The sequence below is a fragment of the Sandaracinobacteroides saxicola genome (genome assembly GCF_014117445.1).
Lineage (GTDB): Bacteria > Pseudomonadota > Alphaproteobacteria > Sphingomonadales > Sphingomonadaceae > Sandaracinobacteroides_A > Sandaracinobacteroides_A saxicola.
Map to the genome: position 1 here is coordinate 1,949,392 of NZ_CP059851.1, position 53,916 is coordinate 2,003,307.

The window sequence follows — 53,916 nt, forward strand, 5'->3', positions numbered from 1 at the left end:
AGCCCTCCGCCTCACCGCCGCCGCCCCCCCGCGCAACCAGAATCTGGGGCCGGACTACGAATAACGGGCGTTATGCCGGGTCGGTCACGATCCGCAAACCTGAAAGCCAATCGTTCGTCCAAGCGCGGTCGCTGGCAGCAAGCCCATCCTCGGTGGGGATCTGCATCCGGACAAAGACAATGCCATGCGCCAGAGGAACGACATAGGTCTCCTGCAATACGGTCAGCGGCGGACTGTCCGGAATATTGAAGAGAAGGCGATAACTCAGGTAGAGAATGCCGGCGGAGCGCTGAACGGAATCGAAGCTGACGCTCAGATGCGGCGAAACCGACTGCATTTGCACCGCGCCCAGGATCATGTTGATCAATCCCGCCGTCGGTGGATCCCCGCCCAGTTTTTCCAGTAGCTTGATCTGATCCGGTCCCAGTTCGTGCGGCGTGCCGGCATCGTCCTTCTCCTGCGTGGCCAGCATGTTGCGCCGCTGGATGTCGCGGATCGTGTCTGTCCGCACATACTGCAGTATCACTTGCGGCCAGGAGTTCACCGTCATGTCCAGCTCATCCTCGCCGGCGGCGACGGCGAGGAGTCGCGTTCGCACTGCATCACGTCGCCAGACATGGACGGTCAACTGTTCCGCGGCTGCATCGATCGGCATCGTCACGCCCTCAACGAACCATCCCTCCCGCTGCAAATCGGCCTCGGACATCGCTTGATAAACAATCCCCGCCACCGCCGGGTCGCGGATATAGAAGCGCCCGCCTTCCAGCGACCGATAGCCATCGCCCAGTGCCAGTGCGCCGTTTGCCGCGATGAAGAACTTGCGCACATCGATCAACGCCTGCTCATCTCCGATGCGCCGCTCGATGCTGGCAAAGCGCCGGTCCCGCTCGGCAAGCTCTGCCTTCAACCCCGCTGATTCCTGCTTGGCAGCGGCAACCTCTCTCTGCAGCGCCGCCGCGGCGTCCGCCCCCGCCTGCCGTTCCATCGCAACTTTGCGGTCGCTGGCCTGATTGCCAAACCACGCCATTACCCCCGCCACCAATCCACCCGCGGCAACCGCCACGCCCGAAACGAGCACCAGCGGATCGGTTTCCAGAAATTCCTTCAGCGGCATTGAATCCCCGCTATCTCGCCTGCACGCCAGCAACTTATTGCATGCCCCCGGCGGCAGCACCATAAGGTTCCTGATGCTCAGGCAATATGAACTGGTCGAACGGGTCAAGGCCTATGACCCCGAGGCGGACGAGGACCTCCTCAACCGCGCCTATGTCTTCTCCATGAAAGCCCACGGCTCGCAGCTCCGCGCGTCGGGCGACCCTTATTTCAGCCACCCGATCGAAGTCGCCGGCATCCTAACCGACCTCCGGCTGGACGACGAAACCATCGCCACCGGCATCCTCCACGACACCATCGAGGATACCGTCGCCACCCCCGAAACCATCCTCAAACTCTTCGGCCCCAACGTCGCCCGCCTGGTCGATGGCGTCACCAAACTCAGCCGGATCGAGGCGCAATCCGAATCCGAACGTGCCGCCGAAAACCTCCGCCGCTTCCTCCTCGCCATGTCCGATGACATCCGCGTGCTGCTGGTAAAACTCGCCGACCGCCTGCACAATATGCGCACGCTGCATTTCATCGCCAAACCGGAAAAGCGCCGCCGCATCGCCCGCGAGACCATGGACATCTACGCGCCGCTCGCCGAGCGCATCGGCATGTACGGCTTCATGGACGAGCTGAAACAGCTCGCCTTCCGCGAACTCGAACCCGAAGGCCACGCCAGCGTCACCAAGCGCCTCGAATCGCTCCGCGCCGGCGGTGGCGACACCGTCCGCCGCATCGAAAGCGGCATCCGCATGACGCTGGAAACCGCCGGCCTACCCCCACTCGACGTCAAGGGCCGCGAAAAGAAACCCTGGTCGATCTGGCGCAAGATGCAGGACCGCCGCCTGCCCTTCGAACAGCTGTCGGACATCGTCGCCTTCCGCGTGATCGTGGACAATCCCGCCGATTGCTACCGCGCGCTGGGCATCCTGCACCAGCGCTGGCCTATGGTCCCCGGCCGCTTCAAGGATTTCATCTCCACCCCCAAACGCAACGGCTACCGCTCGCTCCACACCACGCTGATCGACCGCGACAAGATGCGGATCGAGGTGCAGATCCGCGACACCGCCATGCATGCCGAGGCGGAATTCGGCCTTGCCGCCCACTGGGCCTACAAGCAGAAGACCGACGGCACCGCCGCGCAATATCCCTGGCTCGACGACCTCATCGAAATCCTGGACACCGCCGGCAGCGCGGAGGAAGTGCTGGAACACACCCGCATGGCGATGTTCCAGGACCAGCTCTTCTGCTTCACGCCAAAGGGCGAGCTGATCCAGCTTCCCAAGGGCGCCACCCCCGTCGATTTCGCCTATGCCGTCCACACCACGCTCGGCAACACCTGCGTCGGCGCCAAGGTGCAGGGCCAGACCGTGCCGCTGCGCACCGCGCTGAAGAACGGCGACCAGGTCGAAATCCTCCGCTCCTCCGCGCAAACCCCCGACCCCGCCTGGGAAAATTTCGTCGTCACCGCCAAGGCCCGCGCCGCCGTCCGCCGCTTCGTCCGCGGCCGCGAACGCGACACCCTCATCCACATCGGCACGCAGCTTTTCGCCGACATCAGCAACCGCCTCGGCATCACCCTGTCGGACGAGGCCGTGCTCGCCGCGCTCGCCCGCCTGAAACTCGCCGACCGCAACGCGCTCTACATCGCGCTCGCCCGCCAGACGCTCGCCGACCATGCCGTCATGGACGCGCTCGTCCCCGGCAGCGGCGCGCCGGCGAAGAAACGCGGCAAACGCAGCCCCGTCCTGATCGAGGGCCGCGCCGCATCGGGCATCCGCCTGATGGACTGCTGCGCCCCCGTCCCCGGCGACCGCATCGTCGGCGTCCGCCAGGAAGGCGAGGGCATCGAGGTCCACCGCATCGACTGCCCCCGCCTGGCGGACGCGGAGGAGGCCGACTGGGTGGACCTGAAATGGCACGAGGACGCCGGCGCCGCGGCGGCCCGCATCCTGGTCATCGTCCGCAACGAACCCGGCAGCCTGGCGCAGGTCACCGCGGTGCTGGCGGCGCAACGCGCCAACATCGTCAACCTGCAACTGAAACACCGGGACCGCGCCTTCCACAATTTCCTGATGGATGTGGAGGTGGACGACATCGCCCACCTTACCAACATCATCACCGGCCTGAAAGCCCCCAAGGCCGTGGTCAGCGTGGAACGGGTCGCCGGCTGACATGGCCGCCGCTGTTCCCCCATGCCTTGCTCAGCAAGGACGAGAGCCTGTCCGGGAAATTGCTCAGGCCGTGGCGAGAACGCTGATTTGAGAGCACCGAAGCGCAGCGCACTTAAGGTGCGTGAGCATCGGAGCGCAGCAAATCGGCGTTCGCAGCCCGGCATGGGCGATTTGTCGGACAGGCCCTCACGTTGCGACTTCGATGCCCGCCTCCGTCACCCAGCCCTTGCTGCCCAGCTCGTCCTCAACCTCCCAGAACCCGTCCTGCTTCTTGCCGGTCGGATAGAGCATCGCCCCGGCATCCAGCGGCTTCAGCACCTTCGCCTTCAGCGAGGCGCTCGCATACAGCCGCCCGGACCGCTTCATGCGCACGGCTTTCTCCGCCGCCGGCTGGCCGACAGCCGCCTGCATCCCGCCCAGGTCGTTCACCAGCTTGCGATAGGCGTCCAGATAGGCGAGCGCGATCACCTGGCCGATTTCCGTATTGTCATAACCGCTCGCCCCGCCCGCCGCCAGGAAACCGCCGAACAGGCCCCCGCCCCCGCCCCAGCCCAGGTCGGTCTTCTTCGCCTGCCCCTCGCTGACGAACTCTTCCGACGTCTTGTTGTTGACCACGTTCAGCGTCACGTTCGCGGCGCGCTTCTTGATGTTGATGCCACCGATCAGCCCGCCGCCGATGCCGCCGATCAACCCGCCGATCAAACCGCCCACATTGGTGCCGCCGCGATCCGAATTGCCGGTCACGATGTCGGGGATCAGCGTATAGTCCGCCTCCACCATCTGCCCCTTGCCGACCACCCCGCCACGCCGCAGCTCGCCGCCCGACGCCAGCGCGCGTTCCTGCTGCATCGCCGCCATGCCACGGTTGCTGCGGTTCACCAGCCGGAAGCATTTGGACTGCTGGACATAGACGCGGATCAGCGCTTCGGGCGACCCCAGGCCCAGGTCGCCCCACCAGCGCGTTTCCGGTTCCCCCAGCGCGAGCGTGCCAATGGGCCGCGCGCAATTGGGCAGCGTCGCCTGTTCCTTGGCGCGCGTCGCCTCCGCCGATTCGCTGCGCTTCGAATTGATCTGCGCCAACCCCGGCACCGATGTCGCCACCAACGCCCCCGCAACCGCCGCACCCACGCTCGTCCGAACCCACGCCATAGCCATCATGCCCTCCTGTGCGCCGCATGCTATCCATGAAATCGGCCAAAGACTATTGTATATTCCCGACAGAATCATGCCGTCAGCCGGGCTTTCCTTGTCCATCATCGATGGCTACACCGCCACCATGGCCGACATACCCGACGTCCTTGCCGAATTCCGCGCCGCCGGCGCCCTCCTCGAAGGCCATTTCATCCTCTCCTCCGGCCTCAGAAGCCCGCGCTACCTGCAATGCGCCCGCGTCCTGATGGACCCGCGGCGCGCGGAGCGACTGGCCCACGCCCTCGCCGCGAAACTCCCCGCCGCCGCCCGCGCCGCCACCGCCGTCGTCGCCCCCGCCATGGGCGGCCTCATCTGCGGTTATGAGCTCGCCCGCGCGCTCGGCATCGATTCCATGTTCGTTGAACGCCCTACCGGCACTTTCGAACTGCGTCGCGGCTTTGCCCTCACGCCCGGCCAGCCGGTCATCCTGATGGAAGATGTCGTCACCACCGGCCTCTCCAGCCGCGAAGCCATCGCCGCCATCACTGCCGCCGGCGGCCACGTCATCCACGCCGCCTGCCTCGTCGACCGCAGCAACGGACAGGCCGACGTCGGCGTCCCCCTCACCCCGCTCCTCCGCCTCGACATCCCCAGCTACGCCCCCGACTCCCTCCCCCCCGACCTCGCCGCCCTCCCCCCGGTAAAGCCCGGCAGCCGCGCCGCCGGTTGAGAACCCCGTCCCGCCCTGCTATAGTATATTCAGGAGCTACGAGATGAGCGTCGAAGTCTATCAGGATGAAACCGGACGCTACCGCTGGCGCCTCCTCGATGCAGCTGGCCGCACGCGCCGCATACGCTTCGGCCACATTATCGGCGTTGAGCCCTACCCCGTTGGCAGTCCGGAAGATCGGGCGATGCAGGCCGCCTTTGCCGCCTATGCCGAGCGTCAGGACCGAACGGCCGCCTGATTGACCACCAAGCCCGCCAACCGGCGTATCCGGGTCTTCATCAATTGTCCGTTCGACGCGGAATTCGCGCCAATTCAGGACGCCATCAATTTTGCCGTCATTACCTGCGGCTTCAAGGTCAACAGCGCTGCCACCATCGAAGACAGTGGCCAGTTGCGCCTCGCCAAAATCATCGACCTGATCGCGGACAGCAGCCTCAGCATACACGACCTCTCGCGCGTCGAACTCGATCCCCGATCCAACCTCCCGCGCTTCAACATGCCGCTTGAACTGGGCATTGCGCTCGGCATGAAATATCTCGGACGCAGAAAACTCCGCGACCATCAGCTTCTGGTCCTCGACAGCAAACCATACCGTTATCAACAAAGCATGTCCGATATCGCGGGCGTCGACCCCAAATCGCACGGGAAAAACCCGGCTCAGGCTATTGTCGAGGTTCGCAACTTCCTTGCCGCGCATTCGGCTGAGCGCCTGCCCGGCCCGGATGCAATCAGCAGCCTCTACACCCTGTTCAATGCCGTGCTGCCCAGCGACCTCGCCCCACATCGACAGAAATCGCACGAGTTGACACCTGCCGAACGCCTGCGCCTGATGGAAAGCTTTGTTGCCGGAGCCGCCGCATGACCCACCCCCTCCGCCTCGGCGTCAACATCGATCATGTCGCCACCGTTCGCAACGCCCGCGGCGGCAGCCACCCCGATCCCGTGCGCGCCGCCCATATCGCCGCCGCTGCCGGCGCCGACGGCATCACCGCCCACCTGCGAGAGGACCGCCGCCATATCACCGACGCCGACATCGCCCGCCTGATGGCCGAGATCGACCTCCCCCTGAATCTCGAAATGGCCGCGACCGAGGAGATGCTCGCCATCGCGCTCGCCCACCGCCCGCACGCCGCCTGCATCGTGCCCGAACGCCGCGCCGAACGCACCACCGAAGGCGGCCTGGACGCCGCCGGCCAGCGTGAAGCACTCGCCCCCTTCGTCGACCGGCTGAAAGCCGCCGGCATCCGCGTCTCGCTCTTCATCGCGCCCGAACCGCGCCAGCTCGACGCCGCCGCCCGCCTCGGCGCCCCCGTCGTCGAACTGCACACCGGCCCCTACGCTCACGCAACCGCACCCGCCGCCGAACTCCGCCGCCTCGAAGACGCCGCCGCCCTCGGTTCCAAGATGGGCCTCGAAATCCACGCCGGCCACGGCCTCAGCTTCGCCAACGTCTCTGCAGTCGCCGCCCTGCCCCAGATCGCCGAACTCAACATCGGCCATTTCCTCATCGGCGAAGCCGTCTTCACCGGCCTGGACGCCGCCATCCGCACCATGCGCACCCACATGACCGCCGCCCGCTGATGCAATCGTGGCGTCGGAACCGCCCCAAAGCTCTCCCCCGGCACGGGGGAGCGACTCGCCGCAGGCGAGCGGAGGGGGCCAGCGCACGGAGAAACCCATGATCATCGGCCTCGGCAACGATCTCTGCAACATCACCCGCATAGAGGCCTCGCTGGACCGCTTCGGCGACCGGTTCATCGCCCGCATCTTCACCGAAACCGAACAGGCCAAGGCCGACCGCCGCCCCCTCACCCGCGCCGCCACCTTCGCCAAGCGCTTCGCCGCCAAGGAAGCCTGTGCCAAGGCGCTGGGCACCGGCATCCGCCGCGGCGTCTTCTTCCGCGACATGGGCGTGGTGAACCTCCCCTCCGGCCAGCCCACGCTCCACCTCACCGGCGGCGCCGCCGCGCGGCTTGCGCAAATCACGCCCGCGGGGCATGTCGCCACCATCCACCTGACGATAACCGACGACCACCCCTGGGCGCAGGCGATCGTGATCATCACCGCGAGGCCCGAATGACCGCAGCCGTCAAGAAACCCTTCAGCTGGAGCCACGAGGTCCGCCAATGGGCCTGGCTCATCCTGATCGTGCTCGGCATCCACAGCTTCATCGCCAAGCCCTTCTTCATCCCGTCCGAATCGATGGTCGATACCCTGCTCGTCGGCGACCGCCTCGTCGTCAGCAAATTCCCCTACGGCTTCAGCTACATGTCCCCCTCGATCCCGCTCGTGGTGCAACCCATCCTGCCCAAGATGCAGGGCCGCATCTTCGGCAGCCTGCCGCGCCGCGGCGACGTCGTCGTGATCAAGTCGCCCAGCGATGGCAACGACTGGATCAAGCGCGTCATCGGCCTCCCCGGCGACACGGTGGAGATGGTCAACGGCCGCCTCATCCTCAACGGCAAGCCCGTCCCCACCACCCGCGTCGCCGATTCCATCGTCGTCGCCAGCCCGAACAGCGACTGCGCGCTCAACGGCTTTCCACAATACCGCACCACCGCCGCGGACGGCACCGGCATCTGCAAATATCCCCGCTTCCAGGAAGTCTTTCCCGACGGTCGCCGCCACAACGTCATCGACCTGATGGACGGCCCCTATGACAACTGGGGGCCGGCGACCGTCCCCGAGGGCGCCGTCTTCCTGATGGGCGACAACCGCGACAATTCCAAGGACAGCCGCGTCCCCGTGGAGGAAGGCGGCCTCGGCATGGTCCCGATCGAGAATATCGTCGGCCGCGCCGAATTCACCACTTTCAGCCTCGACGGCAGCACCACCCTCAACCCCCTCACCTGGTGGACCAGCCTCCGCGGCGACCGCGCCTTCCGCAACCTGCAACCCGACTGACCCTTCCCTTATCGCAACACGATTCAAGCCATCCCTCAAGAAACGGAGGATTCGCCACCAGCGGGAGCATCACGGCCTCCCTCGAACCGCCTGCCGGTCGGCGAAGCCACCCGCACGCCGGCCAGGCCTGCGGCGGATCTGAAAATGGCCCCGCGCTGCCTTCAGCCGCCCACGGCCAGCCGGAACCGCGCCCCGCCCCCCGGCGCCCGCAACACTGCCAGGCCGCCGTCATGCGCCAGCGCGATCTGCCGCGCCAGGCTCAAGCCCACCCCGGTGCCGCCCGCCTTCGTCGTGAAGAAGGGCAGGAACACGTCCCCCGCCGCGTCGGCCGCCACCCCTGGCCCATTGTCGTCCACATCGATCCACACCCGCCCCGCCGCCGCTTCCGCGCGCAGCGCCACCGCCGGCACCGCCGCATGTCCCCGGGCCGCCTCCGCGGCATTCTTCAGCAGGTTGATCAGCGCCTGCATCAGCAAATCCGGATCCGCTTCCATCCGCAAGCCATTCGCCTCCACCGTCAACGCCACGCCTAACGCCGCCGGCTCCGCCGCGAACAGCCGCGCCAGCTCGGCGAACAGCGGCTCCAGCACCACCGGCTGCGCCACGACCTGCGGAAACCGCGTCAACTGCCGGTAACTGCGCACGAACCGCATCACGCCCTCGGCCCGCGCCGCCAGCGTCTCCACCGCCTCCCGCGCATCCCCCACGCGCGGGTCGTCCCCCTCCACCTCCGCCATCAACCCCGCCGCGCTCGCCGCCAGCGACGTCACCGGGGTCATGCTGTTCATGATTTCATGCGTCAGCACCCGCACCAGGTCCGCCTGCGCGCTCAACTCGGCGCGGTTCAACTCACGCTGGATCGATTCCACCGCCACCACCCGCACCGCGCCCCGCGTTCCCGACCGCACCACGGCCACCGACATCAGCATTGCCACTTGCACCCCGTCCACCAGCAGAGGCACCTCCCGCCGCGCCCCCGCCGGCGCTTCGCTCAGGAACGCGCGGAACGCGCCGCCATAGACGCCATAGTCCGCCAGCCGCGTCCCCATCCCCACCCCGAACCGCCGCCGCGCCGCCTTGTTCAGCAATGCCACCTCGCCCGCCTCGCTCACCGAGAGCAGCGCCACCGGCGCATCCTCCACCAGCGCCGCCAGGAACCGCGCCTCATCCTCCCCTTGCCGACGCTCCGCCCGCAACCGCGCCACCGCGGCATCCATGCTCGCCGCCAGCGCATCGAACCCGCTGTCCCCGGGTTGCGCAGCAAAATGTTGCGTCAGGTCGCCGTGCCGCAGCGCCTCGATGAAGCGTGCCAGTTGCGCGTTCGTCCGGCTGACATGGCGCCAGATCGATACCCCCACCGCCACCACCAGCAACGCCGCCACCAGCGTCGCCGCCCGCAGGTCGGCCCGCCCCCAGGCCGCGATCAACAACCCCATCGCCGGCAGCAGCAGCAACAGCCGCAGCAGCAGCTGCACGTCGAACCGCCGCCACCAGCCCCTCACAACCCGTGCTTTTCCATGCGGCGATACAGCGACGCCCGCGTCAGCCCCAACTCGCCCGCCGCCAGCGAGATGTTGTAGCCATGCTTCTTCAGCGCCGCCTCGATCATCCGCCGCTCCGCCCGGTCCAGGTTCAGATCCCCCTCGGCCACCGGCGCCACCGGCGCCCGCGCCACCGCCGCTGCCAGCGCAAAATCGGACAGCGCAAAGGCGTCCCCCGTCGCCAGGATCACCGCCCGCTCCGCCACATGCCGCAGTTCGCGCACATTGCCCGGCCAGTCATGCGCGCACAGCGCCGCCAGCACATCCGCCGGCAGCGGCCGCTCCGCCCGCCCATATTTGCGCGCGAACAGCGGCAGATAATGCGCCAGCAACCCCGGCACATCCTCGCGTCTTGCCCGCAAGGGCGGCACTTGAATCGTCACCGTGTTCAACCGGAACAGCAGGTCGGGGCGGAAACGGGCCTCGTCGTTCAGCGCCGCCTGTCCGGCATTGGTCGCCGCCACCACCCGCACATCGATCGCCACCGCCCGGTTGCTCCCCACCGGCGTTACCTGCCGCTGCTCCAGCGCGGTCAGCAGCTTGGGTTGCAGGTGCAGCGGCAGGTTGCCGATCTCGTCCAGGAACAGCGTGCCGCCATCCGCCGCCTGCAACCGGCCGATCCGGTCCGCCTTGGCATCGGTGAACGCCCCCTTCAGATGGCCGAACAGCTCGCTGTCGAACAGGCTCTCCGCCACCGCCCCCAGGTCGACCGACACCAGCGCCCGCGCCGCCCGCCCCGATCGCGCATGGATCTCCCGCGCCACCAGCTCCTTGCCCGTGCCATTCTCCCCCAGGATCAGCACATTGGCATCGGTCGGCGCCGCCCGCTCGATCAGGGAGAGCACTTCCCGCATCGCCGCCGAATGTCCCAGCAGCGGCGTTTCCCGCGCTGGCGCCGCCGCCACCGCGGTGCGCTGCCGCTCGGTCGCCGCCTCCCGCCGGCTCGCCCCCAGCGCCGCCGCGGTCTTCACGCTCGCCACCAGCCGCTCATTCACCCAGGGCTTGCTGACGAAATCCGTCGCCCCGCGCTTCATCGCCTCCACCGCGATGTTCACCCCGCCATGGGCGGTGATCACCAGCACCACCGCCTCGGGCGCCGCCGCCTTCAGCGCCTCCAGCGCGCGGAATCCCTCCTGCCCGCTGGTGCTGCCGCGCGAATAGTTCATGTCCAGCAGCACCACGTCCGGCCGATGCCGCGCGTAAAGCGCCGGCAGCCCGTCCGCGCTCTCCGCCGTCACGATCTCCGACGCATGCGCGCGCAGCGCCAGCCGCGCCGACAACAGCACATCCCGGTCGTCATCCACAATCAGCAGGCTCGGCCGCGTCTCCAACCACCCCTCCCACTGTCCGGAAACGGACATCACCACTGTTCGATAGCGGACACCGGTCGCTGCGTCCATCCACCACTGGATCCATTTTTACCAATGATATCAACGGTCATGCCACCTGGCACGCCCCCTGCATCACCATTGGCATCAGGGCACCTCCCCACCCTGACGATTGAAAGGAGCATCCCATGTCCACCCCCCTCCCCCGCACGCTCATCAGCGCCACGTTGGCGCTCGCCGCCACCGGCCTCACCCTGATCGCCACTGCCGGGCCGGTGAGTGCCGCCAGCATCGCCCCCAGCATCAATGTCCGCACCGGTGACCTCAACCTTGCCTCGCCCGCCGGTCAGGCCACCCTCCACAACCGGCTGCGCCAGGCCGCCCGCAGCCTGTGCGACGTCAACGGCCCCGCCCCGGTCGCACAGCGCCAGGCCGCCGCCCGCTGCGCGCGCGAAACCCTCGCCGGGCTCGCTCCCCAGGTTCAGGCGCGCATTGAGGCCGCCACAAAGACCCAGCTCGTGTCCGCCACATCCAGTCCGGCGGCATGAGCGCATTCCGGAAAAGTGTGACGCGGTTTTCCGATCAGAATGCGCGATCACAAAATCCAGGCGGTCATTATCTGTCCAGCCGAATGACGACCTGCTGACTGGCTGCGGCGTGCAACGAATCCCCCTCTCGCCCGCACGTCGCAGCCTCCTTTCTTCCCCAGGAACCCGCATGATGGCCGTCCTGAAGCTCGAACGTCCCGCCCCGCCGCCGCCCGGCATAGACCGCGTCATCACCCCCCGCCGCTTCTCCCGCCGCCTGCGCATCGCCGCTCTCGCCGCGGCCGCCCTCCTCGCCGTCGCCGCCGCCGCGCTCTTCATCAACCGCAGCAGCAACAGCATCACCCTCCCCCTCAGCCGGGTCAGCATCGCCCCCGTCACCGCCGGCACCTTCGACGACTATATCCCCCTGCGCGCCCGCGTGACTCCCTCACTCACCGTCTATCTCGACGCCGTCGAAGGCGGTCGCATCGACCGGCTGCTGGTGGAGGACGGCGCCACCGTGAAACGCGGCCAGCCGCTCGCCATCCTCTCCAACGCCACGCTGCAACTCGATGTCATCGCGCGGGAGGCCGACGTCAGCCAGCAGCTCAACAACCTGCGCACCCAGGAACTGGCGCTGGAACGCAGCCGCCTGGAAAACCGCCGCAACCTTTCCGAAGTGGACTGGCAGGCCCGCAAGCTCGCCCGCCAGCTCGAACGCGACCGGGCGCTGGCCGCGCAGGGCTGGGTGTCGAAAAAGGCACTCGCGGACAGCCAGGACGAATATGACTATTACACCCGCCGCCGCACCCTCACGCTGGAAAGCCTGGCCACCGAGGAACGGCTGCAGGGCAGCCAGCTCGCCCAGCTTCGCACCTCCGGCGCGCAGCTGCTCGCCAACCTCCGCCTTGCGCGCGCCAGCCTCGATGCGCTCACCATCCGCGCCCCTGTCGATGGCCTGCTCAGCGGCTTCTCCATCCAGGTCGGCCAGAGCCTCGACCGCGGCGAGCGCCTGGGCCAGGTGGACAGCGCCGGCCGCCACAAACTCGTCGCCGACATCGACGAATATTGGCTCGGCCGGGTCCAGGTCGGCCAGCCGGTGACGCTCGACGACGGCACCCGCCTCGCCGTCGCCAAACTCTACCCGCAGGTGAAGAACGGCAGCTTCACCGCCGACCTCCGCTTCACCGGCGCCGAACCCGCCCGCCTGCAACGCGGCCAGACGCTGCCCGCCCGCCTGACGCTGGGCGACCCCAGCCGCGCGCTGCTGCTCCCCGCCGGCGCCTTCCTCACCGACGGCAACGGCAGCTTCGCCTTCGTGCTGGACAGCGCCGACAGCGCCGTCCGCCGCCCCATCCGCCTCGGCCGCCGCAATGCCGATCAGGTGGAGGTGCTGGGCGGCCTCGCCCCCGGTGACCGCGTCATCGTCTCCGCCTACACCGGTTTCGCGGACAAGGACCGGATCTCGCTCGAAAAGGACCAATGATGCTGACGCTCGACCGCCTCACCAAAAGCTACCGCACCGACACCATCGAGACGACCGCGCTCAACGCCATCGACCTCCACATCGCAAAGGGCGAATTCGTCGCCATCATGGGGCCGTCCGGCTGCGGCAAGTCCACGCTCCTGAACATCATCGGCCTGCTCGATCGCGCCACCGCCGGCCACTACCGGTTCGAAGGCACCGAAACCACCGCGCTCTCCGAAGCGGCGCTCACCGACCTCAGGAAACGCCGCATCGGCTTCATCTTCCAGAGCTTCAACCTGATCGACGAGCTGACCGTGCGCGAGAATGTCGAACTCGCGCTGCTCTACCACGCCATTCCCTCGGCCGAGCGCCGCACCCGCGTCGATGCCGTGCTCGACCGTGTCGGCATCGCCCACCGCGCCCGCCACCGCCCCAGCCAGCTCTCCGGCGGCCAGCAGCAGCGCGTCGCCGTCGCCCGCGCGCTGGTCGCCAGCCCGCCGCTGATCCTCGCCGACGAACCCACCGGCAACCTCGACACCGCGCATGGCGAGGAAGTGATGCGCATGCTCCGCAGCCTCAACCAGGAAGGTTCCACCATCGTCATGGTCACCCACTCCCCCGCCCACGCCGATTACGCCGGCCGCGTCGTCAACATGCTCGACGGCCGCATCCTCACCGAACGCCAGCGCGCCGCTTAACCCCTCTCCCGCTTGTCCGGGGTCCCCATGAACTTGTTCATGGGGCGGCTCGGGAGAGGCGAGTCGCGCGCCAGCGCGCCGGGTGAGGGTGATCCCCAACCCAACGCCAGCAGACCAAAGCAAGGACCGACCAATGTTCCGCAACTACCTCACCGTCGGCATCCGGGCGCTGGCCGCCAACCCCACCTACGCCGCGCTCAACATCGTCGGCCTGGCGATCGGCATGGCGGCCTGCCTCATCCTCCTGCTCTTCGTCCGCTACGAGATCAGCTTCGACCGCTGGCTCCCCGGCCACGAAAACGCCTATCAGGTGCAGACCATCTCGCTGCCGCGCGATTCCAGCCCCGGCGAGGCGATGCAGATGTCCGCCTATGTCGTCGGCCACAGCCTCGCCAAGGATTTCCCGCAGATCGAGGCGGTGTCCTACGCCGGTCTCGCCAACCCCGTCATCCTGCAGGACGGGAAGGCCAGCACAACCGTCCTGCTCGAGGTCGAGGCCCCCTTCCTCTCCATCATCCGCCTGCCGCTGCTGCATGGCGATCCGCCCACCGCGCTCCGCAACCCCAACACCATGCTGCTCAGCGAAGCCGAGGCGATCAGGCGCTTCGGCCGCAGCGACATCCTCGGCAAGACCCTCACCCTCGTCCGCTCCGGCAGGGAACGCGATTATCGCATCACCGGCGTCTATCGCGACATCCCGAAAAACAGCCACATCAAGACCGAGATGATCGTCCGCTTCAACCCGGACGACGTCGCCAGCCAGCCCGACCAGCTCACTCGTTACGGCTGGAACAGCGGCTACAACTATCTACGCCTGCGGCCCGGCACCGACATCGCCGCCATTCACGCCGCCATGCCCGCCTGGGAAAAGCGCAACATCCCCGACGACAATTTCGGCACCGTCCGCACCAACGAGGGCGACCTGCAGGACTGGCGCCTCACCCCCATCGCCGACATCCACCTGGGGGAGGCACAGGCCGCCGCCATGACCCCCGGCAACGACCCGCGCACCATCGCCACCTTCGCCATCGTCGCGCTCCTCATCCTCGCCATGGCAGCGGTCAACTTCACCAACCTCGCCACCGCCCGCGCCGGGCAGCGCGCCCGCGAAGTCGCGCTCAGGAAGGTGCTCGGCGCCAGCCGCGGGCAGTTGATCGCGCAGTTCCTCGGCGAATCCATCCTCATCGCCACGCTGGCCATGCTGCTCGGCCTGGCGCTCGCCGAGCTGCTGCTGCCGCTGATCGCCGATTTCCTGAAGGCCGACCTGACCCTCAGCTATCTCGGCCCGGACGGCATCGCGCTCCCCATCCTCGTCCTCATCCTCCTCGTCGGCGTCGCCGGCGGCCTCTACCCCGCCCTCATCCTGTCCCGCTTCGCGCCCGCCGCCACGCTGAAGGCGAACCGCAGCGCCTCCGGTCCCGAAGGCTCGGGCCGCCTGCGCCAGGCGCTCGTCGTGGCGCAATTCGCCGTCGGCATCGGCCTTGTCATATGCACCGGCGTCATCGCCGCCCAGACCTGGCACGCCCGCAGCCTCGACCCCGGCTACAACCGCGGCGGGCTGCTCCAGGTCGATGGCATGGCACGCAAGCAGATCGAGCCCGTCGCCGAAACCCTGGTCAACGCCGTCGCCGCCATCCCCGGCGTGCAGGGTGTCGGCCGCACCATGATCGGCGTCGATACCGGCAGCAAGATCAACACGTCCGTGCAGGTCCCCGGTCGCGCCGAACCGATCATGATCGGCAGCTACGGCGTCGACACCGGCTTCTTCCGCACCATGGGCATCCGCCTCATCGCAGGCCGCGGCTTCGACCCGAACAACGCAAGGGACGATGTCCAGACCCCCACGCCCGAAGTGCCGGCCCTGGAGCAGGCGCTCGCCGCGCGCGGCGCCAATGTCGTCGTCAACGCGCTGGCGGCGCAGCGCCTCGGCTTCGCCACGCCGGCCGCCGCCATCGGCAAGACCGTGAAACTGGCGCTGGTCCGCGACATCTACGGCCCTGTCGCCGTCACCATCGTCGGCGTCGTGGATGACGTCCGCTACCGCTCGATCCGCGAGCCGCTGGAGCCGATCATCTTCACCTACAACCGCGGCTTCATCAGCACCATGGTGGTCCGCGTCGATGCCGCCCGCGCCGCCCAGGTCCGCGACCGTATCGAAAGGGTCTGGCGCCGCTACGCCCCCAATGTCCCGTTCGAGGCGAAATTCGCCGACGACATCGTCTTCGACCTGTACAAGGCCGAGCAGGCCCGCGCCACCATCTTCGCCGCCTTCGCCGGCCTCGCCATCATCGTCGCCTGCCTCGGCCTGTTCGGCCTCGCCGCCTTCACCGCCGAGCGCCGCACGAAGGAAATCGGCATCCGCAAGGTGCTCGGCGCCCGCGACCGCGACATCGTCCGCCTGCTGGTCTGGCAGTTCAGCCGGCCCGTCCTCCTCGCCAACCTCCTCGCCTGGCCCGTCGCCTGGTGGCTGATGCGCGGCTGGCTGGACAGCTTCAACGACCGCATCCCCCTGGGCCCGCACTGGTTCCTCGGCGCCGGGCTGCTCGCCGCCCTCATCGCCGCCGCCACCATCATCACCCACGCCCTGAAGGTCGCCCGCGCCAGCCCGATCAATGCCCTTCGGTACGAGTAAGGCTGGACAATCGGGGCGTCATGATATATTAGTGAATATCACTAGAAAGCTGCTCCATGGACATCGCCATCACCGCCACCGACGCCAACCAGCGCTTTTCCGAGGTGCTGCGCGACATTCAGGCCGGCGAGACCTTCATCGTCACCTCCCATGGTCGCCCGGTCGCCCGCCTCCTGCCCATCGACCATGGCCAGAACCAGACGGCCGCCATTGACCTGCTGCTCGATCACCTCAATACCCTGCCCCCTCGCACCCTTCCCGGCTGGCAGCGAGACGAGCTTTACACGTGATCCGTCTTGCCTTCGACACCAACATCCTTGCCTATCTGAGCGGCGTGAACCGCCATCCCGACGATCTCGACAAGATCGCTGAAAGCCGCCGCCTTCTCGCCGCCCTGCGTGGTCGCGCCACGCTCGTTGCACCCGCCCAGGCGCTTGCGGAGCTGTTCGTGGTTCTCACCCGCGCCGGCGCCTCCCGGGCCGAGACGCGTGAAACAATTCTCCACATCCGCTCTGGCTTTGCGCCCGCCGATACCACCAGCGCCACCCTCGATTCAGCGCTCGACTGCGCGGCCGCCCACAAGCTGCAACTGTGGGATGCGATCATCCTGACCGCCGCCGCCGAAAGCGGCGCCGTGCTGCTGCTGTCGGAGGACATGCAGTCCGGCTTCCAGTGGCGAGGAACCACCGTCGTCAATCCGCTGGCCGCCAGGCCCGACCGCCGTCTCGCCGCTCTCTTCGCCTGATGCTTCTGACACTTTGACTCGCGCCGCCGCCGCGCCCACATAGGCGCCATGGCCGCGCCCGCCTCCCGCCCGTTGATCGACGGCTTCGGCCGCCGCATCAGCTATGTCCGCCTCTCCGTCACCGACCGCTGCGACTTCCGCTGCACCTACTGCATGCCGTCGGACATGACCTTCCTGCCCAAGGCCGACATCCTGACGCTCGAGGAGCTGGCGCTCGTCGCCGAGGCCTTCATCGCCCGCGGCGTCACCCGCCTGCGCCTCACCGGCGGGGAGCCCCTCGTCCGCCGCGACATGCTCGACCTCGTCCAGCGCCTCGGCCGGCATGTGGGGAGCGGCCTCGACGAACTCACCCTCACCACCAACGGCAGCCAGCTCGCCCGCTTCGCCGAACCCCTGTTCCGGGCCGGCGTCCGCCGCGTCAACGTCAGCCTCGACACGCTCGACCCCGCCCGCTTCACCGCCATCACCCGCCGCGGGCAGCTCGCCCCCGTCCTCGACGGCATCGCCGCGGCGAAAGCCGCCGGCCTCGCCGTCAAGATCAACATGGTCGCCCTCAAAGGCCTGAACGAGGACGAGATCGAAGCCATGCTCGCCTGGTGCGCCCGCGAAGGCCACGCCCTCACCCTCATCGAAACCATGCCGCTCGGCCAAATCGAGGAAGACCGCACCGACCGCTACCTGCCGCTCTCCGAAATCCGCCGCCGCCTCGAAACCCGCTTCACCCTCACGCCGCTGACGCAGCGCACCGGCGGCCCCGCCCGCTACCTGCGCATCGAGGAGACCGGCCAGACGCTCGGCCTCATCACCCCCCTCACCCACAATTTCTGCGAAAGCTGCAACCGCGTCCGCGTCACCGCCACCGGCACGCTCTTCATGTGCCTGGGGCAGGAAGACCGCCTCGACCTGCGCGACCTGCTCCGCCAACACGGCCCCGCCGCGCTCGACGCCGCGCTCGACCGCGCCATGCAGCTGAAACCCAAAGGCCACGACTTCGTCATCGAACGCCGCGAAGCCGCCCCCGCCGTCGCCCGCCACATGAGCATGACCGGAGGCTGAGCGCTTGAAGATCGGCCTGATGGTCTCCCCCACCCCCGCCGCGCGCGAGGCCGAGGCCGAACTCCGCCCCCTCATCGACTTCGTCGATCCCGCGCACGCCGACATCCTCGTCGCGCTCGGCGGCGACGGCTTCATGCTCGACGTCCTGCACCGCATGCTCAACGCGCAGCGCTCGGTCCCCGTCTTCGGCATGAACCGCGGCACCGTCGGCTTCATGATGAACGCCTGGGCGCCCGACGGCCTCGCCGAACGCCTCGCCGCCGCCCGCGCCTTCACGCTCAACCCGCTGCTCATGACCGCGCACAGCATCGAGGGCGAAACCGTCACCAGCCCCGCCATCAACGAGGTCAGCCTGCTGCGCGAAACCCGCCAGGTCGCCAAGATCGAGATCGCCATCGATGGCCGCGTCCGCCTCTCCGAGCTCGCCTGCGACGGTGTCCTCGTCGCCACGCCGGCCGGCAGCACCGCCTACAACCTCAGCGCCCACGGTCCCATCCTGCCGCTCGGCAGCGACCTGCTCGCGCTCACCCCGATCAGCCCCTTCCGCCCCCGCCGCTGGCGCGGCGCCCTGATCCCGAACGACAGCAGCGTCACCTTCCGCGTGCTCGACCCCGAAAAGCGCCCCGTCAGCGCCGTCGCCGACCAGGTCGAGGTGCGCAATGTCGACAGCGTCACCGTGACCACCGACAAGAGCCGCACGCTGACCATGCTGTTCGATCCCGAATATGCGCTGGACGACCGCATCCTGATGGAACAATTTCTGAGCTAGAGCGCATCGCGGAAAAGTGGCACCCGGTTTTCCGCAACCGATGCGCGACCACAAAAGACAGGGGAGAGACCGATGCCGTTCATCCGAGACGATGTGCAGAAACTGCTCGCCATGCTCGCCGCCACGCCCGGCCCGCAGATGCACGAGGTCGATCCGGCGACCGCGCGCCAGATGTATCAGATGATGGGCCAGCTCGCCGAACGCCCGGCCAACCCTGCCGTCACCCAGACCGACCTTGCCATCCCCGGCCCCGCCGGCGCGCTGAAGGCCCGGCGCTATGCCCCGCCGTCGCCCGAACCCGGCCGCGTGCTGCTCTTCTTCCACGGCGGCGGCTGGGTCATCGGCGACCTTGAAACCCACAACAGCCTCTGCTCCGAAATCGCCGCGCTTGCCGGCATGACGGTGGTCGCCACCGATTACCGCCTCGCCCCCGAAACCCGCTTCCCCGGCGCCGTTCAGGACTGCCTCGCCACGGTGCGCTGGGCGGCGTCCTCCCCGCCCGAACTCGGCAGTGTGACCGGCATCATCCTCGCCGGCGACAGCGCCGGCGGCAACCTCAGCGCCGTCTGCGCCCGCGCGCTCCGCCGCGAAGCCCCCATCGTCGCGCAATGGCTGATCTACCCCGGCGTCGACATGACCGACGCCACCGGCTCCATGACCGAGTTTGCCGAGGGCTACCTCCTCACCGCCGCCGGCATGGCCTGGTTCGGCGACCATTATGCCGCCGATGTCGACCACGAACATGCCAGCCCGCTCCATTCGGCCGACTGGGACGCGCTGCCCCCCGCGCTGGTCTTCACCTGCGGCCTCGACCCGCTGCGCGACCAGGGCCGCGCCTACGCCGCCAAACTCATCAGCACCGGCCACCGCGTGATTTTCCGCGAGGCCCCCGGGCAGGTGCACGGCAGCGCCCAGCTCCGCGGCGCCCTCCCCAGCGCCCAGGCCGACCTCGAAGGCCAGATCGCCGACCTGAAAGCCCTGCTGGCATGAGCGATGCCTACCGGCCTGGCGCTGACGTTGACGCCTCGGCCTATCGGCCCGGCGTTGGCATCATGCTCGTCAACGGCGAAGGCAAGATCTTCGTCGGCCAGCGCTTCGATTCGGTGGTGGAGGCGTGGCAGATGCCCCAGGGCGGCATCGACCCCGGCGAGGACCCCTGGACCGCCGCCCGGCGCGAGCTGGAGGAGGAAACCGGCGTCACCCCTGCCCATGTCGAAAAGATCGCCGAAACCGCCGGCTGGCTCAGCTACGACCTGCCGCCCGAGCTCCGCGCCGTGCTGTGGAAAGGCCGCTACATCGGCCAGCGCCAGAAATGGTTCGCCTGCCGCTTCACCGGCACCGACGCCGACATCGACATCGCCACCACGCACCCCGAGTTCAAGGCCTGGCGCTGGGCCGACCCCGACACCCTCCCCGACCTCATCGTCACCTTCAAACAGGATCTCTACAGGGCCCTGATCGCCGAACTCGGCCCCCATCTTACCCGGCCGACCCGCGCGCCCACACCATAAAACCGCGTTTCACGGATAAAACGGCCCCGGCGCCTCCCGCAGCGCCTCATAATGCACCAGCGCCGGCTCGCCCGCCAGCGGCACCGGCACCCCGTTACGGAACGCCCATTCCCCCCGGTCGCAATCCTCCGCCCGCACATAGCCGTTGATCACCAGCCGCCGCGCATGGCCCGACACATTGGTGCCCGAGGCATGCACCAGATAGGGGCTCCACAGCGCGACATCCCCCGGCTCCAGCAGCAGCTCCGCCGTATCCGCCGGGTCCAGCCCCACCGCCCGCAGCGCCTCGTCGCTCACCGCCTGCCCCAGCACCTCGCCGTCGATCCTCATCGCCAGGTCGCCGTGACGATGGCTCCCCCGCACCACCCGCAGGCATCCTGATTCGGCGGTGTGCGGATCGACCGCCAGCCCGGTCTGCACATAGCTTGTCGCCAGGTTGCGATAGGCCCATGCCGGCCGCCGGCTGCGGCTGTCCTGGTGCCAGGCGAAATCGCCGCCGGTCCCCACGCCCCGCGCCTTCCAGTGCAGCTGGTGGATGATCTGCTTCAGGTCGCGCCCGATCAGGGGTTGCAGCAGCTCCACCCAGCGCGGATCGATGCGCAACGCCGCCATCGCCGCATTGTGATAGGCCGGCCACTGCACCATCCGCACGCGCGGCGCGCCATCGGGCGGCGTGCCCGGCAGGACATTGTAGAACAGGTTGCCATGGCGATAGCTGCGGCCATGCGCCATTCCCTCCGCATGGATCGCGTCCATCGCCGCGCCGATCGCCGCTACCTCAGCCATCGAAAACAGGCCGCGCACGATGGCATAACCATCCCGCCGGAACGCCTCCACCATCGCCACCGTGTTTTTCTCTTGCTTTTTCATCCAGGATTTATTACCATAAAGGTTAACAAGCGACCCTCTCCCACAACCACTATACGCCAGTGATGACAAAAAGACGGCAAAAATCGCTAAGCCCTTGATTCAGGCTGTCACTTTTTGCGACAAACTTTCCAGATTTCCTGCCCGCAACAAACCAACAGCCTCACCCACCCCCCGTCACCCCGGGCTCGACCCGGGGCCCCTCACACTATCGGCTCAATCGCTAAAGCCCCGCCCCCGCTTGCGGGGGAGGTGTCAGGCAAAGCCTGACGGAGGGGGCCAGCGCGCCCGAACCAACCCCGAACCATCGCCCCTGCGCGGCCAAGCCGCGCGAACTCGGACCGGGGTCGAGGCGGAGAGTGTGAGAAGAACAAAAGAAAGAAAGAACAAAAAAGCGGGCAAAGCCCGCTTGTCGGACGTGTCGGTTGGCCACCGGCCAACCGCACGCCGGCCAGGCCTGCGGCGAGTCTGGAAATAGCGCTTTGCGCTATTTCCAGCCGCCTTGGCCTTACGCCGCTTTCTTCACCATGTCCGCTTCCATCCCGCGCCAATCCCGGCTCACCAGCTTTTCCTCGATCGCCGTCCGCGTCTCCAGCACACCCCCGCGGATCCAATGCCACGTCCGGCAGCGCTTCTTGCCATCATCGCTCAGCTGGATCATCTCATACAGATACAGCTCCGGGTCCCCCGTCCGCTGCCAGTACAGCACCGTCGTCCGGTTGTTGGTGTCCAGCGTCATGTCGCTGGCCCAGCCCTTGATCAGGTCATTGTCCCACCAGATGCGCCCGTCGCGATACTCCGCCGGAAACTCCCGCACCTCGGTCCGCCCGTCCGCCCAGGTGTAATGATTGGTCTGGTGATAGGGAAACGGCCCCTCATCCGGAAAGCGGCAGAACAGCCGGCTCGTGTGCTCGTCCACCAGCTTCCCCTCGGCATTGTAATAGCGATAGGTGCCGTCCCACACCCCTTCATGCCGCGCCAGCGTCGGCAAATCTTCCTTGATACCCATGACTGTGCTCCTCCTGTCTCACCTGATTCCGTCAACCACCCGCCGCGTCAAGACAGGCGTTCAACAGCGGACGCGCCGCCCGCGCCCGCATCAGCGCCAGATGCCGCACCGCCAGCGCCTCCGGCGTCGCCTCGGCCACATCGAACGCCCGCGCGGTCGCAGCAGAAGCCGCGAACCACGGCTCGAAAAACGTCTCCGCCCGCAGCATCTGCCAGCCGCGCTGCAAATGGCCGCCAAAGCGATCCGGCACCAGATCGGGCAGGCCCTGTGCCCGCCACTCCGCCACCGCTCCCTTCGGATCGGCGGCCGCCACCGGCCCAACCCCCAGCCGCGCCGCCACCGCCGCCGCCAGCCGCACCGACCAGCCGCGCCCCTCGACGGACCGCACCGCCACGCCCAGCGCCGCCACCGCCGCCGCCACAACCTCCGCCCAATCCGCCAGGCTCTCCGGCGCGCCATCCCAATCGCCGGACAGCCCATGCCCCGGCAGGTCGACCGCCAGCGCCTCCACCCCGAACGCACTCGCCGCCCCGCCCGGCGCATGCAGGTGCAGCACCTCCCCGTTGCCGCGCCAATGGATCAACCCGTCGAACCCGGCGGCCGCGACCGGAACGAACCCCTCGTCCGCCACCTCCACCGCGGTCGCCGCACACGCCGCCGGATGCGCCCGCAGATGCGCCAGCGCCAGCGCCTCCAGTTCGTCCGGCGTCGCCACCCCTTCTGCCCGCCAATTGGGCGGCAGCGTCCCCAGCCGCGCCAGATGCGCCGCCAGCGGATCGCCCTGATACGCGCTCAGCAGCACCGGCGGAGTCGCCACCCCCGGCCCCGGCACATCGCGGTTCGCCCGCAGCACCGCGGCATAGCCCAGCCGGAAACTGTCGCCCGCCGCCAGCACCTCCATCACGATCGGATGCACCTTCCCCGGATCATCATTCGCCATCGGCAAGCGCGCCGCATCATCCGCCCGATACCAGGGGAAGAACCAGCTCTGTTCCAGGATCCGCCCCCACAGCCAGGCCAGATGCTCGCCATAGGGCAGCGGCAGAAACGCCGGCGTGTAATTCGCACCGAAATCCGCCTTCTCCGCCTCGCTCCACACCGCATAGCCACCGCACGCCAGCGCGCTGAAGCGATGCGCCGCCCGCTTCACCGCCGTCACCAGGATGATCGCTCCCGAATGAAAGCCGTACGCCCCCACCTGCGGCAGCCCCATCGCATCCAGGAAGCCCAGCGCCGCGTCGGCATAATCCTCCACCTGCGGATCGGCCTTGTGCAGCGGCGCGCTGTCCCCGAACCCCGGCGAATCCGGCGCATAGCAGGTGAAATGCGCCGCCCAGCGCGCCATCACCCCCTCATATTCCCCGCCCGACCGCGGCGACTGGTGCACCAGCAGCAGCGGTGGCCCGGACCCGCATTTCCGGTAATGCACCCGCCGCAGCGCGCCACTGGTCGCGTCCACGACATCGACAAAATGCCGGGAGATCATGCCGCCATCTCGATCAACTCCATCCGCTCGTCCGAAGGCCCGATCACGCACGCCACCCGCCGGCCCTCATACAGCGCCCCCTCCCGCCGCACCGGCGGCTCGATGAACGGCGCCCGCACCGCGTCCAGGTCGCGCACCATGAAGCTCACCATGGCATTGCCCGGCGGCAGCTCGCCTGGCGCGGCTTTCCGGAACACCGCCGCATCCGGATACTGGTCCACCTCGCTCGCCGGCAGCCGCCCCACCTTCGTCATCGTCATCGCCGTCTGGAAGTCCGCCGGCAGCCCGAAACTCCGGTTGATCATGCTGTAGGGGATCACCCAGGTCTCCCCCTCCTCGAACCCCAGCGCCTCCACATGAAAGGCCACCGTCCGCGCCCGGTCTTCCGCCGCCAGCACCGCGATGAACATATGGTCCACCTCGGCCGCCGCAAATGGCAGGTCCAGCCCACCGGAGTCCGCCTTCAGCACCCGGTTCAGGTACAGCACCTCCTCCGCCCGCCCCTTTACCTGGAACGGGATGAAGCTGTCGAACCCCGGCACCAGCTTCGGCGCCCCGATCACCTCGAACGCCGCCCGGTCGATGCGTTCATGCAGCGCAAAGGCATCCCTGACCGTCAGCTCATACGCCGCCCAGCCATAGCTCCCGAGCGCCCGATAGCCCTCCACACCCGACCCGCCCACCAGCCGCAGGAACCCCGGCGCGCCCCCTTCGCCCCGCAGCAGCGCGTATGGCTGCGCCACCTGCGCCGGCGCCCCCCAGCTCCGCGCCAGGTCCGTGCTCACCACCCCCTGCTCCACCACGCCCAGCGACAGTTCGCGGGTATAGTCCGCCAGGCTCGCGGCAAAATCCGGGCAGCTCACCGTCCCGCACTTGATCCGGCCGTGCGTGTCAAAGGCTGCGTCGGGGGAATCGCTCATGTCGCGCAATTTGTCCGGACATTTGCCCCTCGACAAGCCGCAAATGACGCGGCACTCCATCAGGCGATGAGTGCCGCCGCGCTGAAAGCCCGTCTCGCCGACCCGCGCTTCCTCCTGGCGCCCGGCGTCGCCGACCCTCTCACCGCCCTCATCGCCGCCGAAGCCGGCCACCAGGCGCTCTTCCTCAGCGGCGCCGGCCTGTCCTTCGCGCAATTCGCCCGCCCCGACCTCGGCTTCCACGGCCTCGCGGATCTGGCGGAATCCACCCGCCGCATCACCTCCCGTTGTGCCCTCCCCCTCATCGTCGATGCCGACACCGGCTTCGGCAACGCCCTTAACGTCGCCGACACCGTCGCCCGCCTCGAAGCCACCGGCGCCGCGGCGATCGTGCTGGAGGATCAAACCGCCCCCAAACGCTGCGGTCACCTCGCCGGCAAATCCGTCATCCCGTTGCCCGAAGCCGCCGGCAAGATCGCCGCTGCCGTCGCCGCCCGCCGCGCCACCCTCATCATCGCCCGCACCGACGCGCTCGCCGTCGAGGGCCTCGAGCCCGCCCTCACCCGCGCCCGCGCCTACGCCGCCGCCGGCGCCGACCTGATTTTTGTGGAGGCCCCGCTCCACCGTGCCACCCTCTCCACCATCGCCACCCTCCCCGCCCCCCTCGTCGTCAACATGGTGGAGGCCGGGCCCCCCACCCTCTCCGCCGCCGATGTCGCCGCGCTCGGCTTCCGCATCGCCCTCTTTCCCGTCATGGCCCTGCGCGCCCAGGTCGCCGCCGCCCGCGCGGCCCTCGCCCACCTCCACGCCGCCGGCACCCCCGCCGCCGCTCCCGTCCCGCTCGCCCCCTTCGCCGACCTCAACAGCCTCACCGGCCTCGACAGCCTCCTCGCCGATGCCGACCGCTTCAAAGGAACGTCCTGATGCTCGGAACCCGCATGATCGACGACGGCCAGACCGCCAGGGCGCTGTTCGACGCCGTCATGGCCAATCCCGCCCGCGCCAAGTTCGGCTTCGGCCGCAAGCTCGCGATTCTGAACGTCGATTTCCAGCGCGCCTACACCGACATCGCCACCTTCAGGACCGCCTACGAAAGCGATCCCCGCCAGATCGAGCATGTCAACCACCTCAGCCGCCTCGCCCGCCACTGCGGCATGCCCGTCATCTGGACCCGCGTCGGCTTCCGGCCGGACGGCGCCGACGCCGGCGTCTGGGGCACCCGCACCAACACGCCGGACTCCTTGCAGAACATCGCCATCGGCAGCGAGCGCCACCAGTTCGACCCCCGCTGCGACGTGCAGCCCCAGGACGCCGACTATACCAAGCGCATGCCCAGCGCCTTCTTCGAAACCCCCTTGCAAAGCTGGCTCACCTGGCACGGCGTGGACACCATCGTCGTCACCGGCGGCAGCACGTCCGGCTGCGTCCGCGCCACCGCGGTGGACAGCCTCTCCCACGGCTACCGCACCATCGTGCCGCTCGAAACCTGCGCCGACAAACACGCCAGCTACCACTACGCCAACCTCACCGACCTCCAGCTCAAATACGCCGACGTCGAACCGGTCCAGACCGTGCTGGACTGGCTGGAAGCGCAGCCAAAGACCTGACACCCCAAGCCCCTCCCCCACCTGTGGGGGAGGCGACTCGCGCCAGCGAGCGGGAGGGGGCGGCCGGCGCCAGCAACCCGCCCTCCGACCACCCCCGTCACCCCGGGCTCGACCCGGAGCCCATTCCGCACACTGCCGCCGTCCGCAAACCACCCACGCCCACATCCCCCTTGAAATCGCCACGTCCCGCGTCACATTAACCACTACGGAGGCGACAACCGGTGACCCTGAAATGGAACTGCCTGGAATCGGTCGCCGCTATCGCTGTCGGCGCCGCCGCCTGCTTCCTCACCGGCCGTCCTGACACCGGCATCATCGTCGGCAGCGCGGTGGGCGGTGCCAAGCTGGCCGGCCTGCTCGGCGAAGCCCGTCAAAGCCACGGCATCGAAAGCGAAGCGGAACTCACCCGCATCCGCAATGACATTCTCGCCGAATGGGAAGCATGTTATCCCGATGGCGCCGATCGGTTCGATCTCGATTCCGCCGACAACGCCCTGGCCCGCCTGTTGCCACGCGCGATGCCCGATACCGACACGCTAGGGCGCCTCGTCGCCACCTTCGATTATCCCGGCCAGGTCGCAGATCTGGTGATCGCGTCCCTCGCGCGGCGCGATAGTCGCTTCGAGCCCGATGGCATCGAACGCCGCTTCGCCCGCACCGTCATCATCGCCGCGCTCGATTCTGCCCTCGTCAACCCGGCCTATACCCAACAGCTTATCGTCCCGATGCTGCGCGGCTTGGGCGAAGCAGTGGCCCGCGTCGAGGCAGGGGTGGGGCGGGTTGAATCCGGCCAACACAATATCATCGCCAAACTCGATGGTCTCGAAGCAGCCATCGCCCGCATCCAGGCCGCATCGCCCTCCCCCGCCATCGCCGAAACCGCCGTGCAGACCCTCACCACTCTCGCCCAGTCCCCTGATCCCGCCCTGCGCGCCGTTGCCGACGCGGATTCCGCCGGCGATCCGGACGCCGCCTACGCGCAGCTCATGGCCCTCGGCGAAGCTGACGTGACCACCGCCGCCGACCGCTTCCGCAACGCCGCCGCCCTCGCCGCTCCCTTCAATGTCACCCGCGCCATCGCCGCCTACGCCCGCGCCACCGATCTCGACCCCCATGACTTCTGGACCTGGATCAACCTTGTCCGCCTCCATGTTGCCGAAGGAAGCCTTCCCGCCGCCCGCGCCACGCTCGACCGCGCCGCACAAATTGTTGGCGATGAGCGCGAGCAATCGATCGTCGCCAATGAACGCGGCGACATCGCCGTCGCCGAGGGCGACCTCCCCGCCGCCCGCGCCGCCTACGCCGCCAGCCTCGCCATCGCCGAACGCCTCGCTGCCCGCGACCCCGGCAACAGCGCGCGGCAGCGCGACCTCTCCATCAGTCACAACAAGCTCGGCGACATCGCTGTCGCCGAAGGCGACCTCCCCGCTGCCCGCGCCGCCTACGCCGCCAGCCTCGCCATCGCCGAACGCCTCGCCGCCCGCGACCCCGGCAACAGCGAATGGCAGCGCGACCTCTCCGTCAGCCACGATCGCCTTGGCAACATCGCCCGCGCCGAGGGCAACCTCCCCGCCGCCCGCGCCGCCTACGTCGCCAGCCTCGCCATCCGCGACCGCCTCGCCGCCCGCGACCCCGGCAACAGCGAGTGGCAGCGCGACCTCTCCGTCAGCCACAACAAGCTCGGCGACATCGCCCGCGCCGAGGGCGACCTCCCCGCCGCCCGCGCCGCCTACGCCGCCGACCTCGCCATCGCCGAACGCCTCGCTGCCCGCGACCCCGGCAACAGCGAGTGGCAGCGCGACCTCTCCGTCAGCCACGAACGCCTTGGCGACATCGCCCGCGCCGAGGGCGACCTCCCCGCCGCCCGCGCCGCCTACGCCGCCGGCCTCGCCATCCGCGAAAGCCTCGCCGCCCGCGACCCCGGCAACAGCAAATGGCAGCGCGACCTCTCCGTCAGCCACGAACGCCTCGGCGACATCGCCGTCGCCGAGGGCGATCTCCCCGCCGCCTTCGCCTGCTATCGCCGCAGCCTGCCCATCGCCCAGGCACTTGCCGAAAAATGGCCCACCAACCCCGGCTTTGCCAAAGACCTTGCCTTCACTCGCCAGCGCCTCGCTACCCTGGAGGCCGAGTTGCGCGGCCGAACTACCGACTGACTCGCCATCATGCCGCCACCGGTGCCAGCAATCCTCCCCGCCACGAATTATCTTGCCAAAACTGAAGAAGCATGATAACCATATTGGCATTATATAGCTTTCGTTTAGTAGAGGTGACGCTCACACGGCCCTGGAAAAAACCCCCGAAATCCCTAACCCCTTGATTCAGGCTGTCACTTTTTTCGCAAAACCTTCCAGATTTCCTATCCGCAATAAACCAACAGCCTCACCCACCCGTCACCCCGGGCTCAACCCGGGGCCCATTCGACACTCAGCCCACGCCATCATCCCACCCTCCCACACACACCCCGTCCTGCTGAACTTGGTTCAGCATCCATGGCGCCACCAACACCCAACGTGGTGCAGAAAACCGACCATTTCCGCCAACCCCTTGATTCAGAACGCCACTTTTTTCGACGAACCTTCCAAAATCCTACAACCCCTGCGCGGCCAAGCCGCGCGAACTCGGGCAGCGGTCGAGGCGGAGAGCGCGAAAGAAGGAAAGAAAAAAAGAACAAAAAAAGCGGGCAAAGCCCGCTTGTCGGACGTGTCGGTCGGCCACCGGCCGCCCGCACGCCGGCCAGGCACCGGCGGGAGTCGAGCCGTTTCAGAAAATTGCTGCGCAATTTTCCTCCAACGGCTACGCCCCGCCGGGCCATGTACACCATCCGCGAACTCTTCCTCACCCTCCAGGGCGAAGGCGCGCAAACCGGCATGCGCGCCGTCTTCCTCCGCTTTGCCGGCTGCAACCTCTGGTCCGGCCGAGAGGCCGACCGCGCCACCGCCACCTGCACCTTCTGCGACACCGACTTCGTCGGCACCGGCGGCCCCGGCGGCGGCAAATTCGCCGACGCCGCCACCCTCGCCGCCGCCGTCGCCGCCACCTGGGGGCCCAGCCCCGCCCACCGCCTCGTCGTCTGCACCGGCGGCGAGCCGCTGCTGCAACTCGATGCCCCCCTCATCGATGCCCTCCACGCCCACGGCTTCCGCATCGCCGTCGAAACCAACGGCACCATCGCCGCGCCGGCGGGCATCGACTGGCTCTGCGTCAGCCCCAAGGCCGGCAGCACCACCGTCCAGCGCGCCGGCCACGAACTGAAACTCGTCTTCCCGCAACCCGCCCTCCCGCCGGAGGCGGTCGAAACCTGGCGCTTCGACCATTATTTCCTGCAACCCATGGACAGCCCCCACCAGGCCGCTAACATCCAGGCGGCCATCGCCTACATCCTCGACCACCCGCAATGGCGCCTCAGCCTCCAGACCCACAAGGTCACGGGCATCGCATGACCGGCGCCACCGCATGAGCCTCATCCGCCGCTCCGTCACGCTTCAGGGCCACCGCACCTCGCTCGCCCTCGAACCCGAATATTGGGCCGAGCTCGATGCCGCCGCCAGGGACCGCAACCTCAGCCGCAACGCCCTCGTCGCCGAAATCGACGAAGCCCGCACCACCCTCCTCGCCAGCGCCATCCGCGTCTGGCTCCTCAATCGCCTGAAAGCGCAGCAGTCATGATCGCCGCCACCGCCATCGCCGCCCTCGCACTCGCCGCCACAACACCGGCCACCATCACCGATTGCGACCGCCTCGCCGCCCACCCCAGCGACCCCGACCGCGTCGCCCCCGGCGTCGCCCAGCCGCAGGTCGATCTCGCCCGCGCCATCCCCGCCTGCCAGGCCGCCGTCGCCGCCGACCCCGCCAATCCCCGTCTCAACTATCAGCTCGCCCGTACGCTCGGCTACGCCGGCCGCGGCGCCGAAGCCGGTCCCTATCGAGACGCGGCGGTCAAGGCCGACTATCCCCAGGCGCTGTTCGTCGTCGGCTTCATCACCCTGTTCGGCCTCAATGCCGTGCCCGCCGACCCCTGCCGCGCCGCCGACCTCATCCGCCGCTCCGCGCTCAAGGGCCGCCTCGCCGGCCAGCTCGGCTTCCCCGCCTACGCGCTGGCCGGCCGGTTCAAGGGCTGCCCCACCCCCATCGTCAAAAGCGAAATGCAGGCCTTCGTCGAAGCCGCGGCAAAGACCGTCGGCACAGACTATTTCCAGGGCCTGCTGGTCGAAAGCCTGCGCCGCGAACTCGCCGCCCTGCCCGATTAAAAGCCGTCCGGATTGTCCCGCAGAAACGCCACCTCCGCCGCCGTCGAAACCCGCCCCAACGCCGCATTGCGCGCCGGGAACCGCCCGAACCGCGCAATGGCCTCCCGATGCCGCCGGGCGAAATCCACCACATCGCCCAGCCCCAGCCGCGCCGCCTCCGCCACCATCCGGTCCTGATCCGCCAGCACCTCGCTGTGCATCAGCGGCAGCAACAGGAACTGCTGTTCGGTTGCATCCAATCGTTCCAAGTCGCCCCGCGCCAGCGCCGCCTTCGTCAACCCCAGCGCCACCCCGTCCTGCGCGAACGCCCGCCCGTCATCCCGGAACAGGTTGCGGGAAAACTGGTCCAGCACGATCACCGCCGCCAGCAATCCCCGCGCCGTCGCCACCCAATCCTCCGGCACTGCTTCGGACAACCGCGCATGCAGCCCGCCGAACCGCGCGGCGATCGCTGCGTCCAGCGCCGCATCCCGGGCAAAGCGCTTCTCCGCCGGCGTCTCCGCCAGCCAGAAGTCCAGCACGCCCTGCGCCTCCGCCGTTATGCTCACCGGCTCAACCGATCGATCACCGCCGCCAGCTCGGCCGGCGCCGTCACCGGCAGGTCGTGCCCGCTGTCGATCGTCACCACCGGCCAGCCCGCCGCCCGCGCCTGCGCCAGCCCCCGCCTCGGCCCGTCCAGGCTGTTGCCCGCCGCCTCGACATAGGTCTTGGGCACCGCGGCATGGCGATCCGGCAGCGCCGGCAGCTCATCCGCCAGGCAGCGCCACGGCAGCGGCGTCAGCCGCCGCTTCACCCAGGGATACCCCGGATGATCCGCCGGCACGTCGAACTCGGTCGGATCGAGCGGCGGCAGCGCCAGCCCGCCGGAAACCAGCCGCGCCCGCGCGGCTTCCACCGCTTCCGCCGGCGCGCCGCTCAGCAGCGATTGCCCCGGCACCGCCGGCACGGCATCCACCAACACCAGCCGCGCGATCGCCGGATGCGCCGTCGCCAGCGCGCCGGGCATCCCGCCATAGCTGTGCACCGCCAGCGTCGCCTCGCGGACTTCCTCCGCCTCCGCCACCGCCATGATGTCCGCCGCATGCTGTACCACGCCGGTCTCCGCGCTCAACAGATGCACCCGTTCCCCCATGCCGGTCAGCGTCGGCACCAGCACCCGATGCCCCCGCCCCCGCAGGTCCGCCGCCACATCGCGCCAGCACCAGCCGCCATGCCACGCCCCGTGCACCAGGATGATGTCAGCCATGCCTTGCCCCCTGCGCCACGCTTTGAAGAAAATGCTGCGATGCCGGCACCTGCACCCAGGGATGCGCGCTTTCCTCCCACACCGACCGCAACGGCGGCGGCGCGTCCGGATCGGCGAAGGCACCCACCGGAATGCCGATCATGCCCGGCCGCAGGCTGGCGCGGAACCATATGGTGGCCCCGCACCGCGGGCAGAACCACTGGTCGAACACGCCGCCACTTGCCGTCGGCCGCGCGAAATGCCGTGCCTCTCCCACCGTTACCACGTCCGCCTCGGCAAAATAGGCCCCCACCCCGAACGGCGAGCCGCTCCGCTTCTGGCATGCCCGGCAATGGCAGGCGACCACCGCCGGGCTGTGCGCCGGCACCGTCGCCCGCAGCGCGCCGCAACTGCACTCAGCCGTCGGCATCCGCCGTCTCCCACCAATCGAATGTCCGCCGCTGGATGTCGCGCACATAGGCCGCCGCCGCCGGTCCCACGAACGGCCCCGTCCATTCCGCCTGCGCCGGATGCTTGGACAACCACCACCCCTGCCCCGGCAACCGGTCCGATCCCCGTACCACCAGCACCGCCAGCTCCGGCCGGTCCTTGCCGCGCTGCACCTGGTCCACGCTGTCCAGCGCCGCGCACAGCGCCCCCACCTGGAACCGCTGGAACGGCAGGCCGAACGCCGCGAAGACCTCGCCATAGGTCACGCTCTCGCGCACCTTCGCTGCCGCGATCAGATAGGCCTCGAGTTCATCCACCGGAAACGAGCTCACACCCGCCGTCTAGCGCGCTCATTCCGCCCGCGCTATGCCCCTCTGATGCATCTCGGTCAGTTTCCGCACACCCGCCTCCGCCGCACCCGCGCCTCCGCCTGGAGCCGCGCCATGGTCGCCGAAACCCGCGCCCACCCCTCCGACCTGATCTGGCCGCTGTTCGTCACCGACGGCAGCAATGTCGAACAACCGATCGCCACCATGCCCGGCGTCTGCCGCCACAGTATCGACCGCCTGCCTGATCTGGCCCGCCGCGCCGCCGACCTCGGCATCCCCTGCCTCGCCCTCTTCCCCAACACGCCCGCCGACCGCCGCACCCCCGGCGGCGAGGAAGCGCTCAACCCCGACAATCTGATCTGCCGCGGCATGCGCGCCATCAAGGACAGCGGTGTTGCCATCGGCCTCCTCGCCGACGTCGCGCTCGACCCCTACACCAGCCACGGTCACGATGGTCTGCTGCACGAAGACGGCCGCATCCTGAACGACGCGACCGTCGCCATCCTCGCCGGACAGGCGCTCAACCAGGCCCGCGCCGGCGCCGACATCATCGCGCCCAGCGACATGATGGACGGCCGCATCGCCGCCATCCGCGCCGCGCTGGAGGCGGACGGCCATCACGACGTGCAGATCATGGCCTACGCCGCCAAATATGCCAGCGGCTTCTACGGCCCCTTCCGCGACGCCGTCGGCGCCGCCGGCTACCTGAAGGGCGACAAGAAAACCTACCAGATGGACCCCGCCAATGCCGAGGAAGCCCTGCGCGAAGTCGCCATGGACATCGCCGAGGGTGCCGACAGCGTCATGGTCAAACCCGGCCTGCCCTATCTGGACATCGTCGCCCGCGTGAAAGCCGAATTCCGCGTGCCCGTCTTCGCCTATCAGGTCAGCGGCGAATATGCGATGGTGGAGGCCGCCGTCGCCGCCGGCATGATGGAGCGCGACCGCGTCATCCTGGAAACGCTCACCGCCTTCAAGCGCGCTGGCGCCGCCGGCGTCCTCACCTACCACGCACCGCGGCTTGCGGAATTGCTGGCATGACCGATTTCGAAGCGCTGCTGCTGCCGGACAGTGGCGGCGAGGCCGGCACGCTCCAGCTGCTCGACCGCGAGACGCTGGAACGGCTGCGCCCGGGCCTTTCCGCCACCGCCCGCGCCGCGCTGGAGGCCGCGGGCTTCACCGGCGAACCCGACAGCATCGCCTGGATGGGCGAGCGGGACTGGGCGGTCGGCGTGCGCGACCCCGCCCGACCCGGCCGCTGGTGCCTCGCCGCCGCCGCCGGCAAACTGCCGCCCGGCCGCTACCGCCTCCAAAGCGTTCTCGGCTTCGCCGGCCTGGGCAATGCCGCGCACGGCTGGCTGATGGCGCAGCACCGCTTCACCCGCTACCGCAAGGCCGAACCCGAGGGTGCGCGCGTCCTGCTGACCGAGGCGATCGCCGCCATCGCCCCCGCCGTCGCCATGGCGCAGGCCAGCGCCCTTGTCCGCGACCTCACCGATACTCCCGCCAACGACATGGGCCCCGCCGAGGTCGAGGCCGCCGCCCGCAGCGTCGCCACCCGCCACGGCGCCGCCATGGAGGCGGTGAAGGGCGAGGCGCTGCTCGACGCCAACTTTCCCGCCATCCACGCCGTCGGTCGCGCCTCGCCCCGCGCCCCGCGCCTGGTCCGGCTCGACTGGGGCGACCCGCGCCACCCGCAGCTCACGCTCGTCGGCAAGGGCATCTGCTTCGATAGCGGAGGCCTCAACATCAAGCCGGGCAGCGGCATGGCGCTCATGAAAAAGGACATGGGTGGCGCCGCCCACGCCCTCGCCCTCGCCGGCCTGGTCATGGGCGCCTCGCTCCCCGTCCGTCTCACCCTGCTGCTCGCCGTCGCCGACAACGCCATCAGCGGCGACGCCATGCGCCCCGGCGACATCCTCGCCACCCGCAAGGGCCTCAGCGTCGAGATCGGCAACACCGACGCCGAAGGCCGCCTGGTGCTCGCCGATGCGCTGGCACTCGCCGCCGAAGATCGCCCCGCGCTGCTGATGGATTTCGCCACCCTCACCGGCGCCGCCCGCGTCGCGCTCGGCCCCGAGCTGCCGGCGCTGTTCAGCAACAACGCCGCCCTCGCCGCCGACCTCATCGCCGCCGGCAGCACCGCGGAGGACCCGCTCTGGCAGCTGCCGCTCTGGCAGAATTACCGCAGTCTGTTCAAATCCGCCATTGCCGACCTCAACAACAATTCGGACAGCGGCTTTGCCGGCGCCATCGTCGCCGCGCTGTTCCTGGAACGCTTCGTCGCAGCCGACCTCCCCTGGGCGCACATCGACCTCTACGCCTGGAACGGCACCGTAAAACCCGGCCGGCCCAAGGGCGGCGCCGAGATGACGCTCGCCGCCTGCTTCACCCTTTTGAAACAGCGCTTCCAATGAGCAGCCTGACCAGCCGCATTGCCGGACCGCGCGTCGCCGACCGCCTCGGCCCGCTCGACCCGCGCGAGGCCGCCTGGCGCCCCGACCTCGCCGACATCGCGCTCGCCGACCGCATCGCGGTGCCCAACTATGTCAAACCCGTGCCGCACCGCCTCTCCGCCGTCCGCGCGCCGCTGCACATCGCGCCAGACGCCGCGGCCACCGCCGCCAGCGAACTGCTGCACGGCGAGGCCTTCGCCGTCCTCGAAATCCAGAATGGCTGGGCCTGGGGCTATGGCCTGCACGACCATTATGTCGGCTATCTCCGCGCCGACACGCTCGGCCCCGACCGCCCGGTCAGCCACCGCATCGGCCCCGGCGACGCGCTGCTGTTCGCCGACCCGCGGGTGAAGGCCGCCGTCGTCGGCACGCTGCCCATGGGCGCCGAAATCGAGGCCTTCGAGCATGACGAGCGCTTCATGCGCCTCCTCGACGGCCGCTTCATCCACCGCCGCCACCTGCTGCCGCTCACCGGACACCCCCGCGCCGACTGGATCGGCCTCGCGCAGTCCTTCCTCGGCGCGCCCTATCAATGGGGAGGGCGCAGCCGCGCCGGCGTCGATTGCTCCGGGCTGCTCCAGGTCGCCGCCGGCCTCACCGGGCGCCCCCTGCGCCGCGACAGCGACATGCAGTTTGCCGACGCCGCCACGCCGCTGGAGCAGCCCGAACGCGGCGCCATCGCCTATTGGCCCGGCCACATCGGCGTGATGCTCGACGCCACCACCCTGCTGCACGCCAACGCCCACTGGATGACGGTCGTCGCCGAGCCGCTGGCGGATGTCATCGCCCGCGCCGCCGCCGGCGAGGGCCCCGCCGAACCCCGGTTCAAGCATTTGTAACATCCCGCTTTTGCCGCTTGCTCCCGTGCCGGCTTTGACATATGGCAGCGCCACGATGGCCGCTCAGGGGTGAGGGGTCATCGGCACGGTCCGGGCGACCATGTGGCAATGGCGGTCGGGCCTGCCGAGGGCAGGGAGCGGCATTGTGTCAGAGGCCAAATCGCGGATCGATACGTCCGACATCTTCGATGACAAGGGCCTGATGGCCGAACTGGCGCGGCTGGAATTGCCCCCCAACTATCGTCCCCACGCCGACGAGGAGTTCATGTCCGAACGGCAGCTCGCCTATTTCAAGGCCAAGCTGCTGAAATGGAAAGCCGACATCCTGGAAGAGTCGAAGGCGACGCTGGCCGTCCTGCAATCCGAACCGCTGCGGGAGCCGGATTCGACCGACCGCGCCTCCAGCGAGACCGACTGGGGCATCGAACTGCGCACCCGCGACCGCCAGCGCAAGCTGATCGGCAAGATCGATTCCGCCCTGCGCCGGATCGACAGCGGCGACTATGGCTATTGCGAGATCAGCGGCGAACCCATCTCGCTCGGTCGGCTCGAAGCCCGCCCGATCGCCACCATGACGCTGGAAGCACAGGAAAAACACGAGCGCGAGGAACGCGTCTCCCGCGACGATTAATTCTCACCCCGCGTGCTGCATCTGATCCTTCAGCCGCAGCTTCTCCCGTTTCAGTCGGGCAAGCAGGCTTTCATCGGGATGCGGGCGATGGCTTTCGGTATGGATCTGCGCTTCGATCGAGGCATGGCGGGTTGAAAGGGCGGCGAGATGCGCGCTGGCCATCGTGAAAAGCCTTTCCTGTCTGTCGCCGGTCGATGCCGGGCCAAGAGTAAATCATGATGCCCGGCGCTTGTCAGCCCCCCGCCATCACGCCGAGCGCTGGGGGGTTGCAACCTTGCGCCGCACCACATCTGGACGCGCGTTGGCGTTGCGCCACGCCGCGCGTGCGATAGTCTGCGCCACCGAGTCGCGGCAGGGACAGAAGATGGACGATGATGAAATCCGCGAACGGCTGAACCGGCTGCGCGAAGAACACCGCGACCTCGACATGGCGATCGGCGCGCTCTCCGGCGTCACCGGCACCGACCAGCTGCAACTCGCCCGCCTGAAGAAACGCAAGCTCCGCCTGCGCGACGAAATCGCTTTCCTCGAAGACCAGCTCATCCCCGACATCATCGCTTGATTGTGTCTCAGCGCGGCGCCGGCTGGCACCCCGCGATCGCCCCCACCGGCAGCACCAGCGCATCGCCGCTCGCCGGCTGCAACCGCAGCGATCCCGCGTTGGCCACCGCGCCATCCGCCAGCCCGGCGCGCGTCTCCAGCGCCAGGTCCAGCACCACGGTCACCGCCGCGTCACCATAGCTTGCCCGCGGCACGAAGCCCGACACCTGCTCCCCGTCCGATGACAGTCGCGGCAACACCCGTCGCTTGCCGTCCAGCACCAGCGTCAGCCGCGCCGGCTCATCCTCCAGCAGCGCGATCCGCCGCACCGTCTCGCCCCGCGTCCAAATCGCCAGCAGGCAGCGCCCCGGCTCCAGCCGCATCGGCGGCACGTCGGACAGGGTCAGGGCGAGCAGCGCCAGGATCATCGCGGCACCCGCAGGGTCAGCTGCGCCTGCACGCTGTCCTCCCCCGCCCGCGCGATGGTGCCGGACACCGTCAGGATGCCCTGGTTCGCCAGTGTCGCCAGCAGCCCCAGCAGCACCCGCGGCCGCGCCGCCGCCACACCCAGGGTCGCACGGCCATCGGGCGTCACCAAAATCACCGCGTCGGGCAGCCCCGCCGCCGCCGCCGCTGCCCGGATCGCCGGTCCGGGCTCGGGCCACGCGGCGCGGGACAGCGCGCGAATCGCGGCGGCATCGCGCGTCGCCCGCGCTGCCCGCCAGCGCGCATCCCGCAACGCGTCCCCGCTCGCGGCCGGCGCCAGCGCCCTTACTGTCAGCACCGGGCCATCCAATGTCGCCGCATGGCCGCCCGCCCGCAACCGCCCGGGCAGTGCGGCAATCGCCGCCGCCGGGCCGCTCAGGCTGGCGATTACCGAGCCGTCGGGTGCCATCCCGAGGCTCGCCGCCCGCACGCGCCCCCCGTCCAGCGCCGCCACCAACGCCGCCAGCCGTGCCAGACCGCCCTGCCCCTCCAGCTCCATCCGCCGCGCGGCCAGCGCCCGTGCCGGGTCGCCCCCCTTCGCAACGCCGGGCGTCGCCGCCGCCGCGGCGGCCACCGCCTTGTCCAGCCGCTCCACCTCGGCGGCCGCCTGCCACCGGTGCAGCGCCGCGGGCACGACCGCCAGCAACAGGACCAGCAGCGACAGCACCCCCAGCCGCCGCTGCCAGCGCCGCTCCCGCCACCAGCGCAGGCGCCGGGCAAACCGCCCCTGCCGCAAATCCAGCGGCACGCCATCCTCCGGCAATGCCGGCGGCCATGGTTCCACCGCCGCCGAGCGCCCTTCCAGCATCATCCCGCCCAGCGACGGCTCCACCGACGCCGCGAATTCCGCCGCCCGCAGCAGCGTCAGGTCGGGCAGGTGCGCCACCGCGACATCCGCCGCAGCCGCCAGCAGCAGCGGCGCCGGCACGATCGACACCGGATCATGGGGCGCGAAACCCGCGACGATCGCCGCCATCGCTTCCGCCCGCGCCACCGCGATCCAGGCCTGTCCCTCGGCGTCGCGCGTGCCAGCGGCAACATGCAACCCTTCCGGCGCCTCCGCGCTCAGCGCCGCGCCGCGCTCCGCGATCTCCGCCCGCAGCCGGCGCGGCGCCGTCTCGAACAGCGCCACCCGGTGCAGCGCCAAAGCCGGCAGCGCGACCACCCCGACCGTCTCGGTCGCCCCCGGCGGGTCGTGCAGCACGCTCACCCCGCGCGGATCGAGCAACAGCCAGCGCCGCATCAGACGCTCCAGCTCAACGAAACCGTGCGCGCCGGCGTCACGCCCGAATCGAGCAGCGCCACCTGGCGCACCGTCTCGCCCCGCAGCCGCACCGTCACGTCCAGCCGGTACCAGCGCGTCACCAGCCCCGCCGCGCTCCCCGCCAGCCCGCCGGGCTGCATCCCGTTGGGCGTCGCCGCCTGCCAGAAGCTCACGATGCTGTCATAGCCCTGCGCCGGCCGCGCCGCCACCGCCCGCGCCGCGCCCTCGGCGGCAAAGCCATAGGCGACCAGCAGCGGCACCGCCTCCGGCACCAGCGTGTTGACGTTCAGCGCCGCCAGCTGCCGATCGGGCAGCGTGCACAGCATCGGCGCTAGCCGACCGTACAGCGCCGGCGTCACCCCCGCCACCGCGGCCCATTCGGACGGATCGGCGCGCAGCACCGTCCCGGAGGCCCAGGCCGCCGTCGCCGCCGCCAGCCGGCGCGCCTCGCCCTCCGCCACGCCGATCGCGCCCAGCAGCCGCGCGAACGCTGCCGCCTCCGGCCTGTCCGCGTCGCCAGCCAGGCTGTTCAGGTTGAAGCAGTTGCCGCCATCCCCCAGCTGCACGGTCATCCCGCCCTCGGGCAGCGCCATGGCGCGCGGCGCGAACAAACGACCCGGGCTGCGCCGCGTCGCCAATATCTGCGCGGCGAGCTGCTGCCGCGCCGCCAGCATGGCCGATTGCGCCAGCACCCGCGCCTGCCCGCGCGCCTCCGCCGCCACGCCGGCATCGGTCGCGGCGCGCAATTGTGAAAGCCCCAACGCCGCGAACCCCGCCAGCAGCGCCACCAGCCCCAGCACCGCGAACAGCGCCGCGCCCCGTTCGTCGGAACGCATCCTCACGGCGCCACCCCTCACAACCCGATCGCCAGGCGCATCACCACCGCGCGCCCTCCGTCCAGCAGCAGCGTCAGCTCCACCGCCCGCGGCAGCGCATCGGGTGTCTCCGCCTGCCACCCGTCCTGCCAACCCTTGTCTGTCGCCACCCGCGTCCGAACCCCGCGCACGGCATCCAGCACGATGCTGGCGCCGCCCGGTGCCGCCCCGTCCAGCCGCGGCCAGCCCTGCCGAACCAGCGCCCGGCCATTCCAGCCCCAGGCGATCCGCTGCATGCTGGGCGTCACCCCCGCCACCCCGCGCCGCGTCAGCACGAACCCGTTCGGCGTCAACACGAACGCCGGCACCACCGCGCCATTGTCCGCCAACACGGGGCGTTGCGCGGCCTGCGCCAGGTCCGCCGCCAGCAGCGCCCGCGTCCGCAACAGCTGCGTCGACCCCGCCATCGCCACGCCCGCCGCCGCCGTGCCGCGCGCCGACCCCAGCGTCAGCAGCGTCGCCACCCCGGCGATCAGCGAAAACAGCGCGAGCGCCACCAGCATCTCCACCAGCGTGAAACCGTTCGCCCGCATCAGCCGCGGGCCCTCAGCACGGTGCGCCGCGCCAGCGGCACACTCCCCGCCGCCACCACCACATCCGATCGCAGCAGGCCTGACGGCCCCGCCCCCGTCACCACCCGCCAGGCCAATGTCCGCCCCGCCTGCACCACGGTGCCGCGCATCTCCCCCACCGCCGGCGCCGTGCGCGCCAGCAGCAGGTCAGCGGCGCGATTGTCCGCCTCGATGCTCGCCAGCGCGGCATCGGCGATCCGGCTGCTGCCGCGCAGCTGCAAGGTCTGGAAATTTGCCAGCGCCAGCCCCACCACCGCCAGCAAGCTCAGCGCCACCAGCATCTCGACCAGCGTGAAGCCGTTCGCGCGCCTCATGTTGCCGGCTTCCAGTTGCCGATGTCCGCCGCCGTCTGCTCGCCGCCCTCGGCCCCGTCCGACCCCAGCGAGAACACATCGACCGGCCCATGAATGCCCGGTTGCCGATACTGGTAGGGCCGCTGCCACGGATCATCCGGCAGGGTCTTCAGCAACGCGCCCGACGCCGGCGTCGGTTTGGTCAGCGCCACCAACCCCTCCTCCATCGTCGGATAACGCCCCATGTCCAGCCGATAGAGTTCCAGCGCCTGCTCGATCGCCGCGACATCCGCCCGCGCCTTCGTCCCCGCCGCGCGATCCTGCATCGGCAGCACGTTCAGCACCACGATCGTGGTCAGCAGGCCGATGATCGCCAGCACCACCAGCAGCTCGGTCAGGGTAAACCCATTCGCCCGCCGATCCGCCGCCTCGCAAGGCGGAAACGGGCCAAGCCCCTCCCCCGCCTGCGGGGGAGGCGACTTGCGGCAAGCGAGCGGGAGGGGGTCTGCGCGCCCGAACCCCGGTACGGCCGTATCATCCAAACTTCTCACAAACGTGCTCCAGCCAGTTGGTTGAGTTGCAAGATCGGCAGCAGCACCGACAGGATGATCAGGCCGACCGCACCGCCCAGCAGCACGATCACCGCCGGCTCGATGAGCGCCAGCAGCGTCCGCGTGCGGTCACCGATCTCCCGGTCCAGCGTCGTCGCGGCGCTGTCCAGCAACGGCGCCAGCCGCCCCGCCGCCTCGCCCGATTGCGTCAGCGCCACCAGCAGGTCCGGCGCGCGCGGCAGCAGCACCAGTGTCGCGCTCAGGCTCGCCCCACCCCGAACCCGCGCCGCCATCTGCCGCGTCGCCTCCGCCCAGGCGCCGTTCTTCAGCGTCGGCACGATCAGCAGCAGTGCCTCCGCCAGCGGCAGCCCCGCGGCCACCATCGTCCCCAGCATCCGCGCCCAGCGCACCGCCTCCAACTCGGCCAGCCAGCCCCCCAGCAACGGCAGCCGCAGCAACAGCGCATCGCGCCGCCGCCGGGCCGCGTCGCTCCGCGCCACCAGCAGCAGCCCCAACATGCCGAGCAGTAGCATCAGCGCGAGCACCCACCCCCAGGCTCGGATGAAATCGGACAGCGCCAGCACCGCCCGCGTGATCGCCGGAAGCGTCGCGCCGCTCGCGGTCAGCTGCTCGGCAATCGCCGGCACCACGAACCACAGCATCGCCACCACCACCGCCACCGCCACCAGCAACAGCAGCGCCGGATAGGCCAGCGCCGCCAGCAGCTTGCCGCGCAACGCGATATCCGCCTCCAGCGTCTCGGCGAGCCGCGTCAGCAGCAGCGGCAGCCGCCCGGCATTCTCGCCCGCCGCCACCGTCGCGCGGATGTCCGCCGGAAAGCTCGCCGCCGGCAGCGCCGCGGACAATGCCGCCCCCGATTGCAGCCCGCGATGCGTCGCCGCCATCACCGCGCGCATCGCGGGCCTGCCCGGTTGCCGGACCAGCGTCGCCACCGCCTCGCTCACCGGCATCACCGCGGTCAGCGTCGCCAGCTTGCGGATGAACAGGGCGCGCGCCTTCGGCCGCAGCGCCGGCGCCGCCGCCAGAGGCCGGCGCAGGTCGTTGAGCGCGTTCACCCCGCCGCCTCCGCCATCAGCCGCAGCACCTCCTCGGGTGTCGTCACCCGCGCCAGCACCGCCGCCCGCGCGGCGTCATCCACGCTCGCCCCCGCGCCCAGCGCGCTTTCCGCCCCGCCGGCATGGATGCGATCCCGCACCGCCGCGTCCACCCGCAGCAACTCATACAGCCCGCTGCGCCCGACATAGCCGGTATGCCGGCACGCCTGGCACCCCGCCGGATGCGCGATAAGCGTCTCCGCCGCGATCCCCAGCCGCGCCGCCCAGGCCGCGCCCGCCGGCGCCACCTCGGCACAGGCGCACACCCGCCGCACCAGCCGCTGCGCCAGGCTGGCCCGCAAGCAGGCGGCGATCAGAAACGGTTCCACGCCGAAATCCCGCAGCCGCGTCACCGCCCCCGCCGCGCTGTTGGCGTGCACCGTGGACAGCACCAGATGCCCCGTCAGCGCCGCCTGCACCGCGATCTCCGCCGTCTCCCGGTCGCGGATTTCGCCCACCATCACCACGTCCGGATCCTGCCGCAGGATCGCCCGCAGCCCGGCCGCGAAGGTCAGCCCGACGCGCGGATCGATCTGCGTCTGCCCCACGCCATCCACCGCATATTCAACCGGGTCCTCCACCGTCATGATGTTGCGCGCGCCATCGTTCAGCAGCTTCAGCGCGGCATAGAGCGTCGTCGTCTTCCCCGCCCCCGTCGGCCCGGTCACCAGGATGATGCCGTTCGGGCTGCCCAGCGCCGCCCGCAACCCCGCCTCCGTCGCCGAATCCATCCCCAGATCGTCCAGCCGCAACGCCACCGCCGCCTGGTCCAGGATGCGCAGCACCACCCGTTCGCCGCCCCGCGCCGGCAGGGTGGAAACGCGCACGTCCAGGTTGCGGTTCGCCAGCGCCAGGCCGATGCGCCCGTCCTGCGGCAGCCGCCGTTCCGAAATGTCCAGCCGCGCCATCACCTTCACCCGGCTCACCAGCATCGGCGCGACATTCGCCTCCAGCCGCAGCAGCTCGCTCATCTGGCCATCGCGCCGCAGCCGGATCACGCAACTTGCCTCCCCCGGCTCGATATGGATGTCGCTGGCGCCCGCCTGCACCGCCTGCGTCACCAGCGCGTTGATCAGCCGGATCACCGGCGCGGCATCGTCCTGGTCCAGGAGGTCGCGCGATTCCAGCGCGAAGGCCGACAGCGGCGAGGCCGCCGCCGCGTCCGCCGCCGCGCTCAGCCCGTCGGTGGCATAGACCTCCCCCAACAGCCGGTCGAATGCCGCCGCCTCGTGCACCTCCGGCATCAGCGCCACGCCCGCCACCCGCCGCGCCTCCACCAGCGCCGCCGGCGCCGCCCCCCGCCGCACCGCCAGCTGGCCCTCCGGCAACAGCAGCACGCCGTTCGCCCGGGCAAAGGCATAGGGCAGCGTCACGGTCATTTCGGCGCCATCGCCGGCTCGGCGGGCGGCGTGGTCCGCAGATAGTCCCGCGCCAGCGCGTCCAGCCCGCTGAACCCCTCCCGCGCCACCTGCGCGTCGCGCACGCTGTCCCAGCGGTTCGCGGCCACGGCATCGGCGTCAGCACGACTGCGCACGATGGTGGGCCGGATGAACACCATCAGATTGGTCTTGGTCCGGCTGCGGCTGCGGCTCTTGAACAGCTCGCCCACCACCGGAATGTCGCCCAGCAGCGGCACGCGCTGGATGCTGCGCCGCTCATTGTCGTCCAGCAGGCCCCCCAGTGCCACGATCTGCCCGTCCTCCACCGTCACCGCGGTCTCGATCTCCCGCTTGTTCAGAATGAGGTCGGTGGAATTGCCGCTGACCGCGCCGCTGATCGAGCTGACGATCTGCTTGATGTCCAGCTTGATGATGCCGCCCTCGTTGATCTGCGGCCGCACCGCCAGCTGGATGCCCACATCCTGCCGGCTGACCGTGCGGAAGGCATTGGTCAGCGTCGTCCCCAGCGCCTCCCCCGTGGTGATCGGAATCTCCTGCCCCACCAGGATGCGCGCCGGCTGGTTGTCCAGCGTCATCACGCTCGGCGTCGACAGGATGTTCGATGCACCGTCGTTGCGCACCGCGTTGATGATGAAACCGAACACCGCCCCGCCGCCCAGATTGCCGGCAAAGCCCGCCGTCCCCCCGGTCGGCGCCGCCGGCCCCAGCAGGCTGTTCACCGCCGCGTTGCGGAACGCCTCGGCAATGGTCGGGCTTTGGATCGCCCCCTTCTCCGCCGCCACCGCCCCCGCCAGCGCCAGGATGTTCGGCGCCGCGTTGCTGTAATTGGCCGCGGCGAACGGCACATTGCTGCCGTTGGTGCCCGACAACAGGAACTGCACCCCCAGCTGCCGGGCCGCGGTGTCGCTGATCTCCACGATGATCGCCTCGACCTGCACCTGCGGACGCACCACGTCCAGCTGCCGCACCACTTCGCCCAGCTGCCGCTGGATATCCGTCGGCGCGCTGATCACCAGCGCATTCGCACCTTCAAAGCGCGTCACCGTGGCGCGGCGACCCTCCGGCCCGGCCGCCACCCCCACGGCGCTTGCCGGCAGGGTTTGCGGCGTCGCAAAGCTCGCCATCGCCGCGGCGTTCGCCATGCCGCCACCGCCATTGCCCCCGCTGTTGCCGCCCGCATTGCCGCTGCCGCCTGATGCCGCTGCGCTGCTCGCCACCGGCGTCGGCGTCTGGCCAATCAGCGTCTGCAACACCGGCAGCACCATCGCCGCATCGGCATGCTTCAGGAACAGCACCCGCACATCGCTGCCACTCGCCGCCCGCCGGTCCAGCTCGCCTACCATCGCGGCATAGCGCGCCACCGCGCCCGCCTCGCCGCGCAGGGCAATCGCATTGCTCGCGTCGATCGCCGCCACCGTCACCGGCGGCCGCCCGCCCTCGCCGGCCCCCACCAGCGTGGTCAGCGACGCCGCCAGGTCGCGCGCCCCGGAATGGGTCAGCGGCACCACCCGCATCGTCGCCCGGTCGCGGTCGATCGCCGCCAACGCGCTGCGCGCCCGCGCCACATTGTCGGCGAAATCCACGATGATCAGCGCATTGCCGCCCCGGTTGGCGCTCACCGCCCCGCCGCGCGACAGCAGCGGCCGCACCGATTCTGCTGCCGAGGCCGCATCGATACTGGCCAGCGGCACCACGCTCGTCACGAACCGGTTGCCCCCCGCCTGCGCGCTCGCGGCCCCCGCCTCCGCCGGCTGCACCCGATATTGCCCGCCCCCCAGCGGCACCGCGACAAAACCATTGGCCCGCAGCGTCGCCAGGAACAGCTCGAAATAGGCCGCGCGCGACAGCGGCTTGTCGGTCACCACCGAAACCTTGCCCTGCACCCGGCTGTCGATGACGAAGCTGGTCCCCGTCGCCTTCGACACATCGTCGATGAAGGCCCGGATGTCGGCGTCGCGCAGGTTGACCAGGTTCTGCGCCGCCACCGGCGCGGCGAGCAGCGCCACGGCGGCGAATGAGGTAAGGAAAGCGCGCATCATTGTCCTTTTTGCGTATCGTCGCCGATTACCGCCGGCGGCTGAACCATGGCGTCGGCGGGCACGCCGGCCTGGGCAGGCGCGGCCGGTTGCGCCACCGGCACCGTCGCGGCGGGTTCCGCAACGCCTTCCCCGGCATCCAGCCACAGCGCTTCGCGCACGCCGCCATTTTCCAGCACCACATGGTCGGCGCGCACCGCCACCAGGGTCGCCCCGGCGATGCTGTCACCCACCGCATAGCTCGCCTGCACGCCGTCCGAGCCGGCGATGATCGCGCTGCCGCGCCCGCTCGCGCTGTCCGCGCGCAGGCCGTGCAGGCTCAGGGTCAGGCTGGTGACCGGCAGGTCGGCGCCGTCGCTGGCGCTGAAAAAGGGATCGACCCGGCCCAATAGGGACAGGTCGGTGGCCGGCGGCGGCGCGGGCAGCGGCGCCGGCGGCCCGGGAAAGGCCAGCAGCATGACCGCGCGCCCCGCCAGCAACAGCGCCAGCAGGACCAGCGCCGCCAGCAGCAGATGGCCGCCATGCCAGCGCGACGGCAGGAACGAAGACGTGATCGGCGTCATGGCAGCCTTTCCCCCATCCGCCCCATTCACCCCTCCACCAACACCTTAGCGATCCACAGCGGAAACGCCACCGCTGCCAGCAGGGCGCCCAGCGGCAATCGCATGTCGCGCGCCACCGGCCGGCCCCGCCACAGGCGAAACCCCACCGACAGCAGCCCCAGCAGCGCCGCACTTAACATTAACGGCGGTAAAGCCGCGGCATTTAGCCAGGCGCCAAGCCCCGCGAACAATTTCACATCGCCCTGCCCCAGCCCCTCCACCCCGCGCCACCGCCGCCAGGCGAACGCCACCAGCCACAGGCTGCCACCCCCCAGCACCGCCCCCAGCGCCCGGTCCTGCCAGTCGCCAAGACCCAACAGCAGCCCCAGCCCCAGCAGCGGCCAGGTCAGCGCATCGGGCAACCAGTAATGCTCCGCATCCAGCGCGCCGAGCGTCAGCAGCATCCAGCCGAACAGTGCGCCCGCCGCCCCCCCGATGCCGGGCGCCACCCCCATCGCCAGCGCACCGATGCCCGCCGCCGCCAGCTCGATCGCCGGATGCCGCCAGTCGATCCGCCCCCCGCATGCCCGGCACCGCCCCCGCAACAGCGCGAACGACAGCAGCGGAATCAGATCGACCGGCCGCAGCAGCCGGCCGCAGCCATCGCACGCCGACCGTCCGCCCAACCCGCGCCCCTCAGGCCAGCGCAACACCAGCGTCGCCAGGAAACTGCCGACGATCAGCCCCGAAAGGCCCCCCAGACCCGCCCACAGGCTCCATTCGCTCATCATCCGCCTCTACGGCTGCTCCGCCGACAGGGAAAGCCGCGTCGCAACGGATTGACGGACGACAAATTAACCATCAGTCTTTCACTCGAAAGGGAGGGGCTTTCATGAGCAATGTCGCGGGCAAAGCCTATGCCCCCTGCCGGCGACGCTCGTCGCTCCGGAGGATTCGGCCATGAGCAACGTCGCCGGCAAGGCTTACGCCATGAACGTCATCACCCCGATGCGTTCGCCGCGCACCTGGATCAATTCGCTCATCTTCATGGCCGCCCGCGCGCTCCCCGACCGTCTTGCCGGGCTGCTCGGCCTGTCGATCATCCATTTCGCCCGCTGGGTCATGATCCGCCGTGCCGACTGGCCTGACCTCGGCCAGGGCAAGGAGAAACTCAACAACGATTACATGCTGTTCTGCTCCAACTTCAACGGCACCTGGGACCAGTATATCGATGCCTTCAGCGATGGCCTGCCCAACGGCCTCGACCTGTTCTGGTACAGCAGCACCAAATATCCCAAATCCATCCCCATCACGCCCTTCAAGAACTACATCCGCGCCAACCAGATCGACACGGACTATTATTACAACGCCACGCCCGGCTCGGCGCAGCGCGACATCAAATGCGCGATGCGCGTGCGCCTGATGCTCGCCGACCTCGCCGGCAAACACGCCAGCCTCTCGCCACAGGATTTCCGCGCCGCCTGGAACGCCGCGCTGGTCAGCGTGCAGAACGACCTCGGCTCCCCCGGCTTCGCCCCCGTCGCCAGCAACGACACCGCGGCGTCGGACGTCAACCGGCAACCCTTCGTCAAGGCAAGGTGGGGCTGATGCCCAATATCGACGGCGGCCATTATTTCCTCACCGCGCTGATCCCGCTGAAGCTGGAGCCGGTGAAGCGCGCCGACGGCAGCGTCACCGCGCCCAGCCACCTGCTGCGCGAAACCCTGGCGACGCTCCCCACCGCGCAGCAGTCCCCCGCCGCGGTCAACGCCGGCTTCGTCAGCCCCTTTGCCCGCTGCAAGCGCACGCACCTCGCCCGCTTCGTCGTCATCGACCAGCCGATGTACAATGGCCGCGACGGTGACAATTCGCTGAAACAGGCGCTGCGCAACGTCAACCTGCTGGCGCACCAGCCGGTCGACGCGCTCAGCCGTCCCTGGCTGCTGTTCGCCGCCGACCTCGACGCCGACGAAAGCGAACCGGACGGCGGCCTCGCCAGCTGGGCACGCGGCCTGTGGGAACGCACGGAAAAGGAACTGCGCGCCATCTTCACCCCCTGCGTCGGCTTCGACGCCGTGCAGGATGCGGCCGGTTTCGCCGCCTGGCTGAAACGCTGCCAGATCGACACGCTGATGAGCTTCAACGACTATTATGTGCCCACCGCCACGCTCAAGGGCTGGACGCTCAAATCCATCGCCGGCCTGCTGCTGGGCGTCGCCGTCGGACTATTGCTGCTCGGCGCGCTGTTCGGCATCCACGGCTGGTGGTGGCTGCCCTGGGCGGTCATCGCGCTCCTCGGCGGCGCCGTCGCCGCCGGCCTCACCCTGTGGAACAGCGGCAAAAAACCCTTTCCCACCGGCGCCAACACCGACCTGCCCAGCGTGCTGAAGGCGCTGTTCGTGCAGCAGCGTTTCGCCCTGCTGGCCGCAGAGCTGCAGGGCGCCGACGCCGACACCATCCACCGCCGCTTCGGCGATTTCATTTCACAGGTAAAACCGGCCGACACCCATGAACCGACGCAGCCGCCCGGCGTCATCCGCTCGGATGGCATCCCGCTCGTCGACTATGCCCGGGTCGAGGCAGGGGGGCAGGCATGACGGTCAATCTCGAACTCGGCGACATCCAGGGCAACATCCTCACCGCCTACGGCCGCCTCGGCTTCCCCAAGGGCCGCAACCTTCTCTATCATTTCAGCAATCCCGCCGCCGGCCGGGCCTTTGTCGAGGCGATCCGCCCGCGCGTCACCACCGCCCTGCGCTGGCCCTCGTCGAAACGCCCCGGCCTGCACCTGAAAAACCCGGTTGTCCGCCCCAAGGTCGCCATCAACCTTGCCTTCACCTTCTTCGGCCTCTATTCGCTCGGTGTCCCCACCCGCACGCTGCGCGGGCTGCCCGATGACTTCATCGACGGGATGCGCGCCCGCATCGCCATTCTGGGCGACGACATCCTGGACAACACGCCGGCGTATTGGGATCCGGTGTGGCAGGCGGAAAGCCCCAACGTCCACATGCTGGTCCAGCTCAACGCCCAAAGCGACGCCGACGGCGGGCCGGTTGCGGAGCTGGACGAGGTGACGCAGTGGCTCGCAGGCGAAGCCGCCACCATCAACGCGGCCCACCCGAATGCCATCACCCTGCTGTCCGGCCACCGCGGGCCATCGGCGACCTGGCAGGACATGACCGCGCTGATGGACGGCGCGCAGCCGACGCCGTTCGAACATTTCGGCTTCATGGACGCGATCGGCGACCCGATCTTCAGCGGGCAGTATCCGGACGGCGCCGAGGAAGCGCTTGCCATCGGCCAGGGTGCCGTTGACGGCCTCGGCAACTGGCGGCCCATCGCCACCGGCGAATTCCTGCTCGGCTGGGCGGACGAGGCGCAGGAAGTCCCCGGCACCGCCATGCCGCTCGATTTCAGCCGCAACGGCAGCTTCTTCAGCTACCGCAAGCTGCACCAGCATGTCGGCGAGTGGGATGCCTGGGTTGCCGTCGCATCGCGGGCGCTCGCCGGCGCCTGGGACATCGCCAGCGTGGAGGACGCCCGCGCGCTGCTGCTCGCCAAGATGGCCGGCCGCTGGACCGACGGCGTCCCCACCACTGCCGCGCCGGACATTCCCAGTTGGCACGCTTTCAACGACCGCTTCAAGCCCGGCACCAAGGAACGCGAACGCGCGCTTGTCGAGTTCCGCTACCAGGATGACCCCGACGGCATCCGCTGCCCGGTCACCAGCCACATGCGCCGCATGAACACCCGCGACATGCTCGACCCGCGCGCGTCGGCCGTCCCCAACGAGCGCATGGGCAGCGCGCTCAACAACCGCCGCCGCATCCTGCGCCGCGGCCTGCCCTACGGTGACCGCGGTCAGGATGATGGCGAACATGGCATCATCATGCTCTGCCACTGCGCCAGCCTCAGCCGCCAGTTCGAATTCGTGCAGCAGCAATGGCTGAACTATGGCCTCGATTTCAACGCCGGCAACGATACCTGCCCGATCGTCGGCAACCACGCCCCCGGCGCCCGTTTCGTCATCGCCGCCGACCCGAAAAGCGGCCATCCGCCCTTCATCGCGCAGGGCCTGCCGCAGTTCGTCTCCACCCGCGGCGGCGACTATTTCTTCGCCCCCAGCATGACCGCGCTGCGCATGATCGCCATGGGCGTGGTGGATCCGACATGAGCGGTTTCTTCGCGCGCCTGGGCGGCGCGCTCGCCGGCCTCGGCGGACTCATCGCCAAGATCCTCGGCGCCGACGGCGGCCTGAAGGCACGTCTGAAGGCCGTGCTGGGCAGCACCGCCGGCCAGCGCGACGTCTTCGCCATCCTGCGCCTCGTCAAGCCCGCGCTCGCGCTCAAAAAGAACCTGATCGCGCCCTACCCCGCCACCGGCAGCCTCATCCTCACCCGCGCCGGCGCGGTCGATGAATGTCTCGCCCGCGAAGCCGATTTCAGCGTCGTCTACGAACCGCGCATGCGAAAGATCACCGGCGGCCCCAACTTCTTCCTCGGCATGCAGGACGGCCCCGAATACCGCCGCGACACCGGCGCCATGCGCGCCATCGTGGGCGCGGACGACATCGCCGACCTCGTCCTGCCCATGGTCCGCACCGAGGCCGCCACCGCGATTCACAACGCCACGACCGCAAACGCGGCCCGCATCGACCTGCCGCCAGCGCTCACCGCCCGCGTCCCCGCGCTGATGGTGCAGCGCTATTTCGGCCTACACACCGCCAGCGTCGCCGACCTCATCCCCTGGGCAACGGCGATGTTCTATTACCTCTTCAGCGACCTTAGCGTCGACAAATGGGTGGAGGACAGCGCGCTGACCGCCGCCGCCGAAACCCGCGACGCGCTCGATGCCGCCGTCGCCGCCCCCGCGCCCGATACGTTGATCGCCCGCGCCGTCGCCGCCCGTTCCAAGGGTGAAACGGCGTTTCAGGGTGACGGCATCCGCAACAACATGATCGGCATCGTCATCGGCGCCATCCCCACCCTGTCGAAGGCCGCCTGCCACACGCTCGATGAACTGTTTCGCCAACCGGCCGCACTCGCCAGCGCCGCCGAAGCCGCCCGTCGCGGAGACGAGCGCCTGGTCGCCGCCCATGTCTTCGAGGCGCTGCGCTTCAACCCGATCAATCCGGTCATCTACCGCCGCGCCGTGGCGGACACCCGCATCGCCGGAACCAGCGTTGCCAGGGACACCATGCTGCTCGCCGCCAACCTCTCCTCCATGCACGACGAAAGCGTGGTCCCTGACCCGCGCGCCTTCCGCACCGATCGCCCCTGGAGCAGCTACCTCCTCTGGGGCCGCGGTACCCACCTGTGCTTCGGCGACCGCATCAACGCGGCGCTGCTGCCCGCCATGCTGCTGCCGCTGCTGGCGCTGCCGAACCTCCGCCGCGCGCCCGGCGCCGCCGGCCGGATCGACGGCACCTACGAAGGCCACGACACCCCCTTCCCCCGTCACTTCGTGCTGGAATGGGACGCCTGAATCAAACCGGCGGTGCCACCAGCCCCACCGCCTTCATCACCCCGGCCTGCACCAGCATCAGCAGCAGCCAGAACAGCGCATCCAGAACCGCCGTCCGCACCCCCGCGCCGCGATAGGGCAGGCCGACGAGCAAGACCGGCAGCACGAACCCCGCCCAGATCACCACCGCGCTGCCGAACGCCATCACCAGCGGCGGTGCCTGCGGCGGCGCCAGGATCAGCGCGCCCGCCAGGATGCCCGCGAACCAGGCTTGCGCCACCGCCACCCGCACCCCGCCCGCCACGCTCACCCACCCCCGCCCGACCAGCCGATGCCATCCCGCCCCCAGCAGCAGCCCCGCCACCGTCGCCGCCAGGATCGCGCCCGCATTCAGCCATAGATAGATCATCAGTCGATCAGCCCCAGCGCCAGGATCAGCGAGAAATAGATCGACAGGGTCATGACCGCCAGCGTCAGCAGCGCCGCCGTCCGCCAGAGCGCGCTGAACACACCCAGGGCATAGGCGCCCTTCAACTGCACGAACAGATGCACCGGAAAGCCGAGCAGCAACAGCGGCACCAGCCATTCCGGCGGCACGCCGACCTGGAACAACAATACCACCAGTATCAGCAACAGGGAGATGAAGCTGATCGAATAGAGCAGGAAGATCACATGGTCATAGGCGCGGACATCGCGCTTCCACAGGAACATCAGCCACAGCCAGGGCAGCGACATCGGTACCAGCAGGAAGCTCAGCTTATACCCCTTCTGCTGGATCTTGTAGAGCGTCAGCTCGGGATTGAGCAGCGCATGCCTGCCTTTCTCGTTCAGGCCGGGCACCCCCACATTCACCTTCAGGTCGCCGCGTTCCACCGACTGGCGTACCGCCCGCGCCCACGCCGGCTCCCCCGGATTTTCGCTGCCCGCCGCCGCGGGATCGTCCACCGCCGCCCGCGCCCGTTTCGCCCGGGCCACCGCCACGTCGCGGGCCGCTTCCAGCGCCGCCATCGCACCGGCCGCAACACCCTCGGCACCGGGCGCCGCCTTTTCGTCCGCGCTGCGCTGCTCCAGGTCACGCCGCGCCGCCACCACCGCCTGCTCGGCCTTCGCCGCATCGGCCTCCGCCGCCCTGGCCTGCGCCAGCCGGCCTTCGCGCGTCGCCGCCGGCGTCTCCAGCATCCCGTCCAGGTTGACCGAGGATCCGCTGCTCAGCCCGAACACGAAGAACATCAGGAAGATCGTCAGCAGGAACAGCGTCACCGGCGCGATGTAGCGCGCCCGCCGGCCCCGCACATAATCGCGCGTCAGCTGCCCTGGCCGGAAGAACAGCATCGGCAGCGTCCGCCACGCCTTGCTGTCGATATGCCAAAGCCCGTGCAGGAACTCCTCCGCCACATGCGCCATCGAGCGGTGCAGGTGCGTCGGCTGGCCACAGCTCGCGCAATATTTGCCCCGCACCGTCGCGCCGCAATTCAGGCAGGCGGCGTGCGCGCCCTCCACCCGCGCTTCCTCGCGCTCGAACTGGCTCGCCACCAGCGCCCCCGTCGCCAGTCCGCCAATGGCCTCCATCTCGCCGCTCAAAACCCGTCCCCGCGCTTGCCGTAAACCTGAAGATTGGCTTATCGCTGTTGCCGACTCAAGCGTAAGGTTCATTCCCATGGCAGGCAGCGTCAACAAGGTCATCCTGGTCGGCAATCTCGGCAAGGACCCGGAAATCAAGAGCTTCCAGAACGGCGGCCGCATCGCCAACTTCTCGATCGCCACCAGCGAAAGCTGGAAGGACAAGATGAGCGGCGAGCGCAAGGAGCGCACCGAATGGCATAACATCAAGATCGACAACGACAATCTGATCCGCGTCGCCGAACAATATCTGCGCAAGGGCAGCAAGGTCTATGTCGAAGGCCAGCTGCAAACCCGCAAATGGCAGGACAAGGACGGCAACGACCGCTACACCACGGAAGTGGTTGTCGGTCGCTTCAACGGCACCATTGAACTGCTCGACCGCCGCGAAGGCGGCGGCATGAGCGGCGGCGGCGATTACGACCAAAGCCGTGGCGGCAACGACTACAGCGCCCCCGCCCGCAACAGCGCCCCGCCAACACGCAAACCCAGCTTCGACGCCGACCTCGACGACGACGACGTCCCCTTCTAACCCTCGTCGAGCATGCTTGGACAAGCTCCTCCCCCACTTGTGGGGGAGGTGGCAGCCCGAAGGGCTGACGGAGGGGGCACGAAGCGCATAGGAGCATTTCCAATGATCGGCAAACTCAACCACGTCGGCGTCGCCACGCCCTCCATCGACGCATCCATCACCCTCTACCGCGACATGCTCGGCGCCACCCGCATCGGCACGCCGTTCGACCTGCCGCACCAGGGCGTGCGCGTCGCCTTCGTCGAC

Annotated in this window: 61 protein-coding genes (2 of these 61 cut by a window edge); 35 read left to right on the forward strand and 26 right to left on the reverse strand. The window is 69.4% G+C overall.

Going from position 1 to position 53,916, the window contains the following annotated elements; genetic code table 11:
• A protein-coding gene (rpoZ, locus tag H3309_RS09795; RefSeq protein ID WP_182294554.1) for a DNA-directed RNA polymerase subunit omega crosses the window boundary here: on the forward strand, positions 1 to 64 show its 3' portion. 278 nt of this gene lie to the left of the window's left edge; 64 of the gene's 342 nt are visible here — the last part of the coding sequence; its start codon lies beyond the left edge, outside the window; it ends in the stop codon at positions 62 to 64.
• A 6-nt stretch (positions 65 to 70) separates the two neighbouring features.
• Here the strand turns inward: rpoZ and H3309_RS09800 are convergent, their stop codons facing one another.
• On the reverse strand, positions 71 to 1,114 hold the full coding sequence (locus tag H3309_RS09800) for a hypothetical protein (RefSeq protein ID WP_182294555.1): 1,044 nt from the start codon (positions 1,112 to 1,114) through the stop codon (positions 71 to 73).
• 73 nt (positions 1,115 to 1,187) lie between these two features.
• On the opposite strand from H3309_RS09800, the gene H3309_RS09805 reads away from it, so the two are divergent.
• Positions 1,188 to 3,275 carry a RelA/SpoT family protein gene (locus H3309_RS09805; protein ID WP_182294556.1) on the forward strand — a complete coding sequence of 696 codons (2,088 nt, stop codon included), beginning with the start codon at positions 1,188 to 1,190 and terminating at the stop codon, positions 3,273 to 3,275.
• A 186-nt stretch (positions 3,276 to 3,461) separates the two neighbouring features.
• Here the strand turns inward: H3309_RS09805 and H3309_RS09810 are convergent, their stop codons facing one another.
• The gene (locus H3309_RS09810; protein WP_207791488.1) at positions 3,462 to 4,433 is read right to left on the reverse strand and encodes a penicillin-binding protein activator LpoB; all 972 of its coding nucleotides are present in this window, start codon (positions 4,431 to 4,433) and stop codon (positions 3,462 to 3,464) included.
• A 118-nt stretch (positions 4,434 to 4,551) separates the two neighbouring features.
• Between H3309_RS09810 and pyrE the strand changes: the two genes are divergently transcribed.
• The 6 genes from pyrE (at position 4,552) to lepB (ending at position 8,040) form a co-directional block, all read left to right on the forward strand.
• Entirely contained in the window at positions 4,552 to 5,136 is a 585-nt protein-coding gene (gene pyrE / locus H3309_RS09815) for an orotate phosphoribosyltransferase (RefSeq protein WP_182298635.1), read from the forward strand.
• Positions 5,137 to 5,179: 43 nt separating this feature from the next.
• Positions 5,180 to 5,374 carry a YegP family protein gene (locus tag H3309_RS09820; RefSeq protein WP_182294557.1) on the forward strand — a complete coding sequence of 65 codons (195 nt, stop codon included), beginning with the start codon at positions 5,180 to 5,182 and terminating at the stop codon, positions 5,372 to 5,374.
• Positions 5,375 to 5,998: a hypothetical protein gene (locus H3309_RS09825; RefSeq protein WP_182294558.1), complete on the forward strand. Its 624-nt coding sequence runs from the start codon at positions 5,375 to 5,377 to the stop codon at positions 5,996 to 5,998.
• Positions 5,995 to 6,717, forward strand: coding sequence for a pyridoxine 5'-phosphate synthase (locus H3309_RS09830; protein WP_182294559.1), 723 nt, complete (start codon positions 5,995 to 5,997; stop codon positions 6,715 to 6,717). The genes H3309_RS09825 and H3309_RS09830 overlap by 4 nt, the downstream gene beginning before the upstream one ends.
• A gap of 97 nt (positions 6,718 to 6,814) precedes the next feature.
• Positions 6,815 to 7,216: a holo-ACP synthase gene (gene acpS / locus H3309_RS09835; RefSeq protein WP_182294560.1), complete on the forward strand. Its 402-nt coding sequence runs from the start codon at positions 6,815 to 6,817 to the stop codon at positions 7,214 to 7,216.
• Entirely contained in the window at positions 7,213 to 8,040 is an 828-nt protein-coding gene (lepB, locus tag H3309_RS09840; protein ID WP_182294561.1) for a signal peptidase I, read from the forward strand. Before acpS ends, lepB begins: the two co-directional genes overlap by 4 nt.
• 161 nt (positions 8,041 to 8,201) lie before the next feature.
• Here lepB and H3309_RS17665 read toward each other — a convergent pair whose 3' ends face one another.
• Positions 8,202 to 9,542: a sensor histidine kinase gene (locus H3309_RS17665; protein ID WP_263457688.1), complete on the reverse strand. Its 1,341-nt coding sequence runs from the start codon at positions 9,540 to 9,542 to the stop codon at positions 8,202 to 8,204.
• Positions 9,539 to 10,942, reverse strand: a complete 1,404-nt coding sequence (locus H3309_RS09850; protein WP_182298639.1) for a sigma-54-dependent transcriptional regulator — start codon at positions 10,940 to 10,942, stop codon at positions 9,539 to 9,541. The genes H3309_RS17665 and H3309_RS09850 overlap by 4 nt, the downstream gene beginning before the upstream one ends.
• Before the next feature lie 155 nt (positions 10,943 to 11,097).
• Here H3309_RS09850 and H3309_RS09855 point away from each other — a divergent pair, with 155 nt between their 5' ends.
• The 10 genes from H3309_RS09855 (at position 11,098) to H3309_RS09900 (ending at position 20,315) form a co-directional block, all read left to right on the forward strand.
• A complete protein-coding gene (locus H3309_RS09855) occupies positions 11,098 to 11,457 on the forward strand; it encodes a UrcA family protein (RefSeq protein ID WP_182294562.1) in 360 nt (119 codons plus the stop codon).
• Positions 11,458 to 11,626: 169 nt separating this feature from the next.
• A complete protein-coding gene (locus H3309_RS09860; RefSeq protein WP_243453682.1) occupies positions 11,627 to 12,922 on the forward strand; it encodes an efflux RND transporter periplasmic adaptor subunit in 1,296 nt (431 codons plus the stop codon).
• A complete protein-coding gene (locus tag H3309_RS09865) occupies positions 12,922 to 13,602 on the forward strand; it encodes an ABC transporter ATP-binding protein (RefSeq protein WP_182298643.1) in 681 nt (226 codons plus the stop codon). Before H3309_RS09860 ends, H3309_RS09865 begins: the two co-directional genes overlap by 1 nt.
• 133 nt (positions 13,603 to 13,735) lie before the next feature.
• Positions 13,736 to 16,234, forward strand: a complete 2,499-nt coding sequence (locus H3309_RS09870; RefSeq protein WP_182294563.1) for an ABC transporter permease — start codon at positions 13,736 to 13,738, stop codon at positions 16,232 to 16,234.
• Between the two features lie 56 nt (positions 16,235 to 16,290).
• Entirely contained in the window at positions 16,291 to 16,524 is a 234-nt protein-coding gene (locus tag H3309_RS09875) for a type II toxin-antitoxin system Phd/YefM family antitoxin (RefSeq protein WP_182294564.1), read from the forward strand.
• Complete coding sequence (locus H3309_RS09880) at positions 16,521 to 16,979, forward strand: PIN domain-containing protein (protein WP_207791489.1); 459 nt, start codon at positions 16,521 to 16,523, stop codon at positions 16,977 to 16,979. The genes H3309_RS09875 and H3309_RS09880 overlap by 4 nt, the downstream gene beginning before the upstream one ends.
• 48 nt (positions 16,980 to 17,027) lie before the next feature.
• Positions 17,028 to 18,035 carry a GTP 3',8-cyclase MoaA gene (gene moaA, locus H3309_RS09885; RefSeq protein WP_182294565.1) on the forward strand — a complete coding sequence of 336 codons (1,008 nt, stop codon included), beginning with the start codon at positions 17,028 to 17,030 and terminating at the stop codon, positions 18,033 to 18,035.
• Positions 18,036 to 18,054: 19 nt separating this feature from the next.
• On the forward strand, positions 18,055 to 18,804 hold the full coding sequence (locus H3309_RS09890; RefSeq protein WP_182298647.1) for an NAD kinase: 750 nt from the start codon (positions 18,055 to 18,057) through the stop codon (positions 18,802 to 18,804).
• A gap of 72 nt (positions 18,805 to 18,876) precedes the next feature.
• Entirely contained in the window at positions 18,877 to 19,794 is a 918-nt protein-coding gene (locus tag H3309_RS09895) for an alpha/beta hydrolase (protein WP_182294566.1), read from the forward strand.
• A gap of 62 nt (positions 19,795 to 19,856) precedes the next feature.
• Positions 19,857 to 20,315: an RNA pyrophosphohydrolase gene (locus tag H3309_RS09900; RefSeq protein ID WP_398398010.1), complete on the forward strand. Its 459-nt coding sequence runs from the start codon at positions 19,857 to 19,859 to the stop codon at positions 20,313 to 20,315.
• Positions 20,316 to 20,324: 9 nt separating this feature from the next.
• Here the strand turns inward: H3309_RS09900 and H3309_RS09905 are convergent, their stop codons facing one another.
• From H3309_RS09905 to H3309_RS09920, 4 genes are all read right to left on the reverse strand, one after another.
• Positions 20,325 to 21,185: a phytanoyl-CoA dioxygenase family protein gene (locus H3309_RS09905; RefSeq protein WP_182294568.1), complete on the reverse strand. Its 861-nt coding sequence runs from the start codon at positions 21,183 to 21,185 to the stop codon at positions 20,325 to 20,327.
• Positions 21,186 to 21,690: 505 nt separating this feature from the next.
• Positions 21,691 to 22,191 carry a DUF3598 domain-containing protein gene (locus tag H3309_RS09910; protein ID WP_182294569.1) on the reverse strand — a complete coding sequence of 167 codons (501 nt, stop codon included), beginning with the start codon at positions 22,189 to 22,191 and terminating at the stop codon, positions 21,691 to 21,693.
• Positions 22,192 to 22,222: 31 nt separating this feature from the next.
• Positions 22,223 to 23,677: an alpha/beta fold hydrolase gene (locus tag H3309_RS09915; protein WP_182294570.1), complete on the reverse strand. Its 1,455-nt coding sequence runs from the start codon at positions 23,675 to 23,677 to the stop codon at positions 22,223 to 22,225.
• A complete protein-coding gene (locus H3309_RS09920; protein ID WP_182294571.1) occupies positions 23,674 to 24,597 on the reverse strand; it encodes a VOC family protein in 924 nt (307 codons plus the stop codon). Before H3309_RS09920 ends, H3309_RS09915 begins: the two co-directional genes overlap by 4 nt.
• A 66-nt stretch (positions 24,598 to 24,663) precedes the next feature.
• Between H3309_RS09920 and H3309_RS09925 the strand changes: the two genes are divergently transcribed.
• From H3309_RS09925 to H3309_RS09950, 6 genes are all read left to right on the forward strand, one after another.
• Positions 24,664 to 25,518 carry an isocitrate lyase/PEP mutase family protein gene (locus H3309_RS09925; protein WP_182294572.1) on the forward strand — a complete coding sequence of 285 codons (855 nt, stop codon included), beginning with the start codon at positions 24,664 to 24,666 and terminating at the stop codon, positions 25,516 to 25,518.
• Positions 25,518 to 26,201, forward strand: a complete 684-nt coding sequence (locus tag H3309_RS09930) for an isochorismatase family protein (protein ID WP_207791490.1) — start codon at positions 25,518 to 25,520, stop codon at positions 26,199 to 26,201. Before H3309_RS09925 ends, H3309_RS09930 begins: the two co-directional genes overlap by 1 nt.
• A 221-nt stretch (positions 26,202 to 26,422) precedes the next feature.
• Positions 26,423 to 28,357 (forward strand): tetratricopeptide repeat protein, encoded by a 1,935-nt coding sequence (locus H3309_RS09935; RefSeq protein WP_182294573.1) that lies wholly within the window; start codon positions 26,423 to 26,425, stop codon positions 28,355 to 28,357.
• Between the two features lie 657 nt (positions 28,358 to 29,014).
• Positions 29,015 to 29,644 (forward strand): 7-carboxy-7-deazaguanine synthase, encoded by a 630-nt coding sequence (gene queE, locus H3309_RS09940; protein WP_182294574.1) that lies wholly within the window; start codon positions 29,015 to 29,017, stop codon positions 29,642 to 29,644.
• 13 nt (positions 29,645 to 29,657) lie between these two features.
• Complete coding sequence (locus H3309_RS09945) at positions 29,658 to 29,870, forward strand: ribbon-helix-helix domain-containing protein (protein WP_182294575.1); 213 nt, start codon at positions 29,658 to 29,660, stop codon at positions 29,868 to 29,870.
• Positions 29,867 to 30,451 (forward strand): hypothetical protein, encoded by a 585-nt coding sequence (locus tag H3309_RS09950; RefSeq protein ID WP_182294576.1) that lies wholly within the window; start codon positions 29,867 to 29,869, stop codon positions 30,449 to 30,451. Before H3309_RS09945 ends, H3309_RS09950 begins: the two co-directional genes overlap by 4 nt.
• Here H3309_RS09950 and H3309_RS09955 read toward each other — a convergent pair.
• Genes H3309_RS09955 through H3309_RS09970 form a run of 4 tightly spaced genes read right to left on the reverse strand, consistent with a single transcriptional unit; the run spans position 30,448 to position 32,443 of the window.
• The gene (locus tag H3309_RS09955; protein ID WP_207791491.1) at positions 30,448 to 30,999 is read right to left on the reverse strand and encodes a DUF924 family protein; all 552 of its coding nucleotides are present in this window, start codon (positions 30,997 to 30,999) and stop codon (positions 30,448 to 30,450) included. The genes H3309_RS09950 and H3309_RS09955 overlap by 4 nt on opposite strands.
• Positions 30,996 to 31,697, reverse strand: coding sequence for an alpha/beta hydrolase (locus H3309_RS09960; RefSeq protein WP_182294577.1), 702 nt, complete (start codon positions 31,695 to 31,697; stop codon positions 30,996 to 30,998). The genes H3309_RS09955 and H3309_RS09960 overlap by 4 nt, the downstream gene beginning before the upstream one ends.
• On the reverse strand, positions 31,690 to 32,106 hold the full coding sequence (locus H3309_RS09965; protein WP_182294578.1) for a GFA family protein: 417 nt from the start codon (positions 32,104 to 32,106) through the stop codon (positions 31,690 to 31,692). The genes H3309_RS09960 and H3309_RS09965 overlap by 8 nt, the downstream gene beginning before the upstream one ends.
• A complete protein-coding gene (locus H3309_RS09970; protein WP_182294579.1) occupies positions 32,093 to 32,443 on the reverse strand; it encodes a ribose-phosphate pyrophosphokinase in 351 nt (116 codons plus the stop codon). Before H3309_RS09970 ends, H3309_RS09965 begins: the two co-directional genes overlap by 14 nt.
• A 60-nt stretch (positions 32,444 to 32,503) precedes the next feature.
• Between H3309_RS09970 and hemB the strand changes: the two genes are divergently transcribed.
• From hemB to dksA, 4 genes are all read left to right on the forward strand, one after another.
• On the forward strand, positions 32,504 to 33,496 hold the full coding sequence (gene hemB, locus H3309_RS09975; RefSeq protein ID WP_182294580.1) for a porphobilinogen synthase: 993 nt from the start codon (positions 32,504 to 32,506) through the stop codon (positions 33,494 to 33,496).
• Positions 33,493 to 34,872, forward strand: coding sequence for a leucyl aminopeptidase family protein (locus H3309_RS09980; RefSeq protein WP_182294581.1), 1,380 nt, complete (start codon positions 33,493 to 33,495; stop codon positions 34,870 to 34,872). Before hemB ends, H3309_RS09980 begins: the two co-directional genes overlap by 4 nt.
• Positions 34,869 to 35,750, forward strand: a complete 882-nt coding sequence (locus H3309_RS09985) for a C40 family peptidase (protein ID WP_182294582.1) — start codon at positions 34,869 to 34,871, stop codon at positions 35,748 to 35,750. The genes H3309_RS09980 and H3309_RS09985 overlap by 4 nt, the downstream gene beginning before the upstream one ends.
• Before the next feature lie 202 nt (positions 35,751 to 35,952).
• A complete protein-coding gene (dksA, locus tag H3309_RS09990; protein ID WP_182298652.1) occupies positions 35,953 to 36,381 on the forward strand; it encodes an RNA polymerase-binding protein DksA in 429 nt (142 codons plus the stop codon).
• 3 nt (positions 36,382 to 36,384) lie between these two features.
• Here dksA and H3309_RS09995 read toward each other — a convergent pair whose 3' ends face one another.
• A complete protein-coding gene (locus tag H3309_RS09995; RefSeq protein ID WP_182294583.1) occupies positions 36,385 to 36,543 on the reverse strand; it encodes a YdcH family protein in 159 nt (52 codons plus the stop codon).
• A gap of 202 nt (positions 36,544 to 36,745) precedes the next feature.
• Here H3309_RS09995 and H3309_RS10000 point away from each other — a divergent pair, with 202 nt between their 5' ends.
• Positions 36,746 to 36,943 (forward strand): YdcH family protein, encoded by a 198-nt coding sequence (locus H3309_RS10000; RefSeq protein ID WP_182298654.1) that lies wholly within the window; start codon positions 36,746 to 36,748, stop codon positions 36,941 to 36,943.
• Between the two features lie 7 nt (positions 36,944 to 36,950).
• On the opposite strand, the gene H3309_RS10005 is transcribed toward H3309_RS10000, so the two are convergent.
• The 11 genes from H3309_RS10005 to H3309_RS10055 are packed head-to-tail and all read right to left on the reverse strand — an operon-like array spanning position 36,951 to position 46,846.
• Positions 36,951 to 37,349, reverse strand: a complete 399-nt coding sequence (locus tag H3309_RS10005; protein ID WP_182294584.1) for a hypothetical protein — start codon at positions 37,347 to 37,349, stop codon at positions 36,951 to 36,953.
• Positions 37,346 to 38,650, reverse strand: coding sequence for a hypothetical protein (locus tag H3309_RS10010; protein WP_182294585.1), 1,305 nt, complete (start codon positions 38,648 to 38,650; stop codon positions 37,346 to 37,348). The genes H3309_RS10005 and H3309_RS10010 overlap by 4 nt, the downstream gene beginning before the upstream one ends.
• Positions 38,650 to 39,507: a type II secretion system minor pseudopilin GspK gene (gene gspK, locus H3309_RS10015; protein ID WP_243453923.1), complete on the reverse strand. Its 858-nt coding sequence runs from the start codon at positions 39,505 to 39,507 to the stop codon at positions 38,650 to 38,652. Before gspK ends, H3309_RS10010 begins: the two co-directional genes overlap by 1 nt.
• Positions 39,508 to 39,524: 17 nt before the next feature.
• Positions 39,525 to 40,079, reverse strand: a complete 555-nt coding sequence (locus H3309_RS10020) for a type II secretion system protein GspJ (protein WP_182294587.1) — start codon at positions 40,077 to 40,079, stop codon at positions 39,525 to 39,527.
• Positions 40,079 to 40,432 carry a type II secretion system minor pseudopilin GspI gene (gene gspI / locus H3309_RS10025; RefSeq protein WP_182294588.1) on the reverse strand — a complete coding sequence of 118 codons (354 nt, stop codon included), beginning with the start codon at positions 40,430 to 40,432 and terminating at the stop codon, positions 40,079 to 40,081. The genes H3309_RS10020 and gspI overlap by 1 nt, the downstream gene beginning before the upstream one ends.
• Positions 40,429 to 40,962, reverse strand: a complete 534-nt coding sequence (gene gspG, locus H3309_RS10030; protein WP_398398029.1) for a type II secretion system major pseudopilin GspG — start codon at positions 40,960 to 40,962, stop codon at positions 40,429 to 40,431. Before gspG ends, gspI begins: the two co-directional genes overlap by 4 nt.
• Positions 40,959 to 42,038, reverse strand: a complete 1,080-nt coding sequence (locus H3309_RS10035; protein WP_182294589.1) for a type II secretion system F family protein — start codon at positions 42,036 to 42,038, stop codon at positions 40,959 to 40,961. The genes gspG and H3309_RS10035 overlap by 4 nt, the downstream gene beginning before the upstream one ends.
• Positions 42,035 to 43,456, reverse strand: a complete 1,422-nt coding sequence (locus H3309_RS10040) for a GspE/PulE family protein (protein ID WP_182294590.1) — start codon at positions 43,454 to 43,456, stop codon at positions 42,035 to 42,037. The genes H3309_RS10035 and H3309_RS10040 overlap by 4 nt, the downstream gene beginning before the upstream one ends.
• A complete protein-coding gene (gene gspD / locus H3309_RS10045; RefSeq protein ID WP_182294591.1) occupies positions 43,453 to 45,516 on the reverse strand; it encodes a type II secretion system secretin GspD in 2,064 nt (687 codons plus the stop codon). Before gspD ends, H3309_RS10040 begins: the two co-directional genes overlap by 4 nt.
• Positions 45,513 to 46,076, reverse strand: a complete 564-nt coding sequence (locus tag H3309_RS10050; protein ID WP_182294592.1) for a type II secretion system protein N — start codon at positions 46,074 to 46,076, stop codon at positions 45,513 to 45,515. Before H3309_RS10050 ends, gspD begins: the two co-directional genes overlap by 4 nt.
• A gap of 26 nt (positions 46,077 to 46,102) precedes the next feature.
• Positions 46,103 to 46,846 carry a prepilin peptidase gene (locus tag H3309_RS10055; protein WP_317983317.1) on the reverse strand — a complete coding sequence of 248 codons (744 nt, stop codon included), beginning with the start codon at positions 46,844 to 46,846 and terminating at the stop codon, positions 46,103 to 46,105.
• 169 nt (positions 46,847 to 47,015) lie between these two features.
• On the opposite strand from H3309_RS10055, the gene H3309_RS10060 reads away from it, so the two are divergent.
• Genes H3309_RS10060 through H3309_RS10075 form a run of 4 tightly spaced genes read left to right on the forward strand, consistent with a single transcriptional unit; the run spans position 47,016 to position 51,539 of the window.
• On the forward strand, positions 47,016 to 47,663 hold the full coding sequence (locus tag H3309_RS10060) for a hypothetical protein (RefSeq protein ID WP_182294593.1): 648 nt from the start codon (positions 47,016 to 47,018) through the stop codon (positions 47,661 to 47,663).
• Positions 47,663 to 48,652, forward strand: a complete 990-nt coding sequence (locus H3309_RS10065; protein ID WP_182294594.1) for a hypothetical protein — start codon at positions 47,663 to 47,665, stop codon at positions 48,650 to 48,652. Before H3309_RS10060 ends, H3309_RS10065 begins: the two co-directional genes overlap by 1 nt.
• Positions 48,649 to 50,229: a Dyp-type peroxidase gene (locus H3309_RS10070; protein ID WP_182294595.1), complete on the forward strand. Its 1,581-nt coding sequence runs from the start codon at positions 48,649 to 48,651 to the stop codon at positions 50,227 to 50,229. The genes H3309_RS10065 and H3309_RS10070 overlap by 4 nt, the downstream gene beginning before the upstream one ends.
• Complete coding sequence (locus H3309_RS10075; RefSeq protein WP_182294596.1) at positions 50,226 to 51,539, forward strand: cytochrome P450; 1,314 nt, start codon at positions 50,226 to 50,228, stop codon at positions 51,537 to 51,539. Before H3309_RS10070 ends, H3309_RS10075 begins: the two co-directional genes overlap by 4 nt.
• A gap of 1 nt (position 51,540) precedes the next feature.
• Here H3309_RS10075 and H3309_RS10080 read toward each other — a convergent pair whose 3' ends face one another.
• Both H3309_RS10080 and H3309_RS10085 read right to left on the reverse strand, forming a co-directional pair.
• The gene (locus H3309_RS10080) at positions 51,541 to 51,927 is read right to left on the reverse strand and encodes a hypothetical protein (RefSeq protein WP_182294597.1); all 387 of its coding nucleotides are present in this window, start codon (positions 51,925 to 51,927) and stop codon (positions 51,541 to 51,543) included.
• Complete coding sequence (locus H3309_RS10085; RefSeq protein ID WP_182294598.1) at positions 51,927 to 53,087, reverse strand: DUF3667 domain-containing protein; 1,161 nt, start codon at positions 53,085 to 53,087, stop codon at positions 51,927 to 51,929. Before H3309_RS10085 ends, H3309_RS10080 begins: the two co-directional genes overlap by 1 nt.
• Positions 53,088 to 53,175: 88 nt before the next feature.
• On the opposite strand from H3309_RS10085, the gene ssb reads away from it, so the two are divergent.
• Positions 53,176 to 53,670: a single-stranded DNA-binding protein gene (gene ssb / locus H3309_RS10090; protein WP_182298658.1), complete on the forward strand. Its 495-nt coding sequence runs from the start codon at positions 53,176 to 53,178 to the stop codon at positions 53,668 to 53,670.
• 102 nt (positions 53,671 to 53,772) lie between these two features.
• Positions 53,773 to 53,916, forward strand: the beginning of a protein-coding gene (gene mce, locus H3309_RS10095) for a methylmalonyl-CoA epimerase (protein WP_182294599.1). The gene runs 273 nt beyond the window's last position; the window shows 144 of its 417 coding nt (coding positions 1–144); its start codon is at positions 53,773 to 53,775; its stop codon lies beyond the right edge, outside the window.

What these genes read in the sequence shown, in the direction of transcription:
- H3309_RS09800 (WP_182294555.1), bottom strand. Translation starts at nt 1,114, where the DNA reads ATGCCGCTGAAGGAATTTCTGGAAACCGATCCGCTGGTGCTCGTTTCG.
- H3309_RS09805 (WP_182294556.1), top strand. Translation starts at nt 1,188, where the DNA reads ATGCTCAGGCAATATGAACTGGTCGAACGGGTCAAGGCCTATGACCCC.
- H3309_RS09810 (WP_207791488.1), bottom strand. Translation starts at nt 4,433, where the DNA reads ATGATGGCTATGGCGTGGGTTCGGACGAGCGTGGGTGCGGCGGTTGCG.
- pyrE (WP_182298635.1), top strand. Translation starts at nt 4,552, where the DNA reads ATGGCCGACATACCCGACGTCCTTGCCGAATTCCGCGCCGCCGGCGCC.
- H3309_RS09820 (WP_182294557.1), top strand. Translation starts at nt 5,180, where the DNA reads ATGAGCGTCGAAGTCTATCAGGATGAAACCGGACGCTACCGCTGGCGC.
- H3309_RS09830 (WP_182294559.1), top strand. Translation starts at nt 5,995, where the DNA reads ATGACCCACCCCCTCCGCCTCGGCGTCAACATCGATCATGTCGCCACC.
- acpS (WP_182294560.1), top strand. Translation starts at nt 6,815, where the DNA reads ATGATCATCGGCCTCGGCAACGATCTCTGCAACATCACCCGCATAGAG.
- lepB (WP_182294561.1), top strand. Translation starts at nt 7,213, where the DNA reads ATGACCGCAGCCGTCAAGAAACCCTTCAGCTGGAGCCACGAGGTCCGC.
- H3309_RS09850 (WP_182298639.1), bottom strand. Translation starts at nt 10,942, where the DNA reads ATGTCCGTTTCCGGACAGTGGGAGGGGTGGTTGGAGACGCGGCCGAGC.
- H3309_RS09855 (WP_182294562.1), top strand. Translation starts at nt 11,098, where the DNA reads ATGTCCACCCCCCTCCCCCGCACGCTCATCAGCGCCACGTTGGCGCTC.
- H3309_RS09860 (WP_243453682.1), top strand. Translation starts at nt 11,627, where the DNA reads ATGATGGCCGTCCTGAAGCTCGAACGTCCCGCCCCGCCGCCGCCCGGC.
- H3309_RS09865 (WP_182298643.1), top strand. Translation starts at nt 12,922, where the DNA reads ATGCTGACGCTCGACCGCCTCACCAAAAGCTACCGCACCGACACCATC.
- H3309_RS09870 (WP_182294563.1), top strand. Translation starts at nt 13,736, where the DNA reads ATGTTCCGCAACTACCTCACCGTCGGCATCCGGGCGCTGGCCGCCAAC.
- H3309_RS09875 (WP_182294564.1), top strand. Translation starts at nt 16,291, where the DNA reads ATGGACATCGCCATCACCGCCACCGACGCCAACCAGCGCTTTTCCGAG.
- moaA (WP_182294565.1), top strand. Translation starts at nt 17,028, where the DNA reads ATGGCCGCGCCCGCCTCCCGCCCGTTGATCGACGGCTTCGGCCGCCGC.
- H3309_RS09890 (WP_182298647.1), top strand. Translation starts at nt 18,055, where the DNA reads ATGGTCTCCCCCACCCCCGCCGCGCGCGAGGCCGAGGCCGAACTCCGC.
- H3309_RS09895 (WP_182294566.1), top strand. Translation starts at nt 18,877, where the DNA reads ATGCCGTTCATCCGAGACGATGTGCAGAAACTGCTCGCCATGCTCGCC.
- H3309_RS09900 (WP_398398010.1), top strand. Translation starts at nt 19,857, where the DNA reads ATGCTCGTCAACGGCGAAGGCAAGATCTTCGTCGGCCAGCGCTTCGAT.
- H3309_RS09905 (WP_182294568.1), bottom strand. Translation starts at nt 21,185, where the DNA reads ATGAAAAAGCAAGAGAAAAACACGGTGGCGATGGTGGAGGCGTTCCGG.
- H3309_RS09910 (WP_182294569.1), bottom strand. Translation starts at nt 22,191, where the DNA reads ATGGGTATCAAGGAAGATTTGCCGACGCTGGCGCGGCATGAAGGGGTG.
- H3309_RS09915 (WP_182294570.1), bottom strand. Translation starts at nt 23,677, where the DNA reads ATGATCTCCCGGCATTTTGTCGATGTCGTGGACGCGACCAGTGGCGCG.
- H3309_RS09920 (WP_182294571.1), bottom strand. Translation starts at nt 24,597, where the DNA reads ATGAGCGATTCCCCCGACGCAGCCTTTGACACGCACGGCCGGATCAAG.
- H3309_RS09925 (WP_182294572.1), top strand. Translation starts at nt 24,664, where the DNA reads ATGAGTGCCGCCGCGCTGAAAGCCCGTCTCGCCGACCCGCGCTTCCTC.
- H3309_RS09930 (WP_207791490.1), top strand. Translation starts at nt 25,518, where the DNA reads ATGCTCGGAACCCGCATGATCGACGACGGCCAGACCGCCAGGGCGCTG.
- queE (WP_182294574.1), top strand. Translation starts at nt 29,015, where the DNA reads ATGTACACCATCCGCGAACTCTTCCTCACCCTCCAGGGCGAAGGCGCG.
- H3309_RS09945 (WP_182294575.1), top strand. Translation starts at nt 29,658, where the DNA reads ATGAGCCTCATCCGCCGCTCCGTCACGCTTCAGGGCCACCGCACCTCG.
- H3309_RS09950 (WP_182294576.1), top strand. Translation starts at nt 29,867, where the DNA reads ATGATCGCCGCCACCGCCATCGCCGCCCTCGCACTCGCCGCCACAACA.
- H3309_RS09960 (WP_182294577.1), bottom strand. Translation starts at nt 31,697, where the DNA reads ATGGCTGACATCATCCTGGTGCACGGGGCGTGGCATGGCGGCTGGTGC.
- H3309_RS09965 (WP_182294578.1), bottom strand. Translation starts at nt 32,106, where the DNA reads ATGCCGACGGCTGAGTGCAGTTGCGGCGCGCTGCGGGCGACGGTGCCG.
- hemB (WP_182294580.1), top strand. Translation starts at nt 32,504, where the DNA reads ATGCATCTCGGTCAGTTTCCGCACACCCGCCTCCGCCGCACCCGCGCC.
- H3309_RS09980 (WP_182294581.1), top strand. Translation starts at nt 33,493, where the DNA reads ATGACCGATTTCGAAGCGCTGCTGCTGCCGGACAGTGGCGGCGAGGCC.
- H3309_RS09985 (WP_182294582.1), top strand. Translation starts at nt 34,869, where the DNA reads ATGAGCAGCCTGACCAGCCGCATTGCCGGACCGCGCGTCGCCGACCGC.
- dksA (WP_182298652.1), top strand. Translation starts at nt 35,953, where the DNA reads ATGGCCGAACTGGCGCGGCTGGAATTGCCCCCCAACTATCGTCCCCAC.
- H3309_RS09995 (WP_182294583.1), bottom strand. Translation starts at nt 36,543, where the DNA reads ATGGCCAGCGCGCATCTCGCCGCCCTTTCAACCCGCCATGCCTCGATC.
- H3309_RS10000 (WP_182298654.1), top strand. Translation starts at nt 36,746, where the DNA reads ATGGACGATGATGAAATCCGCGAACGGCTGAACCGGCTGCGCGAAGAA.
- H3309_RS10005 (WP_182294584.1), bottom strand. Translation starts at nt 37,349, where the DNA reads ATGATCCTGGCGCTGCTCGCCCTGACCCTGTCCGACGTGCCGCCGATG.
- H3309_RS10010 (WP_182294585.1), bottom strand. Translation starts at nt 38,650, where the DNA reads ATGCGGCGCTGGCTGTTGCTCGATCCGCGCGGGGTGAGCGTGCTGCAC.
- gspK (WP_243453923.1), bottom strand. Translation starts at nt 39,507, where the DNA reads ATGCGTTCCGACGAACGGGGCGCGGCGCTGTTCGCGGTGCTGGGGCTG.
- H3309_RS10020 (WP_182294587.1), bottom strand. Translation starts at nt 40,079, where the DNA reads ATGCGGGCGAACGGTTTCACGCTGGTGGAGATGCTGGTGGCGCTCGCG.
- gspI (WP_182294588.1), bottom strand. Translation starts at nt 40,432, where the DNA reads ATGAGGCGCGCGAACGGCTTCACGCTGGTCGAGATGCTGGTGGCGCTG.
- H3309_RS10040 (WP_182294590.1), bottom strand. Translation starts at nt 43,456, where the DNA reads ATGACCGTGACGCTGCCCTATGCCTTTGCCCGGGCGAACGGCGTGCTG.
- gspD (WP_182294591.1), bottom strand. Translation starts at nt 45,516, where the DNA reads ATGATGCGCGCTTTCCTTACCTCATTCGCCGCCGTGGCGCTGCTCGCC.
- H3309_RS10050 (WP_182294592.1), bottom strand. Translation starts at nt 46,076, where the DNA reads ATGACGCCGATCACGTCTTCGTTCCTGCCGTCGCGCTGGCATGGCGGC.
- H3309_RS10055 (WP_317983317.1), bottom strand. Translation starts at nt 46,846, where the DNA reads ATGATGAGCGAATGGAGCCTGTGGGCGGGTCTGGGGGGCCTTTCGGGG.
- H3309_RS10060 (WP_182294593.1), top strand. Translation starts at nt 47,016, where the DNA reads ATGAGCAACGTCGCCGGCAAGGCTTACGCCATGAACGTCATCACCCCG.
- H3309_RS10065 (WP_182294594.1), top strand. Translation starts at nt 47,663, where the DNA reads ATGCCCAATATCGACGGCGGCCATTATTTCCTCACCGCGCTGATCCCG.
- H3309_RS10070 (WP_182294595.1), top strand. Translation starts at nt 48,649, where the DNA reads ATGACGGTCAATCTCGAACTCGGCGACATCCAGGGCAACATCCTCACC.
- H3309_RS10075 (WP_182294596.1), top strand. Translation starts at nt 50,226, where the DNA reads ATGAGCGGTTTCTTCGCGCGCCTGGGCGGCGCGCTCGCCGGCCTCGGC.
- H3309_RS10080 (WP_182294597.1), bottom strand. Translation starts at nt 51,927, where the DNA reads ATGATCTATCTATGGCTGAATGCGGGCGCGATCCTGGCGGCGACGGTG.
- H3309_RS10085 (WP_182294598.1), bottom strand. Translation starts at nt 53,087, where the DNA reads ATGGAGGCCATTGGCGGACTGGCGACGGGGGCGCTGGTGGCGAGCCAG.
- ssb (WP_182298658.1), top strand. Translation starts at nt 53,176, where the DNA reads ATGGCAGGCAGCGTCAACAAGGTCATCCTGGTCGGCAATCTCGGCAAG.